Below are 56,872 nucleotides of genomic sequence, written 5' to 3' on the forward strand. Positions count from 1 at the left end.
GAGCCCCACACCACGCACACCAGCTTGTCCGTCTGTTCCGCCGCGTCCACCAGGTCCTGCGCGAGCTTGTCGCTCATGGGGGGAAAGGGGCCGGTGATGGGGCAGATGAGCACCCCCACCTCAGGGTCGTCCAGGATCGCGTCGATGATCTTCCGGCCGCGCCAGTCGCCGACCGGATGCCCGCCGTTGTCGACGGGATTGGCGACGTTCAGATAGTCCGGTATCCACTGGTGCAGCTCCGTCTGCTTGGCGCCGGAGAGGGTGGGAAGCCGCAGCCCCGCCTCGGTCGCCAGGTCCGAGAAGTGCGCGCCCGTGCCGCCCGAGATCGAATAGACGACGACGCCGTCGGCCTGCGGTGCCCGCGCGCGGGCCAACAGGGCGGAGGTGTCCTGGAGTTCGTCGAGTCCGTCCACGCGGATCACGCCGTACTGCCGCATCGCCGCGTCGACGACCGCGTCGGCGCCGGTGAGCTTGCCGGTGTGTGAGGCGGCCATCTTGGCGCCGGTCTCGGTGCGGCCGACCTTGACGGCGACGACGGGCACGCCGTGCCGGGCCGCCCGGTCGGCGGCGAGCAGGAAGGAGCGGCCGTCCTTGAGGCCCTCGACGTAACAGGCGATGGCCCCGACCTCGGGCTGCTCGGCGAAGTAGGAGATGAAGTCGGCGGTCTCCAGGTCGGCTTCGTTGCCGGTGGGTGCCCAGTGGGAGAGGCGTATGCCGATCTCCTGCAGCGTGAAGACGGGCCGGCCCTGGTGGCCGGACTGGGTGATCAGGGCGATCGCGGGGCCGTCCAGATCGTCGCGGAACCGCTCGAAGGCGTTGAGGTTGGTGTTCGGCCCGAGCAGCCGAAGGCCCGAGCGTTCGACGGCGGCGGCGAGGCGGGCCTGGGCGGCCGCGCCCTCCTCGCCGGTCTCGGCGAACCCGGAGGCGAAAGCGACGGCGAACTTGACCTTGGACTCGGCGAGTTCCTCGATCACGGGCAGCGGATCGCTGACGAGGAGTACGGCCAGATCGACCTGTTCCGGCAGGTCCGCGACGGAGGGGAAGCAGCGTATGCCGAAGACGGACTGACGGGTGGGGTGCACCGGATGCAGCCGGGCGCCGCCGCGCTCGGCCCAGGCGATGAGCTGGCGCGTGATGCCGGTGTTCGGCCGGCCCTCGGCGTCCGATGCCCCGATGACGGCGACGGACTCGGGGCGGAAGAACCGGTCGAGATCCGGTACGTCGGCGTGCAGCGGACGGCCGCTGACGTCCAGGTCGTCCGCCGTGGCGGCCCGGCCGTGGACGCTGGGTGCCGGGGCTTCGCCGCAGGCCACAACACGCGCGCGGCGGGGGTCGGTGGTGAAGGTGCCGTAAGTCGATCCAAGCATCGGTCCGCCCGCTCCTGTGTGACAGCAACTCAACTGACGCATAGTCAGATTACTGAACTGACGCTGCGTCAGGAAGGAGTTGGGGCGTCCCTTTAGCAGTACCCGTTGCTCGGGGGCTGCTACCCCCTGCCGGGGGCTGGGCGTCGGGAGGGGGGGTTGTATCGGCCACCGGGGGTGCCATCCTCCGGTGGCCGGGGGGCGTTGGCCCACTGCGGGGGCCGTTGAGGGTGGGTGTGCGTCGACTGTGCGCCGTCGTGGGCGGGGTGTGTGTCGACCCCTGCGCCGTCGTGGCTGGTCGCGCAGTTCCCCGCGCCCCTTCGGGGCGCTCTCGCCTCGCCCGCTTACCGTGCGGTGCCGTGCGTCCTCGCCACCGCCTTCGCGATCTTTTCGGCGTCCAGGGCCAGTTCGCGCAGCATTCCGCTGATCGGGTTCGTGAAGCCGGTGAAGTAGAGGCCCGGTGCCGTCCGTGGTGTCCGCGACCCCTGGACGACCGGTGCGCCCCGCTCGTCGAGCACGCCGAGGTCGCCGACGAGCGGCTCGAGGCCGCGCCGGTAGCCCGTCGCCGCGATGACGACCTCGGGGCCGATGCGGGTGCCGTCCGCGAGGACGATCTTGCCGTCCTCGAAGGACTCGACGGCCGCGACCGGTTCGACCCGCCCCTTGCGCACGGCGTCGATCAGACCCACGTCCTGCACGGGGATCGCCCCCTCGGCGACCCGCGAGTACAGGCCCGTGTCCGGGCGCGGCAGCCCCTGCTCGGCCAGGTCGGGCACGCTCACCTTGGCGAGCGGGCGCGCGATGCGGTCCACCAGGGACACCGGGAGCCTGCGGCACAGGATCCCGGAGAGCTGCGCGGGCCAGCCGGCCGTGGAGCGGCGCACGATGTGCGGCGCGGTGCGCACCGCGAGCCGTACGCGGGAAGCGCCGCCGTCGGCGAGGTCGACGGCGATCTCGGCGCCGGTGTTGCCGACGCCGACGACCAGGACGTCCTTGTCTTCGTAAGGGCTCGCGTTGCGGTAGGCGCTCGCGTGCAGGAGTTCGCCCGCGTACGCGTCACGGCCGGGCCAGTCGGGCAGGTGGGGCGTGTGGTTGTAGCCGGTGGCGATCACCACGGCGCTGCCGGTCAACCGGCGGCCGCCGGTGGCGTGCAGCAGCCAGCCGTTGCCGTCGGGGGACGGTTCGAGGCGGGAGACCTCGACGCCGGTGACGGTCTCCAGCTGGTGGAACTCGGCGTACTTCTCCAGGTAGCGGAGCACGTTGTCACGTGACACCCAGCGTCCGAAGGCGCGCGGTATCGGGAGCCCCGGCAGTGCGGAGAGGCGTCGTGTCGTGTGCAGACGGAGGCGGTCGTAGTGCCCGCGCCAGGAGGCGCCGACGCGGTCGGACCGCTCGAGCACGACCGCGCGTACGCCACGTGCGCGCAGGGCGGCAGCCGCCGAGAGCCCGCCGGGTCCGCCGCCGATGACGTACACGGGACGGTCTTGCTGTGGCGCTTGTGGGGGAGTGGTGTCGGCCATGCACCTGAGCGTAATCACGTGGTCACTTGATGGGGGACGGTCAAGCCCCAAACCGGTTGCGAATTGATCACACACGTGTACGTGGTGTGCCCGATGCCCCGGGTGGACGCTGCCCCGCGTACGCCCCTTGCGCGCTCGCCGCCCATGCGCTGAACTGACGTACCGTCAGAAACGCGTACCCGAAAGCCGAGTAAGCGGGAGAGGCCACGGCATGGACACGATCTGGCTCACCGGCGCCGAATGGCTCGCCGTGCTCCGTATAGGCCTCGGCCTGTGGTGGCTTGAGAGCTGGCGGCACAAGGACAAGAAGGGGTGGTTCGAGCGCGGCACGGGCATCGCCTGGGCGTCCGACGTGGCCGCCAAGCACAAGTGGAACGCGGTCCGCAGCGGCTTCGACACGGTGGTCGCGCCGCGCCCCAAGACCATGGCGTACGTCGTCGTCTACGCCGAACTCGCCCTGGGTCTCGGCCTGATCGTCGGCTTCCTGACCCCCATCGCCCTGATCGGCGGCCTGCTGCTCAACCTCCTCTACCTCGTCCTCATGATCCACGACTGGGCCGAGCAGGGGCAGAACGCGATGATGGCGCTGATCTCGCTCGTCGCCCTCTTCGCCATGTCCTGGCAGTCGTGGTCGCTCGACAACGCGATGGGACTGTTCCTGTGAGCACCGCTCCCGCGGGCGGCACGGCCCTGCGCTTCGACCTCCCCGAGCCCGACGCCTTCACCCGCCCCTACTGGGACGCGGCCGCCGATGGCCAGCTCCTGATCCGCCGCTGCGGCGGGTGCGGCACGGCGCACCACTATCCGCGCGAGTTCTGCCCCCGCTGCTGGAGCGAGGACGTCACCTGGGAGCGGGCGAGCGGCCGCGCGACGCTCTACACGTGGTCGGTCGTCCACCGGAACGACCTGCCGCCCTTCGGCGGCCGTGTCCCGTACATCGCCGCCGTCGTCGACCTCGCCGAGGGCCCGCGCATGATGACGGAGATCGTCGACTGCGGGGAGGACGAGCTGCGCATCGGGATGGGGCTTGAGGTGGCCTTCCGGGAGGCAGGGGGGTTTGCGGTGGCGGTGTTCAGGGCCGAAGGGGCTGAGGGAGCCGAGAGAGTCGAGGGGGTCGAGGGGGTCGAGGGGGTCGGCGTGGAGCTTCGGTCGTAGGGCGGGGCGCTTCGGCCGTAGGAATTCGGTTTCGTACGCCACCCGGTGCGATGGATGATCGTCCATGGCCTCGTCTACCGAACCCCGCTGGCAGTTGACCTCCGACCTCGATGAATTCCGTACCCGTGTACGGGACTTCCTTTACTCGGCTCCCGCCCTGCACACCGCGCTGCTCAGCGTCACCGAGACGCTGCGTGCGCGGGGCCTTCATGCGTACGGGGACGGGGCGCCCCTCTTCGGAGTCCGCGCCGGTGGTGAGGGTGCCGACGGTGGCGGCACCGTGACCGGTGCCTTCGTGTGGACGCCGCCGCATGTTCTCGCCCTGGGTCCGCTCGCCGAAGCCTCCGCGGCCGACGAGCTCGCCGCGGTGCTCGCCGGCGCGGGGCGGCAACTGCCCGGCGTCGGCGGCGAGGAGACCACCGCGGCCGCGTTCGCCGACGCCTGGCAGCGGCGCACCGGGGCCGTCGCCACCGTCGCCTACCGGCAGCGGCTGTACCGCCTGGGCACGCTCACCCCGCCGGAGCCGTCACCGCAGGGCGTCGCGCGCGTCGCCACCGCCGCGGACCGGGAGCTCCTGGCGCGCTGGCACACGGAGTTCGAGGAGTCCGTCGGCGGGCACGCGGGGATGGAGGCGGGCGCGTGGGCCGACACCCGCATCGCCTACGGAGGCGCCACCCTGTGGGAAACCCCCGACGGCACGCCCGTCGCCATGGCGGGCAACACCCGCCAGATCGCCGGCCAAGTCCGGGTCGCGCCCGTCTACACCCCCGCCGACCTGCGCGGCCGCGGCTACGCGGGAGCCGCCACCGTCGCGGTGAGCCGGGCCGCGCTGGAGGCAGGGGCGGACGAGGTGCTGCTCTTCACGGACCTCGAAAACCCCACGAGCAACGGGCTGTACCAGCGGATCGGCTATCGGCCGGTGCGGGATTTCACGTTGTACGACTTCACGGCGTAGGTGGGCCGGGGGCCGCTCCGACTTCACGGCGTGGGTGGGCCGGGGGCGGGTCCGGCCGCGTGGCGTGGGCGGGGAGTTGCTCCGGCCGCATGGCGTGGGCCGGGGAGTTGGTCCTCTGGCCTCACGGTGTACGTGCCTGGCGCTGAGGTCTCTTGGCGTTGGCGCCTGGCGTTCCGGCCACATGGCGTAGGCGGGGAGCTGCCCCAGCCGCACGGCGTGGGCTGGGGAGCTGGTCCTCCGGCCCCACGGGTGTACGCGCCTGGCGCTGAGGTCTCGCGGCGTAGGCGTCTGGCGGTGCGGCCTCACGGCCACAGCAGCTCCCGGGTCCAACTCCCGTTCGCCGCACGCCGGTAGCGCAGTCGCACATGCCGGCGTCGCGCGTCGCCCTGGAAGAACTCGACCTCCTCCGGGGCGAGCACGTACAGCGTCCAGCTCGGTGCCGGTGCGTCCGGTTCCGCCTGTGCCCGTTGCCAGGCGGCCTCGCTCGCGGCGACCAGATCTTCGTACGACGGCAGTACTTCGCTCTGCCTGCCGACCAGCGCCGACGCCAGCGCCCCCGGCGAGCGCCGAGCGAGGTCGGCACGGCTCTCGGCGGGGTTCGCGGCCGTGACCCTGCCGCGCACCCGGACCTGGCGGCCCTGCGCGGGCCAGTAGAAGCCGAGCGCCGCCTCGGGGCGCGCCGCGAGCTGGCGGCCCTTGGCGCTGCCCGCGTGCGAGCCGAAGTGCCAGCCGGCCGCGTCCGCGTCGTGCAGCATGATCGTCCGTACGTCGGGACGCCCCGTCTCGTCCGCCGTGGCGAGGCTCATCGTGTGCGGCTCCACCTGCCCCGCCTGCGCGACCTCCACGAACCACTGCCAGAAGAGGGGGAGCGGTTCGGCGGGGGCCGCGGCCGGGTCGAGGGCGGGCAGCTCGGTGTCCCACACCTTCAGCGTGCGGAGCAGGGCGCGGCCCTGTGACTCGGGGTCGGCGGCGGATGTCGGGGCAGCGGTCGTCGCCTCAGGGATCTCGGTCATGCCGTGAATCTAGTCAACCCGTGACCTAGGTGAGGGCGGTGGTCGTACCGAGGCCCTTCCACCTGCCCGCACCCTCGTACCGCTCGATCCAGATCGGCCCTCGTGCGTCGCCGGGCCTGCCGAGCAGGTCGAAGGGCCCGTCGAGACCCTCGACCCGGACCTCCCGCAGGGCTTCCCACAGTTGCTCGCGGGGTTCCGCCATCGGCTCGTCGTAGGAGGACGCCGATGGAGTCGCCCCCTTCGACGTCACCGACTCCAGCGCCTCGGCGACCGCTTTGGCTGCCTGATACCTCTCCAGGGCGCCCGGCAGGTGGGAGAGGCTCAGGTCCATGATCCGGTCGCACCAGGCGGCGCGGGGATCGGCGCAGTCGGGGCGTCGTACTTCCTCGGACACATAGCGGTAGCGGAGCGTTCCGGACGGTGGATCCGGCGAGCTCCCCATGCCGGGCGGCCGGGTGCAGGTTCCCCATGCCGTGTCGGGGCGGGTGACGACCGTGCCCTTGAATCCCATGTCCGCAAGCTCCCGGGCGTAGTCGGCGGAGCCGCTCGGCGGAACGTTCAAGAAGACGGAATCGGGCCGGTGCTTCTTGAGGAGGCCCGGCACCTTCGGACGTTCGTACGTGGAGATGAGATCCGCGGGCAGGTCCTTGCCCGAGCCGTTCACCGCCTCGGACATCGCGCGTGCGGTGTCGCGGAGGTCCCGGTTCTCCCCGACGTCCGGCGGTCGGCTGAGTTCAGGGTCCTGCAGTACCAGCAGCTTCCGCTTCTTCAAGGCGTCGTGCAGATGGCGGCCCACCTCCTTGCCCCGCTGCTCAGGGCTGGGGGCGAGGCCGAACTGACGGTAGCGGAGCGACACGTCCTCCTCCGAGGACCACTCGCAGGCGCTGATCGCCGGGAGCGAGGGATGCCTGCCGAGGGGCAGTTCATCGGTCTCCCCGATGACCGCGATGAGGCCCGGGTACTTGTCGGTCAGTGCGCCCAACGCGTCGTGGCTGCTGTTGGGGTCGAGTTCGACTCCGACGACCTTCACCGGCAGCGGATAGCGCCCACCGCTCCGTATGACGCGGTCCGCCGTGACGACGGCCGCGTCGTTGGATGCCGCGCCGCCGTCGTCGGTGGCGGCCACCGCCACGACGAACTCGTCCGGCCGGGCGCCGGACGTGCCAGACGAGCCGGACGTGCCGGACGGCTTCCGCTCGCCGTCCGCGAAGTTCGAGGAGAGCCCCAGCGCCCCGATGATCACCATGACCCCGACACCCGCAAGCCCGGCGAGGGCACGTGGCGAACTGACCGGTCGCCGCTTCCGGTCCGGGGATACGAGGGAGGGCCGGATGGTCTTGCCGGTGGGTGTGGGTGTGGGTGCCGGGGCGGGCGTGGGGCGGGGCTGTGGGGGCCGGGCGGCAGGCGGATCGGGCTTTGGCTTCGGCTGGGGCTTGGGCAATGGCTTGGGCGCCGGCGGGGAGGCGGGCTGCCCGGGGTCCGGCGCAGGGGATCCGCGTTCAGCGGGAGCCGCAGGGGCTGCCGGAGCCTCAGGGTCCGCGGCCACTTCAGCCTGAAGCCTCGCGATCCGCCCGCCCACCTCACCCGCGTCCCGCGGCCGGTCCACCGGATCCTTGGCCATGAGGTCGAGTACGAGCCGCTCCACGCCGGCCGGCACGTCGGCCCGTGCCCGCGAGGGCCGCAGCGGCGCGTCGTGCAGGTGGTTGTACATCACACCGGCCGCCGGACCGGTGAACGGCGGGCGCCCGACGAGGAGTTCGTAGAGCACGCACCCCAGCGCGTACAGATCGATCCGCCCGTCGCCCCGCTCCTGCCGGAACTGCTCGGGCGCCATGTACAGCACGCTGCCGATCGGCATCCGCCCCGTGCCGGTCAGGCGTGATGCCGCCTCCGCGCCCGCGAGGAAGGTGGCGATGCCGAAGTCCAGGATCTGTACGTCGCCGTCGTCACGGAGCATGAGGTTCGCGGGCTTGATGTCCCGGTGGATCACCCCGGCGCCGTGCGCGGCGGCGAGGCCCTCGCATATTTGCGCCGCCCAGTCGAGCGCCTTGGCCAGGGGGATCCGGCCCGCGTCCCGAAGGGCCCTCTCCAGGGTCTGCCCGGTGACCAACTCCATGACGAGGTACGGGATGTCACCCACGGATCCATGATCGAAGACCGTCACGATGTGCCGGCTGCTCAGCCGTGCCGCGGCGCGGGCCTCCCGTTGGAAGCGGGCGAGCAGTTCCGCGCGGTCGGCCGCGTCGATGTCGTCCGGCGGTGCGAAGACCTTGACGGCGACTTCTCGCCCGAGGCTTTCGTCGAGGGCGCGCCAGACCTGGCCCATGCCGCCGGAGCCGATGGGTTGGCGTAGCCGATACCGCCCGTCAAGCAGCGTCCCCCGCATCCCACCGAGCGTAGGCCCGGAGCGCTGCCCTCAGTAGCCCGCTGTTGCCCCGCGGCGCCGCCTCACCGAACAAGCCTTTCCCGCCCACCCGCCCGATTGCCCCGCAGCCGCCGCAGGGGTGGGTGGGGGAGGTGGCGGAACCACACCGCTCACCCGCAGTGCGCGACGTACGCAAGGGACCGGACATCGGCCCCCACGCACCGCCAGCGCGCAACGAGACGCGAGGGGACGTGTCGGTATGTCCGCACGGAGCACGGTAAGCAGCACTCCCCAGCCGAAGCAGCAGAACGCTCGGACCGAGATGGCGAGTACGGACATACCGGCGCGGCCCCGCCCCAAAGACGAACAGCCCCGCAGACGGTGCCCAAACCACAGGCCCGCCCCCAAGACACACCGCACCCCCGGCCGGCAGGAGGCCCCCTCACCCCCGCCCCAGCACCACCGTCCCCGAAGAGCAGAACCACCCCCCGGTCCCCGAAGCCACCGCCACCTCCGGTAGGCGGCCCCCCGCCCTCCGCACCTGGCGTCCCTCGCCCGCCTCGCCCCGCAGCTGCCGCACCGCCTCCACCAGCAGGAACAGCCCCCGCATTCCCGGGTGTTGGGCGGAGAGGCCGCCGCCGTCCGTGTTCGTCGGCAGCTCCCCGTCCCGGAGCAGGCGGCCCTTCTCCACGAACGCCCCGCCCTCCCCCTTCCCGCAGAAGCCCAAGTCCTCCAGCGTCACCAGCGTCATATACGTAAAGGCGTCGTAGATCTGAGCCACGTCCACGTCCTCCGGCCGCACCCCCGCCCGCTCGAACGCGAGCCGCCCGCTCACCGCCGCCGGGGAGACGGTGAAGTCGTCCCACTCCGACATCGTCGTGTGCGAGACGTGCTCGCCCGCGCCGAGCACCCACACCGGCGCAGAGGCGCAGTCGGCCACGTACTCCTCGGCGGCCAGCAGCACCGCGCAGCCGCCGTCGGAACGAATGCAGCAGTGCAGCTTGGTGAACGGGTCCGCGATCATCGGGCCGCTCAGCACCTCGTCCACCGTGATCGGCTCGCGGAACATCGCGTCCGGGTTGGTCGCCGCGTTCGCCCGCGCCTGCACGGCCACCGACGCGAGCTGCTCCAGCGTCGTGCCGTACTCGTGCATATGGCGGCGCGCGGCCATCGCGTACTTGGCGATCAGTGAGTGTCCGTACGGGACTTCGAACTGCAGCGGCCCCCGCGCGCCGAACGACAGGTTCGACGTACGCCGTTTCGCCTTGATGTCCGCGCGCGCCGTCGATCCGTAGACCAGCAGGACGGCGTTCGCCCGTCCCGCCGCTATCGCCTCCGCCGCGTGCGCGGCCATCACCTCCCAGGTGGCGCCGCCGACCGAAGTCGAGTCCACCCAGCGGGGTTTGAGGCCCAGGTACTCGGCGACCTCGACCGGCGCCAGTGTGCCGAGGCCGGCCGAGGCGATGCCGTCGATGACGTCGCGGCCGAGCCCGGAGTCGGCGAGCGCGCGGCGGGCGGCCTGGGCGTGCAGCGCGTAGGGCGTGGCCTCGTCGACCCGGCCGCAGTCCGAGAGGGCGACACCTACGACGGCGACCTTGCGGGCGGGGGAACGGGGAGCAGTAGCAGTACCAGTGGTAGCAGCAGCCATGAATCTGACGGTACATCAGATTCAAGGCCCTGGCCGAGAGTCGGGATCGCATCGCGTCACGTCAGCGCTCTGTGCATATCGCCGCCGCCGTCCTAGCATGACGGCCCGTCAGATCTGGGTACCGGGCCGCCGGGCCCTGGGGAGGAGCCTGCCGATGGACGCCGCCTTCAGTGCGGAGCAGGACGAGATCCGCCGCACCCTTCGCGAAGTGATCACCAAACGCTGCGGCCCCGACGAGGTCAAGGCCGCGGTGCGCACCCCGGCAGGACACGACGCCACCCTCTGGGCGGCCCTCGCCGAACAGCTCGGTCTTCCCGGCCTCGCCCTCCCGGAGACGTACGGAGGAGTCGGCTGCACCGCAGCCGAACTAGCCCTCGGCTGCGAGGAGTTGGGGCGGGCCCTCGCCCCCACCCCGCTCTTCGCCACCGCGGTCCTCGCCGCCCCGCTGATCCTCTCCCTCGGCACCGAGGAGGAGCGCGCCGGGCTGCTGCCCCGCATCGCCGCGGGCGAGCTGACCGCCGCGCTCGCCGTCCCCGGCACCGGACTCGCCACGGCACTCGGTCTCGTCGGCGACAACTCCGGCGACTGGTCGGGCGGCGGCCGCGCGGGCGGCGTACAGGCGCGGCTCTCCGACGGGGTGTGGCGGCTGTACGGGCAGGCCGAGCAGGTGCTCGACGGGCACAGCGCGGGCCTCCTCGTCGTGGCCGCGCACGCGGGAGGCTTCGCACGCTCCCGTACCCTCCTCTTCCTCGTACGCGACGGGGCGCCCGGCATGGTGCGCACCCGCCAGACGGCGCTCGACGAGACCCGCACCCAGGCCCGCCTCGAACTGCGCGACGTGGAAGCGGAGTTGCTGGGCACGGACGAGTCGGATGTGCCGGGCGCGCTCGCCGCGGTCGGTGACGTCGCCGCCACGGTCGTCGCCGCGGAGGCCGTCGGCGCCGCGGACCGGGTGATGGAGCGGACCGTCGAATACGTGAAGCAGCGCGAGCAGTTCGGCCGCCCGATCGGTTCCTTCCAGGCGGTCAAGCACCGCCTGGCCGATGTGTATGTGCAGGTCCAGGCCGCGCGCTCGGCCGCCTACTACGCGGCGTGGGCCGCCGGTGCCGAGGCCGCCGGGTTCGGCGGACAGGGCGCCGAACGGGCCGGCGGGCTCGCGCTCGCCCAGGGCCTCGACGCGCTGCGGACCGCCGCGTCCGAAGCCGTACAGCTGCACGGCGGCATCGGCTTCACCTGGGAGCACGAGGCGCATCTGTACTTCAAGCGGGCGTCGAGCGACGAGCTGCTCTTCGGTCCGGTGCACCGGCTGCGGGCGCGGGCGGCGGAACGGGCGGGTCTTTTCGAGGGCGGACCGGCCGCCGCCGCTCTGGAAGAGGCCGTCTGATGCCGCCGGGTCTGCGCCTGATCCAGAAGGTGTCGTCGACGCGCACCTTCGCCAGGATCGCCCCGCACTTCATCCCGGCGATGGACCGCACGGTGCACCGCCTCACCCGCGGCAAGGTCCTGCTCAGCGCGAGGATGCTGCCCGGCGTCATCCTGACGGTGCGCGGCGCGAAGAGCGGACTGCCGAGGCGTACGCCGCTTGCGTGCATGCCGGAGAAGGACACGGGGGGTTGGGTGCTGATCGGGTCCAACTTCGGGCGTCCCGGCCACCCGGCGTGGACGGCCAATCTCCTTGCCAACCCGGACGCGGACGTCAGCTGGCAGGGCGAGGACATCCCGGTGCGGGCACGGCTGTTGGGCGGTGAGGAGCGGGACGCCGCCTGGGAGGCGGTACTTGTCTTCTGGCCGCCGTATGCCACGTATCAATCCCGAGTGGAGCGGGAGATACGACTGTTCCGCCTGGAGAGGCGGAGCTGAGCGTCCCGGGTCATCCGTTTGCTGCGGGTCGTGTGTGGCTGGTCGCGCCCCGCGGCGGAGCCGCAAATCTATACAGCCCCGCGCCCCTTACGGGGCGGGGTGTCGCAGCGGCGGATCACCTCGGTGATCCGCCGCTGCGAATGACAGGACTTGGGAAGTCGGCCCTCTCGGGGGCTACTTCGTCGGCTTCTTGCCTGTCACTCCCAAGTGCACCAACAACGCCAGATTCGGCTTCAGTTCAGCCTGCTTGACGCCCCACGTCTGGAACCCCCGCTGGTGCGAGGCGACCGCGGCGAGCATCGCCACCAGGGAGCCGGCCATGGCCGCCGGGCTGACGTCCTTGTCGACCTTGCCCTTGGCCTGGAGTTCCTTGACCGTGTCCGTAAGGGAGTTGTTGACGGAGTTGAGGATCTTCATGCGGATCTTGTAGAAGCGCTTGTCGCCCTCGGCGGCGCCCAGATCGACGACCCGGAGGATCGCGTCGTTCTTGCGCCAGAAGTCGAGGAAGCCGTCGACAAGCTCCTGAGCGGTCTGCCACCCCGCCTTGCCGACCCAGGACCGCCCGTCGAGCAGCTGGGTCAACTCGGCGCCCTCGGCGGCCATTTGCTCGGCAATCTCCAGGACGGCGCCCTCGACGTCCGGGAAGTACTGGTAGAAGGTCGCTGGTGAAGTCCCCGCCTTCCGGGCGACGTCGATGACTTTGACGTCCCGGTAGGGCGAGGAGCTGAGCATCTCGCTGAGGCAGTCGAGCAGCTTCTGACGCGTCGCCTGACCGCGCCGACCGGCCACGCGGCCGTCGACGGTACGTACCTGTCCTGTCATGCCGTCAGCTTACCGAGGGGTGATCGGAGCGCGATTCGGCCGAGTGCAAATGGGGTTGGGGGCGCTATTCGTCTCGGTATTCGCCCGATCCACCCGCGCGGGCGGATACGGGTCGCGGCGGTGGATTCCGGCCGCCCGTAAAATAGGGCAGACGTTCGAATCGAGCGCCTCTGGCGTTTCTTCTCCCCCTTGCGTCCCTTCTTGCGTCTCCTTTGTCCCGAGACACCCCGATCCCGCCCCCGGTTCGCAACCGTCGCCCCGTACAGGAAGAATCAGGGTGCGTGCCGCCGTAGCGGCTCGGTGGTGAGACGCTGCACGGGGCCGCTCGATACGGTGCCCGCGTACGGGGAGGTGGCAGGGCAAGTGGTGGATCAGCTGACGCAGCACGATCCGAGGCGGATCGGCCCGTTCGAGGTGCTCGGCCGGCTCGGAGCCGGTGGCATGGGCCTTGTCTACCTCGCGCGCTCCGCGTCAGGTCGGCGGGTGGCGATCAAGACGGTGCGGACCGAGCTCGCCGAGGACCAGCTGTTCCGGGTCCGCTTCACGCGCGAGGTCGAGGCCGCACGGGCCGTGTCCGGCTTCTATACGGCCGCCGTCGTGGACGCCGACCCGCGCGCCGCGGTGCCGTGGCTCGCCACCGCGTACGTTCCCGCGCCCTCTCTCGAAGAAATAGTGAATGAGCACGGGCCGCTGCCCACCCAGGCCGTGCGCTGGCTCGCGGCGGGCGTCGCCGAGGCCCTGGAGTCCATCCACGGCGCGGGCCTGGTCCACCGCGACCTCAAGCCGTCGAACGTACTCGTCGTCGAGGACGGACCCCGCGTCATCGACTTCGGCATCGCGTCCGGCGTCTCCAACACCCGGCTGACCATGACGAACGTCGCGGTGGGCACCCCCGCGTACATGTCTCCCGAGCAGGCGAAGGACTCGCGCAGCGTCACCGGCGCGAGCGATGTCTTCTCGCTCGGCTCGATGCTCGTCTTCGCCGCGACCGGCCACGCGCCCTTCCATGGCGCGAACCCCGTCGAGACCGTCTTCATGCTGCTCCGGGAAGGCCCTGACCTGGAGGGACTCCCGGACGAGCTGCGTCCGCTCATCGAGACGTGCATGCAGATGGAGGCGGCCCTCCGGCCGAGCCCCGCCGACCTCCAGGCCCAGCTCGCGCCGCACCTCTTCGCCTCCGAGAGCGAGGACGGCGACAGCGGTACGGCCTCCGCGTGGCTGCCGGAGCGGGCCGTCGCCCTCATCGAGGCCCGCAGGGGCGGCCGCCCGCCCGCACGGGTCGCCGCTTCCTCCTCGGGCAGGAGCGGCGGCCGGGGCGCGGCCCCCGCCTCCTCCGCCGCCGCGCCGCAGCCCGCGCAGGCGCCGCCCGCCCCGCCGTCCCAGCCGCCGCAGCTCGGTGGCGTGCCGGACGCGGGTCCTGTGCGCCTTGCCGGGGCGAAGGTGCCGATCGGTCCTGGCCCCCGGGTGGCCGACGCCCGCGCCGCAGCCGTGGCCGCACCGCCCGCCGAGGCCGGCCTCGCCGCGTCCTGGTCGCGCTCCAAGGCCGCGGCGAACGGCGCCGACCCCGTGGTGCCCGCGCCCACCGCGGCGCCGGACGCGGGGGCTGCCTGGCGGCCGTGGCGTTTCCGTATGTCCAATGACGTATGGGGCACGCCCGCCGTCGCGGGGAACCTGGTCTACGTCACCTCCTTCGAGGTGCACGCCCTGGACGTGAGCACGGGCCGCCGCAGCTTCAAGACGCGGGACGTCGCCTGGTCCATGGCGGTCGCCGACGGACGTATCCACGCATCGGACGGCCCCACGCTGTACGCGCTCGACGGCGCCGACGGCTCGGACCTGTGGCGGCTGCCCACCGACGCCTGGGTGTACTCCCTGCACGCCGACCGGGGCACGGTCGTCACCGGCACGCGCGGCGGCGGCGTACAGGCCTGGGAGGCGGCGAACGGCGAGAAGCTCTGGGAGATCACCGGAGCCCAGACCGACTTCGAGACCCCCGAAGCGGGCCCCGTCATCCACGACGGCACGGTCTACGTCTGGCAGAACGCACGCCTGCGCGCCCTGGAGGCACGCACCGGCGAGGAGCGCTGGTCGTACCCCATCGGCGACGCGGCCTCCTGTGGGGGCGTACCGGTCCGCCTGACGCAGGCGGAGGACGGCTACGTATACGTGTCCGCCGGCACCCGCGTCCTCGCGATCGACGTCGCGGGCGGCCACGTCCGCTGGCACTTCGAGGCGCCCGCCGTCTTCCTGTGCCCGCCGGCGTTCGCGCCGGGGCCCGCGGTGACGGGTGGTGGCGTGTATCTCGCCGACTACCTGGGCACTGTGTACGCCCTCGACGCCACCGACGGCCGTGATCGCTGGCGCATCGCCACGGAGTCCCGGGCGTCGATCGAGCCGGTGCTCGTCGCCGACGGCCATGTCCACGTGGGCAGCGGCAAGGGCCTCTACACGCTGGACGCCGTGACGGGCACGCCGAAGTGGCGCTTCCAGGCGGGCGGCGAGGTCGTCGGCACGCCGGTGGTCGCCGACCGGCGCATCCACTTCGGCTCGACCGATCACCTGCTGTACACGCTGAAGGCCGACGACGGCCGCCTGCGCTGGAAGCTGGCCACCGGGGGAGAGATCACCGGTGCGCCCGTGGTGCGGGACGGCGTCGTGTACGCGTGCAGCAAGGACCGGTGCGTCTACGCGCTGGACGCGGAGCGGGGGACCGGGACGGCCCGGTCCTAGAGGTCTTCCCAGAGGTCTTCCCAGGGGCTCTGACGCCTGCCTGGGACGGCCGTCGCACCAGGCTTGGAAGGGGCTAGACGGCGGCCGCCACTGCTGACGCTACGCCGTCTGTGTGACCCACGCCACCGTCCCCTTCCGTGCGCCGGTCATCTCGTCCGGTGGCCGGATCCGCGGCCCGTGAACAGTTCCGCCTGCCGTTCCGGCGGCAGATTGCCGAGCGTGATCAGATGCGGCGCCTGCGCCAGGGCGTGCGCGCGGGCCGCCTCCCTGGACGACCAGAGCGCGCGCACCGTGCCCTGGACCGCCTCGGTGGGGTGAGACGCGATGACCTCGGCGGCCTTCGTGGCGGTGGGGAGGAGTTCCTCGGGCGCGGTGAGCTCGGAGACCAGGCCCGTCTCGTACGCGCGGCGGGCCGAGACCCGTTCCGCCGAGCCCATCAGCGACATCCGCGCGATCTCCCCGTACGGCATCCGCTGCGCCATGTGGATCGACTCATACGCGCTGACCATGCCGTACGTCGTGTGCGGGTCGAAGAAGGTGGCGTGCTCGGCGGCGATCACGAACTCCGCCTCGCCGATGAGATAGAAGGCACCGCCGCATGCCATTCCGTTGACGGCGGCGATGACCGGCTTCCAGAGGTCGTTGGCCTTGGGGCCGATGTTCAGGAGCGGATCGTCCATGGAGTAGGGGGAGTTGGGCTGCGGGACGTCCGTGTCGCGGTCGATGCCGGTGCAGAACGCCTTTTCGCCGGCGCCGGTGAGGACGATGGCCCGTACGGTGTCGTCGAAGCGGAACTCCTGCCAGGTGGCGGTGAGTTCGGCGGCTGTTTCCTGGTCGATGGCGTTGTGGCGGGCGGGGCGGTCGAGGGTGACCGTCGCGACGCCCGTCTCCTTGTCGGTCCTCAGGCTCAGGCTCATGGCCGCTCCAGGAGCCAGCGGGGCATCGCCATGCCGTCGATCTCGGTGAAGGCGATCTGGACCTTCGCGCCGATGCGGAGGCGTTCGGGGTCGACGGAGTTCAGCGGTGCGTCGGGGGTGGCCACGAGGTTGCCGACCAGGCGGATGCGGGGGGCGTCGGCCAGTTCGACGATGATCGCGTTGTACGGGGCGTGTTCCGCGTAGGCGGGGAGCAGGGGTGGGTGGGGGCGTACGTAGGACCAGATGCGGGCCTTGCCGCTCATGCGGCGCCACTCGTTTTCGAAGGACTGGCAGTGGGGGCAGCAGGGGCGGGGAGGGAAGCGGAGCTCGCCGCAGGCGGGGTTGGCGCAGGCCTGTATGCGGAGTTCGCCCTGGGCGGCGTACTCCCAGAAGGGGGCGCCGTCTGTGTCGATCGTGGGGGTCAGTAGGGGCTCGGTCTGTTGCGTCGCGTCTGCCATGTGGGTGTCCTTTTGCGGCTGCGGGTTGGTTGTGGTTGCTCGCGCAGTTCCCCGCGCCCCTAAAGGGGCGCGGCCCCTTACGGGGCCCGCAGTAGCACCGCTGACGTCGGGACTCCCTCTCCTGCCGTCACCAGGCACGTGGCCGCATCCGGGACCTGCGCCGTGCTCGTGCCCCGCAGCTGCTTCACGCCCTCGTTGATCAGGTTGAAGCCGTGGACGTACGCCTCGCTCAGGCCGCCGCCGCCGGTGTTGATCGGGAGGCGGCCGCCGCTCTCCAGTGCGCCGCCCTCCGTGAACGCGCCGCCCTCGCCTCGACCGCAGAAGCCGTACCCTTCGAGCGACAGCGGGATCAGCGGTGTGAAGGCGTCGTAGATCTGCGCCACGTCCACATCCTCCGGCCCGAAGTCCGCCTGCTTCCACAGGTGCCGGGCCGCCGTCCAGGCGGGGCCCGTCAGCGGGTCGTCGTTCCAGTAGTTGACCATCCCGTGGTGCTGCGCGGGCAGCCCCTGGGCGACGGAGTGGACGTACACGGGCTTCTGGCGGCAGTCGCGGGCCCGCTCGGCCGAGACGATGACGCACGCCAACGCACCGTCTGTCTCAAGGCAGTTGTCGAAGAGACAGAGCGGCTCGCTGATCCAGCGTGACGTCATATACATGTCGCGGGTCAGCGGGCGTTCGTACATCATCGCGGCCGGGTTCTGGTTGGCGCGGTTGCGGCAGGCGAGGGCGACGTTGAAGAGGTGGTCGCGGGTCGCGCCGTACTCGTGCATATAGCGGCGGGCGAGCATCCCGATCTCGTCGGCCGGGCGGAGAAGTCCGAAGGGGCGGGTCCACTGGGCTGGGGTGGGGAGTTGTACCGCCGTGTTCTTCCAGGGGCGCGGGCCGCTGCCCCGCTTCCGGGAGCGCCATGCGACGCCGACGCTCGCCTGTCCGGTGGCGACGGCGGCCGCGAGGTGCGCGATGGTGGCGCAGGAACCGCCGCCGCCGTAGCCGACCTTGCTGAAGTGGGTGACGTCTCCGGCGCCGATCGCCTTGGCGATCTCGACCTCGTCCGTCTCCTCCATCGTGTACGAGGCGAACGCGTCGACCTCGGACGGTGCGATGCCCGCGTCGTCGAGCGCGGCGACGATGGCGCGGCACGCCAACGTCTTCTCGTCCTCGGGCAGTTGTTTCGCGAACGCGGTCTGTCCGATCCCGACTATCGCTGTAGCGTCTTTGAGTGAAGCCATGGGCAACGGCACCTCCCCGGGCGGCCAGCCCCTCAGGGCTTCGCCATACGTCCCGACTGCTGACAGCGCGTCAGGCTACAGCTAATCTGACGGATAGTCAGCTACTGCGTTCGGAGGGGCTTTCTATGCGCGGCGACCTGGAGTGGGGCAGCATCCCGGGACTTGTCCGGGCGGCCGCCGAGCGGTACGGGGAGCGGGAGGCGGTCGTCGAGGGCCGCACCCGTGTCTCGTACGAGGAGCTCGGCCGGCGCGTGGAGCGGGCGGCCGCCGCGTGCATGGCCAACGGCGTCAACTCCGGGGACCGGGTGGCCGTCTGGGCCCCCAACACTCTCGACTGGATCGTCTCCGCGCTCGGCGCCGTCTCGGCGGGCGCGGTCCTCGTCCCGCTGAACACCCGCTTCAAGGGCACGGAGGCCGCGTACGTCCTGGAACGCAGCCGGGCGAAACTGCTCTTCGTGACGGGCACCTTCCTCGGTACGTCGTACGTCGCATCGCTGCGACGCGCGACCGCCGAGGGAAGGGGAGACGGCCCGCTGCCGGGCCTGCCGCACCTGGAGCAGGTGGTCGTCCTGTCCGACGACGCCCCGGAGGACTTCCGCACCTGGAAGGACTTCGTCGCGAGCGGTGACGGGGTGCGCGCGCAGGACGTCCGGGCGCGCGCGGACGGCATCGACGGCGCCGCGCCCTCGGACATCATCTACACGTCGGGTACGACGGGCCGCCCCAAGGGAGCGGTCATCACCCACGCCCAGACCCTGCGCTGCTACGACGTCTGGAGCGAGCTCGCGGGCCTGCGCGAAGGCGACCGCTACCTGATCGTGAACCCCTTCTTCCACACCTTCGGCTACAAGGCGGGGATCATCGCCTGCCTGATGCGGGGCGCGACGATGATCCCGCAGCCGGTCTTCAACGTGGACACGGTCCTTGCGAACGTGGCGTCGGAGAGGATCTCCGTCCTTCCGGGCCCGCCGACCCTGCACCAATCCCTCCTCGACCACCCGTCCCGCGACCAGCACGACCTCTCCGCCCTGCGCCTGGTGGTGACGGGCGCGGCGGTGGTCCCCCTCCAACTGGTGGAACGCCTGCGCAGCGAGCTCCACATCGCCACCGTCCTGACGGCGTACGGCCTCTCGGAGGCGAGCGGCATCGTGACGATGTGCCGCCAGGGGGATGCCGCCCGGATCATCGCCGCCACCTCGGGCCGCGCCATCCCCGACACGGAGGTACGGGTGGTGTCCCCCGGCGGCGAGACGCTCTCGCCGGGCCATCCGGGCGAGATCCTCGTCCGCGGACACAACGTCATGCAGGGCTACTTCGAGGACCCGGCGGAGACGAAGAAGGCGCTCACACCGGACGGCTGGCTGCGCACGGGCGACGTGGGAGTCCTCGACGGGGCGGGCAACCTGCGCATCACCGACCGCATCAAGGACATGTTCATCGTCGGCGGTTTCAACGCCTACCCCGCCGAGATAGAGCAACTCATCGGCGTGCACCCGCAGGTGGCGGACGTGGCGGTGATCGGCGTCCCGGATCCGCGCCTGGGGGAGGTGGGCAAGGCGTATGTGGTGCGCCGCCCGGGCGCGGTCCTCACCTCCGACGACCTGATCGCCTGGTCGCGCCGCGAGATGGCCAACTACAAGGTGCCGAGGCAGATCGAGTTCGTGACGGAGCTGCCGAGGAACGCGAGCGGTAAGGTCCTGAAACAGGAACTGCGGTGCAGGCGGGGCTAGTTCGCGGCCTGACGCTCACCGGCACTGCGCTCGACGCAGAACTCATTCCCCTCGAGGTCGAGGAGGGTGACCCAGCCCCGCCCGTCGGGCTTCCGGTGATCCTCGAAGACCTTCGCTCCGAGTGCGAGCAGCCGCTCGACCTCTTCGTCGCGGGTCCGGTCCTGCGGCTGCAGGTCGACGTGGACGCGGTTCTTTACGGTCTTGCCGTCGGGCACGGTGACGAAGAGAAGGGTCATCCCCTCGGCCTCGACGAGCGCTTCCGGGTCTCCGGGGAAGTCGTCGTCGGCGAGTTTCCCACCGAGCACTTCGGCCCAGAAGGTGCCCTGGCGGTAGGCGTCGGAACAGTCGAATGTGAGGTGGCGCACCAAAGAACTCATGGCGGGACTATCGGGGAGCGGCGGACCGGCTGTCCAACGAGTTTCGGGTGAGCGTTCGGGATCGTTTGCCGCCCTGGCAAAGTTCCTGGCGGGCGGCCGGCCCCGGAGCCCAGGATCGTGGTGTACGTACGTAACGCCTGATCCGGGAGGAAACATGCCGAGCCCGACGCACGGCCCGCAGCACCGACTCGTGGACGTCCCCGGTGGCGGCCGGATCCACCTGGTGGAGCAGGGCGAGGGCCCCTTGGTCCTGCTCGTCCACGGCTTCCCCGAGTCCTGGTACTCGTGGCGTCATCAGCTTCCGGTTCTGGCGGAGGCGGGCTTCCGGGCGGTCGCCGTCGACGTACGCGGATACGGGCGCTCGTCGAAGCCGGAGGGGGTGGCGGCGTACCGGATGCTGGCGCATGTGGCCGACAACGTGGGGGTGGTCCGCGGGCTGGGTGAGGAGCGCGCGACGGTCATCGGGCACGACTGGGGCTCGGCCATCGCGGCCAATTCCGCGCTGCTCAGGCCGGACGTCTTCACGGCGGTGGCCCTGCTGAGCGTCCCCTACGCGCCGCGGAACGGCTTCCGGCCGACGGACGCGTTCGCCCGGATCGGGGGCGAGGAGGAGTTCTACGTCTCGTACTTCCAGGAGCCGGGAAGGGCGGAGGCGGAGATCGAGCCGGATGTGCGGGGCTGGCTGGCGGGCTTCTACGCGGGGCTCTCGGCGGACACGATGCGGCGGCCATCCGCTGCGGGCGGCAGCCTCCACTTCATCGCGCCGGGCGGCAGGATGTCGGACCGTTTCGAGGCTGGAGGGGTGCTGCCCTCCTGGCTGACGCAGGCCGAACTCGATGTCTACGCAGCCGAGTTCGAGCGCACGGGCCTGACCGGAGCGCTCAACCGCTACCGCAACGTCGACCGCGACTGGGAGGACCTGGCGGCCTGGGACTCGGCCCCGATCCGCCAGCCCTCCCTCTTCATCGGCGGCGAGCTCGACGCCTCGACGACATGGCTGTCCGACGCGATCAAGGCGTACCCCGAGACGCTCCCCGGCTTGGTGTCCTCGCACATCCTGGAGGGGTGCGGGCACTGGGTGCAGCAGGAGCGGGCGGACGAGGTGAGCGGGTTGTTGCTGGAGTGGCTGAGGGGGCTCCGCTGAGTCAGTGCCCGACGGGCGGTTCCATGCAACCGGTCTCCGGGAAGGGCCCGTTGGTCTTCAGGCCGTAGTTGGTCGGCTGCACGAAGGCGGTGACGCAGGCGTGCCGGCCTACGTAGAGCCCGATCGAAGCCCCCTCGGGCGTGACGTACTCGTCGGTCTCGCTCTCGTAGCGCGCCCGCATCTTCTGCACGTCGAGCTCGCCGCCGAGCAGCTTGCCCCGGCTGGTGACCTTCCGGACCTCGTACCCGAGTTTGCCGGTGAGCGCGGCCTTCACGCTCTCCGGGTCCCACTTCTTTGTTCTGTGGAGCTGCTTGAGCACGGGCTCCATGCGGGCGGCCTCGGCCTGGGCGGCTTCCTCGTCGGCCGGTGTCATGTCGCCGGGGCGCCGGTAGGCGTTGTTCTCCCCGTTGTGGGGCGCGCCGTCGACGACGCCGGGTTCCACGTAAGGGGAGGCGCCGGGGCTGGGGGAGCTGCTGGGGCCGGCGCTCGGTTGGCTGGGCGGCGGGGCGCCGGCGGCGCTGCCGTGCGGCTTCTCGCCGCAGCCGGCGGTGAGTGCTGCGAGGGCGGTGCCTATGAGGAGAGCGGACACCGCGCCGGGGCGCGGCCGCTGCGGTGACGTGACCATGCGGACCATGCCGGTGACTCTGCCACGTTCCCGTAAGGGAGCTGCCCCTTTCAGACGGCTCCCTGCCCCCGAACCATCTCCACCACCGAGGCCGGTGCCTTCTGCGGGGACCCGGCGTCGTACGGCGGCTGAGGGTCGTACTCGATCAGCAACTGCCGGGCCTGAGCACACTCGTCGCCCGCGATCTTCCCGAGGAGGGTGAGCCCCATGTCGATCCCGGCGGAGACTCCCGCGGCGGTGACGTACTTGCCGTCGAAGACGACGCGCTGCCCGGTCGCCTCGACCCCGAACTGCTTGATCTGCTCAAGAGCAAGCCAATGGGAGGTGGCGCGCCGCCCGTTGAGCAAGCCGGCGGCCGCAAGGATCAGGGAGCCGGTGCACACGGAGGTGGTCCAGGTGGTGCCGGAGTCCACGCTCCGAAGCCACCCGAGTATGGCTTCGTTGTCGAGGGCGGGGGCGGGACTGCCGGGTACGACGACGATGTCGGGCCGAGTGACGTCGCGAAGCTCCTTGGTGGCGACGAAGGAGAGGGCCCGGGTGTCATCGAGGACGGGCCCGGCCTCCTCGGCGACGAAGACGACTTCGGAGTCGGGCAGCGCGGAGAGGGTCTGGAAGGGGCCGATGGCGTCCAGGGCGGTGAAGTTGTCGTAGAGCAGGATCGCGATCTGCACGGGGCTGCCTTTCGGGTGGGCGGGGTCCGTTGCCGGTCGGGCGTGCCACCGATTCTTCAGCCGACTCCTGGGCGTCTGCAATGACGAGTACCCCACCTTTCCTGCCAAGGGCAGGTCAGACCATGGCGGTTGGAGATCCGTTGGCCGCGGGACCTAGCGTCGTGGGTGCCGGTTCTCCCGCGCTGAACTCAGGAGGAAACACAGTGAACTTGATGCACCGAGGCCGAGGCCGAGCGACGGCTCAACTGGCGGCGGCGGCTCTGCTCGCGGGTGGCTCCCTCACCATCGGAGCGGGCGAGGCAGCTGCCGGCGCGGAGGCGGCCCGGCCCAACTTCACCTTCGAGAAGACGGCCGTTTCGTCCAACGGAAGCTTCAACGTCGCCGTCTACACGAACCACAACTACTCCGGAAAGGCGGAGTGGAACGCGGACCCGGTGAGCGGAGCGCCTGGGGACGCGCTGCGGGCGTACGACCACATGGCGGACGGCTGGAGCGTGGAGGCGATGCTCTCGTACGGCAGCCGCACTGCCTCGACCAGGGGGCACTCGGCCCCGTACTGGTCGGGCTGGAAGACGGGCAACATCGCCGAGGGCAAGACGGTCAAGGTACGGATCTGCATGGTCAAGGGCCAGTACTCGGACTGCTCGCTCTTCTACTCGGGCAAGGCGTAGCCGCGACGAGAGCGGGAGCTTTGCTGGGCCTGCGGTTGATTGGTGCCGGGGCCGCCCGGTTGTCCTGAGGTTGGCGGTTCCGGGCCGGGTGTAAAGGGCGCTCCGCTTCGCTACGCGTCGGCTGCGCCGATTGCGCTTCGCTTCACCCTTGACACCCACCCCTCCACCGCACGGAGGAGATGACCGGGCGGCCCTGGAAGCGGGGCTCTCGGGGACTGCCGGTCGGGTCATCGGGCTTGCCTGCCGGGTGCGGACTTGTTCGTAGCAGCGCGGCCCGCTGAAGGGGTGGGAGGGGTGCGAGGCCGGTCCAGGGATGGGTGGCCGGTTTCGTCAAGCGTCTGCCGACCGGATCTTCCGGCCCCGGCCGGGAGAGAGAGGGGTATGGGCAACCTACTTCGGCAAAGTTGCGTTTCGTAGGGTCGCGCGCCCCCCTTGTGTCAGAACACTACTTTTCCAAAGTAGGTCCCCCACCCCCTCCCAGCCTGTGATGCGTGACGGTCACCCCGGAAGATCCGGTCGCCAGACGCTTGACGAGACCGGCACCGCTCCCCGGACCGGCCGCGCACCCCTCCAGCCTCACGGCACGCTGCGACGAACTAGTCCGCACCCGGCGCTCAAGCCGGATGACCCATCCCCGCAGTCCCGAGAGCCCCCTTTCGTGGCCGCCCGGTCATCTCGCTTCTCGCGGTGGAGGGTTGGGTGTCAAGGGTGGAGCGAAGCGCAATCGGCGCAGCCGACGCGACGAAGGAGCGCCCTTTACACCCGGCCCGGAACCGCCAACCTCAGGACAACCGGGCGGCCCCGGCGCCAACTCGACGCCGGGACAGCAAAGCACCCCGCTACCCCAACAGGCGTTCAGCGCTTGAGCATGAAGGTGAAGTCGCCGGAGAGCTTGCCGCTCAGGCGGGCTGCCGAAACGAGCTTCCCCTCCTTCATCAGTCGCTCGACCTCGGACCGCGAAAGACCGCAACCGTCAGCGATCAGTCGCATCGGCCGGACAGGGATCCGGGCCGCGAAGCGGACCGAGACGTCGATCACCTCGCGGTCCAGGTGATCCGTTCCGCCGGTGTCTAGGCGCCAGGCGTTGTCCCAGTCGAGGGAGATGCGGTTGCGGCGCCGTATGGCCGGGTCTTGGAGCAGTTCAGCTGCCAGGCCGGGGTCGTTGTCGTGCATCCGGTCCAGCAACTCAGGTTGCACGGAGCGCACATGCATCCGCTCCAGGACAGTGAGCTTGGCGGTTTCCCCGCAAGCGCTGCAGAGCACGAGGAGCCAGGCGTCGAGGAGCTTGTGGTTTGCGTTGACGCGAAATTTGCCGTTTGGCCTGAAGCGCTCGGACGCGCATGCGTGACAACGGCGGAGAACGGTAGGCAGGCAGGTGGGCATGACCACCCAGCTATTGAGCACAGAAGTACACCGGTTTCAGTGAGAAGTCCGCAGCAAAAAGCAGCGCGGCGCATAAGCGCGACGCGCGACAGATCAGCACTCGGGAGGTCTCACGCGGTGTACAACGGAACGCCCTTGCCTAGACGACGTGGTTCGGCAGCACGGTAGTGGCACGCAGCGGCGCCGTTCCACTGGTTTTTCCGGCTCTTCGGGGTCTCGCAGCGCCTTGAATCTGCGCCGGACATGCGTCGGCCGCGGTGGCTCCCCCTCCGCGCCACCGCGGCCGATCGATCCCCCGTCAGGATGTGAGACTTGGGTTAGTCCTTCGGCGGGGCGGGCGTGTGGCCCTCGCCCTGCGTGGTCACGGTGCCGTCCTTCGGCGGGGCGGGCGTGTGGCCCTCGCCCTGCGTGGTCACGGTGCCGTCCTTCGGCGGGGCAGGCGTGTGGCCCTCGCCCATGGTGGTTACGTCGCTCTTCTTGGCGGTCTCGCTCATGGCAACTCCTATGGAATTGACGGGCTCTTGATATCGGATACGCCCGTTCGGCAACTCCCCCGAGGGCCGCCGAACGGGCGTTTTGGGCCGCTCACTCTATCTGCAGGGCCCGTGCGACCCGTCTGCCCCCCGACGCGACGGATCGACCCCATGAGAGTGGCAGCCACTCATAAACGTTCGATGAACGCCGCTGCGGGCCTGGTCAGGCGGCGGCGGCAGGCTTGAGGAGATTGCGGACCTGAGCCGCTTCGGGCGCGCCCGCCTCCTCGTGGATCGACAGAGCTTCACGCCAGCAGGCCCGTGCGCGGTCGAGTTGTCCCAGGCCGACGAGAGACTCACCAAGCAGGGTCAGCACGTTGGCTCGCATCCACTCGCCACCAACACATCCGATGGCGAGGGCCTGTTCGGCGTGCTGGGCCGCCTGCCCGGCGTGGCGGTCCGCCAAGTACACCTGAGCGACGCGGTAGTGCGTCGTTCCCTCCCACAGGCGCTGGCGGTTTTCGGCGAAGATGCGAAGGGCGTCGTTCAGCTGCTCAAGCGCTTCCGAACGGCGATCCGCGTCACTCAGGGCAAGTCCGAGAGCGTACTTCGCGTTGGCCAGGCGGTACGTGACGCCGAGGTCGCTGTATATGGCGATCCCCTGCTGAGCGAGATCAATCGACTTGGTGGTGCGCCCCATCGCGAGGAGGGCCCGGGACAGATTGCACAGGGCGCTTGCCTCGCTGTGACGGTTGCCGTCGGCGCGGAATACGTCGATTGCCTGGCGCAGGTGCGTCTCGCTCACTGCCGGCTGGTTGATGCAGTTGTTGACGATCCCCTGTTCGTTAAGAGCGTTCCCGGTGGTCCACGGGTCTCCGGAGGTCGAGGCGAGCGCGGTGGCGTGCTCCAGCTCAACGGTGGCGTCGTCAAAGCGACCAACTTTGTTGAGCACTTGGGCAAGCGTCACGCGTGCTCGCCCTTCGGCAAGCGCGTCGCCTGCCGTGGCGGCGGCCTCGCACGCGGCGCGTGTCGCCATCTCGTACCGGTGCGAGATCGCTCCTGACTCCGCCAGGTCCTTCGCCGCGAGCAGTAGGTCCACGGCCCGTCGCAGGCTGCTCTTGCCGAGCGAATGCTGGACACACGCCAGGATGCAAGAGGCCTCCGCGTGCAGCCAGTCAAAGGCCTTGGTGCCGTCGGTGAAGTCCAGGCTGCCCCGGCCGGTCACTTCCAAATGGTCCGCAGTCCGGTCCCCCGGCCGCTCTATCGCATAGACCCGAGCCGCCGAAGCCAAGTAGTAGTCCAACAACCGCGACATGGCCGCATCCCGCTCGCTCGGCGGCTGCTCGTCCCGCTCCGCGCACGCACGCGCGTAGAGGCGGACCAGGTCGTGGTACCGGTACCGGCCCGGAGCCGCCGACTCGACCAAGGACGTGTCGACCAGGGACTCCAGCAGGTCCTCCGTCTCCTCCATCGGCAGGTCGAGTACCGCAGCAGCCGCCGCCAGCGAGAGGTCAGGGCCGTCCGCCAGGCCCAGCAGGCGGAATGCCCGTGCCTGCGCCGGCTCCAGTTGGCCGTAGCCCAGTTCGAACGTTGCCTTCACCGCCAGGTCGCCCGCCTGGAGTTCGTCCAGTCTGCGGCGCTCGTCCGCCAGCTTGGCGGCGAGCGTCGAGACCGTCCAGGTGCGGCGGGCTGCCAGGCGTGAAGCGGCGATGCGGATCGCCAGCGGCAGGAAGCCGCACGCCGCCACCACGTCCAGCGCGGCCTTTCGCTCCGACTGGACGCGTTCCTCGCCGACTATCCGGGTGAAGAGCAGCAGCGCTTCCTCCGGCGACATCACGTCCAGGTCCACCAGGTGCGCGCCCGCCAGGTCCACCATCCGGATACGGCTCGTCACCAGCGCCGCGCAGCCCTCCATGCCCGGAAGCAGCGGTCTCACCTGGGCCGCGTCCCGCGCGTTGTCCAGGACCACCAGGACCCGGCGGCCGTCCAGGACCGAGCGGTACAGCGCCGAACGTTCCTCCAAGGAGTCCGGAATCGCCGAATCCGAAGTGCCCAGGGCCCGTAGAAAAGCCCCCAGCACCGTCTCCGGCTCCGCCGCCCGAGCGCCCGCCCCCTGTAGGTCCACGTACAGCTGGCCGTCCGGGAAGTGCGTGCGCGTCACGTGGGCGACATGGACCGCCAAGGTCGTCTTGCCCACGCCCCCGATTCCCGCCAGCGCCGAGACCGCCATCACCCGGCCCTCCGCCGAGGAGAGGATCTCGCTCAGTTCGGAGACGAAAGATGCCCTACCCGTGAAGTCCGGGACCGTCGCCGGGAGCTGGGCCGGGCGTACCACCGCCGCCGCCGGCTCCGGGGCCGCCGCCGACGGTTCCGCAAGGGCCGGGTCCGCCTGCAGGATGCGTTGCTGCAGCTCCTTCAGGCCCGGGCGCGGGTCCACGCCCAGTTCGTCCGCCAGCAGGCGGCGCGTGTCCGCGTACACCGCAAGCGCCTCCGCCTGGCGCCCGCTGCGGTACAGCGCCAGCATCAGCAGCTCGCGCAGCCGCTCCCGCAGGGGATGCGCCGCCGTCAGCGCCGTCAGTTCCGAGACCGACTCCGCGTGGCAGCCGACCTCCAGGTCCATGTCCAGGCGCGACTCCAACAACTGAAGCCGCCACTCCTCCAAGCGGGCCCTCTGCGTCTCCGCGTACGGGCCCGGCACGTTCGCCAGAGGTTCGCCGTCCCACAGGCTCAGCGCCTTGTTGACCAGCGTCCGCGCCTGGCACAGGTCGGCCACGCCGCGTGCCTTCTCGGCCTCCGCCCACAGGTCCTCGGCGAGGGTGAGGTCGAGCGCGCCGTCGGCCACCACCACCGCGTAGCCGCCCGACTCGCTGACCAGGACGCCCGGCGGCAGCACCTTGCGCAGGCGCGATGCGTACGTGCGGACCGCCGCGAGGGCCTGGGACGGGGGCTCGTCGCCCCACAGGGCGTCGATCAGCTCCGATGCCGTGGCCGTGCGGCCGTCGCGCATGAGGAGGGCCGCGAGCAGGGCGCGCTGTTGCGGCGAGCCCATGGAGAGCTGCTCGGTGCCGAGCCACGCGCGTACAGGCCCGAGCACGCTGAACTGCGACGTCTGTTCGACCTCGGGGGTGCTCCCCGGGGCCGGACGCCGCTGCTCCGGTACTCGCGGTACACCGTCCATCGCTCCCCCTGCTGCCCTGCCGTGACCGGCCGTCGCCGTGCCTGGTCGTGCCTGGTTGTGCGTCGCGGGGCTGCCCTACCCGCGATTGCCGTTCGCCTATCCGTTCATGGTTCTTGCTCCCCGCCAGTTTGCCTTGTTCGCGGCGGATGCGTCAGCTCCGCGAGACGGCTCTCACAGGGTCCACGCACGAGCGGCCGAGCATTCATCGGCGTACAGAGAGCCGCAAGGGAGCAGCAAGGGAGCAGCAAGAGAGCCGCAAGAGAGTCCGCAAGAGAGCCTGCAAGAGAGCTGACGGGTCGTCAGATCGGCGCTACCGTGGTCGACATGGACACCACTGAGACCCTTCCGACGTTCCCGAGGATCATCTCGGTGGACGACCACACCGTTGAGCCCGCCCATGTCTGGCGGGACCGTCTCCCGGCGAAGTACCAGGACAGCGGGCCGCGCATCGTCCGTGCACCCCTGAAGGAAATGACCTTTATGGGCGGGAAGTTCGCCCCGGTGATGGGGGCGAAAGGGGATGACGGGCCCATTGGCGACTGGTGGGTCTATGAAGATCTGCATCGGCCGCTCACTCGGCTCGACACCGCCGTCGGGTACGACCGTGACGAGATCAAGCTCGAGGTGATTACGTACGAGCAGATGCGGCCGGGGTCGTTCAGCGTCCCGGACCGCCTCGCCGACATGGACGTCAATCACGTCCAGTCCGCCCTCTGTTTCCCCACGTTTCCCCGTTTCTGCGGGCAGACCTTCACCGAGGCCAAGGACCGCGAGCTCGGGCTGCTCGGCGTGCGCGCGTACAACGACTGGATGGTGGAGGAGTGGTGCGGTCCGGAAGCGCGCGGCCGGCTCATTCCACTCACCCTCATACCGCTCTGGGACGCCGAGCTCGCCGCCGCCGAGGTGCGCAGGAATGCGGCGCGCGGCGTGCGTGCGGTCGCGTTCTCCGAGATACCGCCCCATCTGGGCCTTCCCTCCATCCACACCGACGAGTGGGACCCCTTCCTGCGGGCCTGCGACGAGACCGGCACCGTCGTCGCCATGCACATCGGGTCGAGCAGCAAGATGCCGAGTACGTCGGCGGACGCACCGCCGGCCGTGGGGTCGACCATCACCTTCGCCAACTGCTGTTTCTCGATGGTGGACTGGCTGATGAGCGGGAAGTTCGAGCGGTTTCCCAATCTCAAGATCATGTATGCGGAGGGGCAGATCGGGTGGATTCCGTACATCCTTGAGCGTGCGGATGTGGTGTGGGAAGAGAATCGCGGGTGGGGCGGGGTCGCCGACAAGGTGCACCGGCCGCCGTCCGAGCTGTTCACGGAGCATGTGTACGGCTGCTTCTTCGATGACGCCTTCGGGCTGAAGAACCTCGACGCCATCGGGGTCGGGAATGTCCTGTACGAGACCGACTATCCGCACTCCGACTCGACCTGGCCCAAGTCCCGGGAAGTGGGGGAGTCGCAGATGGGGCACCTCGCGCCGGACGTCGTCGACCGGATCGTGCGGGGCAACGCCATCGAGCTGCTCGGGCTCACGAGTGATGGGTTGTGGGCCGCAGGCGAGGCGTGATTCGTGGGGGAGGGTCCGGCGTTCCGTGGGGGGCGGCCGGGCCCTTCTTCTTGCGCCACCCCTTGCCTGACGGTCCGTCAGCTACGACGATGTGTGCGTGTCGTCGGATATGACGGATCGTCAGGTCTAGATGGGTGGGTGGGCTTCTCATGGCGCAGGGCTTTCCGCAAGGGCGACTCGTGTACGGGATGCAGCTCCCGATCCAGTCGCAGAGCGCTATGTACGCGGAGGCGTGGGAGGCGGACGCCACCACCGAGGATCTCGCCGAGATCGCCCGCGTCGCCGATCGCAGTGGCTTCGCATATATAGCCAGTTGCGATCACGTGGCCATTCCGCGGCGGCTCGCTGAGGCCATGAGCACCATCTGGTACGACCCCGTGGCCACGCTCTCCTTCCTCGCCGGGATCACCGAGAACGTACGGCTGATGAGTCACGTCGCCGTCGTGGGCCTGAGGCATCCCCTCATCAGTGCCAAGCAGTACGCCACCCTCGACCGGCTCAGCGGCGGGCGGCTCGTCCTGGGGGTGGGGGCCGGGCACGTACAGGAGGAGTTCGATGCGGTCGGGGCCGACTTCGAGCGGCGCGGGCCCGTTCTCGACGAGACCATCGATGCCTTGAAGGCCGCCCTCGGCGCGGACGAGTATCCCGAACACCACGGTGAGTACTACGACTTCGAGGGGTTCGGGCAGCAACCGCGGCCCGTGCAGCCGCGCGTGCCGGTCTGGGTCGGCGGCTCGTCGCCCGCCGCCGTGCGCAGGGCCGCAGTGCGGGGCGACGGGTGGCTGCCGCAGGGGGATCCGCGCGACAAGCTGCCCGCGCAGATCGCCCGGCTCAGGCGGCTGCGGGAGGAGGCGGGGGTGCGGGAGCCGATCACGGTCGGGGCCATCGCCGAGCCGCTGTACGTGGGGGAGCCGGCCTGGTCCGTGGGGCGGCGCACGATCAGCGGGAAGCCGGACGCCATCGCGGAGTCGCTGCGTGCGTACGGGGTGATGGGCGTGCAGCAGATACAGGTGCGGTTCCGCTCGCGCAGCCGCAGTGAACTCACCGATCAGATGGCGGCGTTCGCCGCCGAAGTCGCTCCGCACCTCAACTGAGAGCTCACTCAAGGAGACTGGCATGGGCAAGCTGGACGGGCGCGTCGTCATCGTCACCGGCGCGGCACGCGGACAGGGCGAGCAGGAGGCCCGGCTCTTCGCCGCCGAGGGGGCGAAAGTCGTCATCGGGGACGTGCTCGACGACCAAGGGGAGGCGCTCGCCAAGGAGTTGGGCGAGGAGTCGGCCCGGTACGTGCATCTCGACGTCAGTCAGGAGGCCGACTGGCAGTCCGCCGTGGGCGCCGCCAAGGAAGCGTTCGGGAAGATCGACGGGCTGGTCAACAACGCCGGGATCCTGCGCTTCAACGAGCTGGTCAGCACGCCGCTGGAGGAATTCCAGCAGGTGATCCAGGTCAATCAGGTGGGCTGTTTCCTGGGCATCCGCACCGTTGCCCCCGAGATCGGGGCGGCCGGCGGCGGCACCATCGTGAACACCGCCTCGTACACGGCGATGACCGGCATGGCCTATGTCGGCGCGTACGCCGCGACCAAGCACGCCATCCTCGGGCTCACCCGCGTCGCGGCGATGGAGCTCGCGGGGCAGGGCATCCGCGTCAACGCCGTCTGCCCGGGGGCCGTCGACACCCCGATGACCAATCCGGCGCAGCTCGACCCCACCGCCGATCCGACCGAGGCGCGGGAGGCCGTCGCCGAGCTCTACAAGAAGCTCGTGCCGCTCGGGCGGATCGGGAAGCCCGAGGAGGTGGCCGCGCTCGCGCTCTTCCTCACCGGCGGGGACTCGGCGTACATCACCGGGCAGCCGTTCGTCATCGACGGCGGATGGCTGGCGGGGGTCAGCATTGTCTGACGATGCGTCAGTGCGGGGCGGTCGCGGGTATTGACGGTCCGTGCGACCGGTGGAACAGTCGACCCATCAAGATCTGACGGTGCGTCAGAAACTCCGTCGGAAACTCACGAGGATGGTGAACCTCCTTGGAATTCGGTCTCTTTGTACAGGGATACGTGCCCGCCAAGCGGGCCAAGGTCGACCCCGAAGCCGAGCACAAGGCGCTCATCGAGGAGACCGAGTACGTCATCCAGGCGGACAAGTCCGGGTTCAAGTACGCCTGGGCGTCCGAGCACCACTTCCTGGAGGAGTACTCACACCTCTCCGCCAACGACGTCTTCCTCGGCTATCTCGCCCACGCGACCGACCGCATCCATTTGGGCTCCGGCATCTTCAACCCGCTGGCCCCGGTGAACCACCCGGTCAAGGTCGCCGAGAAGGTCGCCATGCTCGACCATCTCTCCGAAGGGCGCTTCGAGTTCGGGTCGGGGCGCGGCGCCGGGTCGCACGAGATATTGGGCTTCATGCCGGGGATCACCGACATGAACCACACCAAGGAACTCTGGGAAGAGACCATCGCGGAGTTCCCCAAGATGTGGCTCCAGGACGAGTACGTCGGCTTCCAGGGCAAGCACTGGTCCCTGCCGCCGAGGAAGGTGCTTCCCAAGCCTTACGGGAAGTCCCACCCTGCCATGTGGTACGCCGCCGGGTCCCCCCCTTCGTATGCGATGGCAGGAGAGAAAGGGCTCGGGGTACTTGGCTTCAGCGTGCAGAAGGTCTCCGACATGGAGTGGGTCCTCGAGTCGTACAAGACGGCCGTGAAGGACGCCGAGCCGGTCGGGGCCTTCGTCAACGACAACGTCATGGTGACGTCGACCGCGATCTGTGCGGAGACGCACAAGAAGGCCGTCGAGATCGCGGTGAGCGGGGGTCTCAACTACCTGCAGTCGCTGCTCTTCCGGTACCACGACACCTTCCCGCGGCCCGAGGGCATCCCTCAGTGGCCCGAGCTGCTTCCCGAGTACAGCGAGGAGATCATCGAGCTGCTCATCGCCGAGGAGCTGATGATCTGCGGCGACCCGGACGAGGTGCTCACGCAGTGCAAGCGGTGGGAGCAGGCGGGGGCCGATCAGCTGTCGTTCGGGCTGCCCATCGGGATCTCGCCGGAGGACACGAAGAACACGATCAAGCTGATCGGTGAGCATGTGATCCCGAAGATCGATACGGATCCTGTGCACCGGACTGCGCGTATGCGGGGTGCCTCCGGCGGTTGAGCCGCCCCCTTCTGCTGCCCCGGCTTCCCCTCCCGGACGGAGGCCGGGGCTCCCCCCTTCGCCCTTCGGGCGTGTCCTCAAGCGCCGGACGGGCTTGATCTCTCCCACCCACCCACCCGATTACCCCGAAGGGGGACTTGCACCGTCATGCTTGATCACCTCATCAAGGGCGCCACCGTCGTCGACGGGACCGGAGCCCCCGCGCGCGTCGCCGACGTAGGCATCCGGGGCGGGCGCATAGCCGTCATCGCCGAACCAGGCACCGTCACCGAGTCGGCCACGACCAGCGAAGACGCCCGAGGGCGCGTCCTCGCGCCCGGGTTCGTCGATCCGCATACGCACTACGACGCCCAGCTGTTCTGGGATCCGTACGCCACGCCCTCCCTCAACCACGGGGTCACCACCGTCGCCGGCGGCAACTGCGGCTTCACGCTTGCCCCGTTGAACCCGGCACGCCCCGAAGACGCCGACTACACACGGCGGATGATGTCCAAGGTCGAGGGCATGTCGCTCGTCGCACTCGAAGAGGGCGCGCCCTGGTCGTGGAGCTCGTTCGGGGAGTATCTCGACGCCTTGGAGGGGCGCGTCGCCGTCAACGCGGGCTTCATGGTGGGGCATTGCGCACTGCGCCGGTACGTCATGGGCGCGGACGCGGTCGGCGGCCAACCGACCCCCGCACAGCTGGAGGAGATGCTGAGCCTCTTCCACGACGCCATGGACGCCGGCGCCTGGGGGCTCTCCACCACCCAGTCCTCCACCCACTCGGACGGCGACGGGCAGCCGGTGGCATCCCGGCACGCGAAGCCCGATGAGCTGCTCGCGCTCAGCCGGGCCGTCGCCGAGCACGAGGGAACGCAGCTCGAAGCCATCGTCGCGGGGTGTCTGGACCAGTTCAGCGACGACGAGATCGACCTCTTCGTCGACATGAGCGCGGCCGCCGGGCGGCCGCTCAACTGGAACGTCCTCACCATCGACTCCGCCGTGCCCGAGCGCGTGCCGCGCCAGCTGATCCCCAGCGAGCGCGCCCGCAAGGCGGGCGGCCGCATCGTCGCCCTCACCATGCCGATCCTCACCCCCATGAACATGTCGCTCGGCACCTTCTGCGCCCTGAATCTGATCCCCGGATGGGGAGACGTCCTCGGCCTGCCCGTTCCCGAGCGCATCGCCAAGCTGCGCGACCCGGACGTCAGGGCCGGGATGCTGCGGCGCGCCGACAGCAAGGAAGCGGGGGTCTTCCGGCGGCTCGCGCACTTCGACCGGTACGTCATCGGAGACACGTACTCGAAGGAGAACGAAGGGCTGACGGGGCGCGTCGTCCGCGACATCGCCGCCGAGCGCGGCCAGGAGCCCTTCGAGTGCCTCGTCGAGATCTGCGCCAACGACGATCTGCGTACGGTCCTGTGGCCCATGCCCTCCGACAACGACCCCGAATCGTGGGCCCTGCGCCAGGAGGCCTGGCAGCACGAGGACGTCATGCTGGGCGGCTCCGACGCGGGCGCGCACCTGGACCGGATGTGCGGCGCCCCGTACACGACGCGGTTCATCGGGGACTGTCTGCGGGGGCGGAAATTGGTCGGCCTCGAAGAAGCGGTGAAGATGCTCACCGACGATCCCGCCCAGCTCTTCGGGCTGCGGGACCGCGGGCGCATCCAGGAGGGCTTCCACGCCGACCTCGTCCTCTTCGACCCCGAGCGCATCGACGCGGGCAAGGCGACCCTGGTGCACGACCTGCCGGGGGACAGCCCGCGCCTCGACTCGAAGGCGATCGGCATCAACGCGGTGTGGGTCAACGGAGTCGAGACCATCCGTGAGGACCAGGTGACGGGCGCGACCCCCGGCACGGTGCTCCGCTCGGGCCGGGACACCAGGACGGTGAGCACCAAGTGACGGACTCCGAACTCCCCGGCGAGCAGCGGCTGTTCATCGGCGGCGAGTGGACCGAGCCCGACGGCGGCCACTACGAGGTGATCAACCCGGCGACCGAGGGCGTCGTCGGGCTCGCCCCCGAAGCGAGCCGCGCGCAGGTGCACCAGGCGGCGACCGCCGCCCGGGAGGCCTTCGCCACCTGGTCGCGCACGACACCCGAGGAGCGGGCCGCGGTCCTCGACCGGGCCGCCGCGATCATGCAGCGCGATTTCGCGTCGTACGCCGAACTCGCCCAGGCCGAGAGCGGCGCGACGACCGGGACGGCGCGCGGGATGCAGGTCGCGGTGTCGGTGGCGCGCTTCAAGCGGTACGCGAAGGGGGCCATGGAGCCGGTCGAGACGGCTCTGCCTCCGCAGATCAGTGAAGCCGGGCCGATGGGCAGGGCGGGCGTCCTCGGGGCGCTCGCCGTGCGCCAGCCGGTGGGCGTCGTCACCTGCATCACCTCGTACAACAACCCCTGGGCCAATCCCGCGGGCAAGGTCGCGCCCGCCCTGGCCATGGGCAACACGGTCGTGGTGAAGCCCGCGCCGCAGGACCCGCTGTCGGTGTACCGGATGGCGGCCGCGCTGGAGGAGGCGGGGGCGCCGGCGGGCGTGGTGAACGTCGTGTCGGGCGCGCGCCCGGAGGTCGGGGAGGCGGCCGTCGACTCCGGGGACGTCGACATGGTCAGCTTCACCGGCTCGACGTCGGTCGGGCAGCGCATCGCCGAGGTGTGCGGCCGCGACATGAAGCGGCAGCTGATGGAGCTGGGCGGCAAGGGCGCGGCGCTCGTCTTCGACGACGCGGACCTGGACGCTGCGGTGGCGGGGACAGGGACGACGTTCGCCTTCTACAGCGGACAGATCTGCACGGCCCCGACGCGAGTGATCGCGCATCGGGCGATCTACGACGACCTCATCGAGAAGCTGAAGACCTACATCGGCTACATGAAGGTCGGCGATCCGCGGGACAAGGGCACGGTCGTCGGCCCGGTGATCTCGTCCGCACACCGGGACCGCATCGAGTCGTACGTGGAGCTTGGCCGCAAGGAGGGAGCGCGGGTGGTGGCGGGCGGCGAGCGCCCGGCGTTCGACCGCGGCTTCTACGTCGCCCCGACGCTGCTCGCGGACTGCACGAACGACATGCGGGTGGTGCGGGAGGAGATCTTCGGCCCGGTGGTCGTGGTGGTCCCCTTCGAGGACGAGGAAGAAGGCATCGCCCTCGCCAACGACAGCGACTACGGCCTCATCGACTACGTCTGGTCGGCGGACGTGGCCCGCGCCTTCCGGGTGGCACGGCGGCTGCGGGCGGGCGGGGTCGGCGTGAACACCATCGGGCGGAACATGGAGGCGCCGTTCGGGGGGTTCAAGAAGAGCGGGGTGGGCCGGGACGTGGGGTCGTACGCGCTGCACGCGTACAGCGAGCTGCAGTCGATCGTCTGGCCGGGGTGAGCGAATAAATCGGAGCCAATGGAGCAAAACGGGCGACAGTGTCTCGTGAAAAGTCCCTTATGTGAAGTGTGAGATGACGCTCGGGAAAAATTTGAAACGGGTTAAACCGGACAGTGCTGCGGTTCCCGCATATCGGACGGCCCGAGATTTGCCTGGCAATGGCCGACCGATTCGGTTGAGGGGTCAATCAATCGATGGCGCCTGACCCATTTCATCCATCGATTGGAAGCCGAAAGATCCGGATCTCATCCCTCCGGATGTGGAAACCGCAGGACTTAACGTCCTGTTCATGAGCCAGTTGGACGTACGGCCCCAGGCCGGAGACACGGTAAGCGGCGCCCCCGACGGGGGCGTACGCGCCAAAGGCCTCGGCGGGAACTCCGTGGGCCTCATGGGCAGCGCCGTCATCGGCATCTCGACCGTCGCCCCCGTCTACTGCCTGACCTCGACCCTCGGCTCCACAGCCGGCGAGGTCGGTCTGGCCATGCCCGCGGTCTTCCTCGCGGGCTTCCTGCCGATGCTCCTGGTGGCCTTCGCCTACCGCGAGCTCAACAAGGCCATGCCCGACTGCGGCACATCCTTCACCTGGACCGTCAAGGCCTTCGGCCCGCGGATCGGCTGGATGTGCGGCTGGGGCCTGGTCATCGCGACGATCATCGTCCTCTCCAACCTGGCAGGCGTCGCGACCTCGTACTTCTGGCTCCTGGCAGGCGAAATAACGAGCAACGACTCGGTGGCCGCCCTGGACGACAACAAGGCCGTCCACATCGCCACGTGCCTCGCCCTGATCGCGGCGGCCACGGCCATCAGCTATCGGGGGATGACGGCTACGAAGGGGGTGCAGTACCTCCTGGTCGGGCTGCAGCTCGTGGTCCTCGCCCTGTTCGTCGTCATGGCCCTGGGCAAGGCCCGCAGCGGTGACCTCGCCGGATCGATGGACTTCTCCTGGTCCTGGCTGAACCCGTTCTCCGTCCAGTCCTTCGGCGCCTTCACGGCCGGACTCTCCCTTTCGATCTTCATGTTCTGGGGATGGGACGCATGTCTGACCGCCAATGAGGAGACCACCGGCAGCGAGAAGACCCCCGGCCGCGCGGCGCTCATCTCGATGGTCGTCCTGATCGGCTCCTATCTCGCCACCGGCATCGCCGCCCAGATGGCCGTCGGCTCCGGCGACAAGGGTCTCGGCCTCGCCAACCCGGACACCTCCGACAACGTCTTCGCCGCGCTCGCAGGACCCATCATGGGCAGCGGCCTCGGCATCCTGCTCTTCATCGCCGTCCTCGCCTCGGCCGCCGCGAGCCTCCAGACGACCTTCATCCCGGTGGCCCGCACGGTCCTCGCCATGTCGGCGTACGAGGCCCTGCCCGCGTCCTACTCGCGCGTGCACCCCCGTTTCAAGACCCCGGGCCGCGCGACGGTCGTCGCGGGTGTCGCCACGGGCGTCTTCTACACGGTCATGACCCTGGTCTCCGAGCACGTCCTGGTCGACACGATCTACGCCCTCGGCCTCATGATCTGCTTCTACTACGCGCTGACGGCCTTCGCCTGCGCCTGGTACTTCCGGCGCACGCTCTTCGCTTCCGCCCGCGACTTCGCCTTCAAGGGCTTCTTCCCGGTCTTCGGCGGCATCCTGCTGACCGCCGTCTTCCTCAAGACGCTGGTGGACATGTGGAACCCGGAGTACGGCAGCGGCTCCTCGGTCTTCGGTGTCGGCTCGGTCTTCGTGATCGGCGTGGGCCTGCTGCTCCTCGGCGTGGTGATCATGCTGGTGATGGGCCGCAAGAGCCCGGCGTTCTTCCGGGGCGAAGTGCTGAAGCGCGACACCCCTGCACTGGTCGTCGCGGACTGACCCTCCAGTTCGCGCTGGAGGGTCTGCGCGCCGTGCTTGTCGTCTAGTCGCGGCCCAGGAAGATCGGGTTCGTGAACGCCGCAAGCGGGCCCGGCAGGCCCGTCACCACCGGTGCGTGGCGGACCTCCGCGCGGACGTACGCCGCGTACGAGGCCGTCGTCTGCCACTGGGCCGTGCCTGTTCCCGATTCGGGGAGGGCCGGGGATGTGAACAGGACGCCCTGGTCCGTCACGAAGCGGATCGTGCAGCCGGGGGTGCCTGTCACGTCGACGCGGACCGTCACTGGTGCGTCATGGTCCACGGGGAGGCGTTCGCCGATGCCTGCCTGTTTGCCCTTGCCGCCTGTCGCCGTGAACTTCAGGGAGACCTTTTTGGACTCGGCCACGTAGCTGTGGCCCGCGCGGATGCCGGCCTGGATGGCCTCGCGGGTCAGGTCGTCGGCGAGGACGACCGTCTGCGGGGAGCCGACGGGGTCGGGGTCGCGGTGGGCGTCGCTGTTGCCCATGGCGGGGATCCACGGCTTGCGGGCGCGGACCGAGGCGACGAGGGTGCTGTCCCAGTCGGCCAGCGAGACCTCGTCGTCCGGGGTGTACGCGCCGTTCCACACCTCCACCGCGTCCGCCTCGCCGAAGCCGAACTTCCAGTTGCAGCCGATGCAGGTGGCGTGCGGGTGGGCGGGGACGACGAGGCCGCCCGCGTCGCGGATCTCGCGGGCGTACCTGCCGAAGCGGTTGTCGCGGGCGCGGTAGCGCCAGTCGATGAAGGTGCCGGGGTCCGTGCCGAGGGCGACCAGGTGGCCGTTGCGGGTCGTCACCTCCTCGCCCAGCATGATGAGTAGGTCGTCGCCCGCCTGGTCGGCCCAATGGGCGTGTGCCGAGTGCGTGTTGTGCTCGGAGGTGTTGATGAAGTCGAGGCCCGCCGCGCGGGCGAGTGCCGCGATCTCGGCCGGGGTGCGCCTGCCGTCGGAGTACCAGGAGTGGAGATGGCAGTCGCCGCGGTACCAGGCGCGGCCCCGGCCCTTCGCGCGCTCGGGTGGGTAGACGGGCTTCGGCGTCTTGCCGGGCTCCCCGTGCTTGAGGGTGATCGTCACCTCGTAGGGCAGGCCTTGCGGGGCGACGGTGTAGGGGCCGAGCGCGATGTTCCAGGTGCCGGCCTTGACCGGTCCCGGGATGTAGCCGGGGGTCGCGTCGTCGGCGCGGATGAAGAACTCGGTGCGTGCGCCGCCCGACCAGCCGCGGAAGCCCTTGCCGCCGAGCGCGGTGCCGCGCTGGTCGAAGACGCCGATGTCGAGTGCGTTGTTCTGGGTGCCTGCCGGGACCGTCGCCTTCTCGTACTTGTACGCGACGTGGATCTCCCGTACGCCGTCCGGGACTTCGACCGGCAGATACACGAAGTCGGGCGACCCGGTGGGCAGCGTGCCGCGCACCACCTTGGTCTCGTCGTCACTTCCGGGTGCACGCCCTGCGGCGCTCGCGAAGCTCACGCTGTTCAACGTAAGCGCGGCGGCGGCTCCCGTCACGAGGAGTCCGCGCCGGTTCAGGGGTGTGTCGGCGGCTCTGCTGCGGTGGTGTAGCTCGTCCTCGCACATGTGGCGGCTCCCCAGGGTGTCGTGTGGGACTGCAGGGCAACCCTGGTATTCAGCCGTGAACTTCCCGGCAAGGGAAGGCAATTGACAGACTTACGGGTGGTGTCGGGCGTGCGTGCGGCAGTGCCTAGGCTTTCGCGCCCGCCTTCCGCAGCACCGTGGCCGTCTCCTCGTGCGGGCCCTGCAGCGCCCAGTACAGCGGGGTGTTCCCCTTGCCCCGGTCCTCGCGGAGGTTGGGGTCCGCGCCGTGCGCGAGGAGTTCGTGGACTGCTTCGGTGTAGCCCCAGCACGCCGCCCCGCACAGCGGCGTGCCCTGGTCGCCGTGGCCGCTCTCCGCGTCGGGGTCGGCGCCTGCCGCGAGGAGCGCGCGGACGATGGGGGCGTTGCCCTGGACGGAGGCGATGTAGAGGGGGGTCGTGCCGTCGGGGTCGGGGGTGCGCGGGTCGGCGCCCGCGCGCAGCAGCGATTCCACCTCGGTGGGGAGGCCGAGCAGCGCGGCCAGGACCAGTCGTTTCGTCAGCTTCTTGCGGCGCCTTCTGTTCATGGGGGTCAGGTTAGGTCGGCGGGTTGCGTGCGGGCGTCTGATTTTCGGCTCCCCCGTGCGGCGGAGGCGCGGGGCGCGGAGTCCGCTCGTACGCCGATGTGGGTGGCGTGCCTGCCTCGGCAGCATGGGCCGCATGATGAAGCTGAGCGCACTGCCGGACGTCCCCCGCTGGGCCGTGATCGCCGCCCACGCCGTCCCTCTGGCCACCCTGCCCTCCGGGCTGTGGCGGGTCGCCCTGGCCGCGGGGCTCCCCGTGGCCAAGGACCCGTTCCCGGGCGGGTGGGAGACGGTGTACGTGCTGGGGCTCAGCGTCGTCGCGGAGTGTCTGGCCCTGCTGACCCTCGGCCTGGTGCGGGGGTGGGGCGAGGTCGTACCGGCGTGGGTGCCGCTGCTCGGCGGGCGCCGGGTGCCGACGATGGCGGCGGTGGTTCCGGCGTCGCTGGGGGCGGCGGGGCTGCTGGGCCTTGTGGCCTGGTCGTTCTACGCCCACATGGCGGGCCTGGGCTCGGGGGCCACCGACACCCCGGTCCAGGAGGTGATCCTCGTCGCCTGCTATCTGCCGCTCCTCGCGTGGGCGCCGCTGCTGATCGCGGTGACGGTGGCGTACTACCGGCGGCGGAAGGGACACACGGGCGCGGCATGGACTCCTGCGCCGCTGACGGCTAGGAAGTGAGCCCCGCCCCCCCCGCCGACCGGAGGCCGACCCATGCGAGTTGCCGCCACGATCTATCTCACCGACGAGACCATCACCCCGATCCGCCTGGCCCAGGAGCTGGAGCAGCGGGGCTTCGCGGGGCTCTACCTCCCCGAGCACTCCCACATCCCCGTGGCCCGCGAAACCCCCTACCCCGGTGGTGAACTCCCGCCCGAGTGCGCCCGGATGCTCAACCCCTTCGTCGCCCTCGCGCAGGCCGCCGCCGTCACCCGGACCCTCTGCCTCGGCACGAACATCACGCTCGTCGGGCAGCACGACCCCATCGACCTCGCCAAGCAGATCGCCACCCTCGACCATCTCTCCGGCGGCCGCTTCACCCTCGGCATCGGCTACGGCTGGAACCGTGAGGAGGCCGCCGACCACGGAGTCCACTGGCCCACCCGGCGCGCCCTCGTGCGGGACCGGATGGCGGTCATGCGGGCCCTCTGGGACGCCCAACCCACCGCCTACGAGGGTGAGTTCGCGAGCGTAAGGGCCAGTGACGTACACCCGAAGCCGCGGCTGGCCCCCCGGGAGCGCAAGCAACACGGGCCACCCCTGCACGGCCCCCGCACCCTCATCGGCGGCGCCGCAGGCCCCAAGCTCTTCGCGCACATCGCGGAGTACGCCGACGGCTGGCTGCCCATCGGCGGCGGTGGCCTGCGCGAGTCCCTTCCGACGCTCAGGGAGGCATGGGCGGACGCGGGCCGCCCGCCCGGTGACCTGTACGTCGCCCTCTCGGCGGTCGAGCCGACCCCCGGCAAGCTCGCCCACTACGCCGACCTCGGCATCGACGAAGTCATCGTGCAGCTGCCCGCCCGCGAGGAGGCCGGCGTACTGGAGGCGCTCGACGGATTCCAGCGATACGTGCACCTCACAACGGCCGCCGGAAACCAGCACTGACCTGTAGCTGTTTCTGTCGGCGCCCGCTCGTATGCTCGGAGCCATGACCAACAGCGCGCCGCAGGACCCAGCACCGCAGGAGCCGGCCCGACCCACCGCCAACGCCATGCGCCGCGCCCTCAAGCGCGCCAGGGACGGCGTCGCGCTCGACACCGCCGAGGCCGCCGTGCTGCTCCAGGCGCGCGGTGACGACCTCAAGGATCTCGCCGCGTCCGCCGCGCGGGTGCGTGACGCGGGGCTCGCGGCGGCGGGGCGGCCCGGCGTCATCACGTACTCGAAGAGCGTCTTCATCCCGCTGACCCGTCTGTGCCGGGACAAATGCCACTACTGCACGTTCGCGACCGTCCCCGGCAAGCTGCGGCGCGCGGGGCACGGGATGTTCATGTCTCCGGACGAAGTCCTGGACATCGCGCGGCGCGGGGCCGAACTGGGCTGCAAGGAGGCCCTGATCACCCTCGGCGACAAGCCCGAGGACCGCTGGCCCGAAGCGAAGGAGTGGCTGGAGGCGGAGGGGTACGACGACACGATCGCGTACGTGCGTGCCATCTCGATCCGCATCCTGGAGGAGACGGGTCTGCTGCCGCACCTCAACCCCGGCGTCATGACCTGGACGGACTTCCAGCGGCTCAAGCCGGTCGCGCCGTCGATGGGCATGATGCTGGAGACCACCGCCGAGCGGCTGTGGAGCGAGCCGGGCATGCCGCACTACGGCTCGCCCGACAAGGAACCGGCCGTCCGGCTGCGGGTGTTGGAGGATGCGGGCCGGTCGTCCGTGCCCTTCACCAGCGGGCTGCTCATCGGGATCGGGGAGACGTACGAGGAGCGCGCGGATTCGCTGTTCGCGCTGCGGCGCGTGTCGCGCTCGTACCACGGCATCCAGGAACTGATCATCCAGAACTTCCGCGCCAAGCCGGACACGGCGATGCGCGGCATGCCGGACGCCGAGATGGACGACCTGGTCGCGACGGTCGCCGTGGCCCGGCACATCATGGGTCCGGCCGGCTGTATCCAGGCCCCGCCGAATCTGGTCGACGGGGAGTACGGGCGCCTGATCGGCGCCGGCATCGACGACTGGGGCGGCGTCTCTCCGGTCACGATCGACCACGTGAACCCCGAGAAGCCCTGGCCGCAGCTCGACGAGCTCGCCGAGCAGTCGGCGGCGGCGGGCTTCCGCCTGGAGGAACGGCTGTGTGTCTACCCGGAGTTCGTGGGGCGGGGTGAGCCATGGCTCGACCCGCGGCTCCTTCCGCACGTGCGGGCACTCGCCGACCCGGAGACGGGGCTGGCGCGTCCGGACGCGGTCGTGGAGGGCCACCCCTGGCAGGAGCCCGACGAGGGATACGTCGCCTCATCCGGCCGCACCGACCTGCACCGCACCATCGACACGACGGGGCGCACCTCCGACCGGCGCGACGACTTCGACGAGGTGTACGGCGACTGGGACGCGCTGCGCGAGCAGGCCGCGCCCGGCATGGTCCCGTCCCGCATCGACGGCGACGTGCGGGCTGCTTTGAAGACGGCCGCCGACGACCCGACGCGCCTGACGGACGCGCAGGCGCTGACGCTGCTGCACGCGGACGGGCCCGCGCTCGACGCGCTGTGCGGCATCGCGGACGACGTACGCAAGTCGGTGGTCGGCGACGACGTGACGTACATCGTCACGCGGAACATCAACTTCACGAACGTCTGCTACACGGGCTGCCGTTTCTGCGCCTTCGCCCAGCGCAGGACCGACGCGGACGCGTACACGCTCTCCCTGGACCAGGTCGCCGACCGCGCCCAGCAGGCCTGGGAGGTCGGCGCCACCGAGGTGTGCATGCAAGGCGGCATCCACCCGGACCTGCCCGGCACGGCGTACTTCGACATCGCGCGGGCCGTGAAGGAGCGCGTGCCGGGCATGCATGTGCACGCCTTCTCGCCGATGGAGGTCGTCAACGGCGCGACACGCACGGGCCTTTCGATACGTGACTGGCTCAGCGCCGCCAAGGAGGCGGGCCTTGACTCGATCCCCGGCACGGCCGCCGAGATCCTCGACGACGAGGTGCGCTGGGTCCTGACGAAGGGCAAGCTGCCGACGGCGACGTGGATCGAGGTGGTCAAGACGGCCCATGAGCTGGGCATCCGCTCCTCGTCCACGATGATGTACGGGCATGTGGACCAGCCGAGGCACTGGCTCGGCCACTTCCGCACGCTGGCTGCCATCCAGCAAGAGACCGGTGGCTTCACGGAGTTCGTGACGCTCCCCTTCATCCACACGAACGCACCCGTGTATCTGGCGGGCATCGCACGGCCGGGACCGACCACCCGCGACAACCGCGCGGTGGTGGCGATGGCGAGGCTCCTGCTCCACCCGTACATCCCGAACATCCAGACCAGCTGGGTGAAGCTGGGCACGGAGGGCGCGGCGGAGATGCTGCGCTCGGGCGCGAACGACCTGGGCGGCACGCTGATGGAGGAGACCATCTCCCGGATGGCGGGCTCCAGTTACGGCTCGTACCGCTCGGTCAAGGATCTCGTGGCGATCGCGGATGAGGCGGGGCGCCCGGCCAAGCCGCGGACGACGCTGTACGGAGAGGTGCCGCGGGAGCGGCAGGAGGCGGCCGCCGCGTCGGACGGCCACCTCCCGGAGCTGCTTCCCGTGCTGGACTGAACTACCGGGGCGACTACTGGGCGAGCTGTCCGCCGAACTGGGCGCCGTCCTGCGCGGTGCCCAGCGAGGACGGGCTGAACGACGTGATGTTGGTCGTCGTCAGACCGTTCTGGGAGCCGCGCAGGAGCCAGGCCGCGCCCGAGTCCTTGACCGTGCCGTCCTCCGTGGGCGCGCCCACGGTCAGGTCGGCACGGTTGTTGTTGTTCACGTCCGCGAGCAGGACGGCGCTGCCGAAGGCGTCGCCGCCCTCCGAGACGCCGGGGACGCCCGCGGTGGTCTGGTTGAAGGCCTGGGCGCCGGTGCCGGTCAGGCCGGCCGAGCCACCCTTGAGGAGGACGATGGCGCCCGTGTCGCCGGCGGAGTCGATGTCCTCGCCGGGCACGCCGACGGCGATGTCCGGGTAGCCGTCGCCGGTGACGTCACCGGCGGAGAGGGAGTAGCCGAACTGGTCGCCCATGTCGCCGAGGTCCCAGTCGCCCTGCTCGCCGACGCCGGGGACGCCCGCGGTGTCCTGGGTGATCTTCTTGGTGCGGTCGGAGAGACCGGACGCGGCGCCGTAGATGACGCGGACCGCGCCCGCGTCGTACTCCTGCATCTCGGAGACGTGGTCCACCTCGCGGGCCACCAGGTCGCCGTACCCGTCCTTGTCCACGTCGGCGATGACGCCGTCGACGGTGAACTGGCCGGTGGGAGTGGTGGCGCCGGTGAAGCCGTCCTTGCCGCCCTTCCACAGCTTCGAGGTGTGCTGCATCTCCTCGAAGGAGTGGCTGGTGACGAGGTCGTCCGCGCCGTCGCCCGTCATGTCGCCGACGATGATGTCGGCCGGGCCGTCGTACTCGCCGATCTCCAGGATCTTGCTGGACGCGGGCTTCCCGTCGCGGGTGAACGGGCCGAAGCGGGTCTCCAGGCCGGCGCGGGTGTTGGCGACGAGGTCGGCCTTGCCGTCGCCGTTGAAGTCGCCGGCCTTCAGGTCGAACGCGGACTCGCCGGGGAACTGCGAGATCCCGGTGAGGCCGAACTCGGAACCCCAGAGCACTACGTCGTAGGGCTCGTCGTTCACGACGAGGTCGGTGTATCCGTCTCCGTCGAGGTCACGTGCGGTGGTGCGCAGGCCGAAGCCCGCCCCCTGCTCGGGGGTGCCCGGCATACCGGGGGTGGCGCGGCTGATCTGCTTGGCGTTCGCGGTGTCGGCACCGGCCGCCGAGCCGTACACGATCGATATGTAGCCGGCGCCGGTCTTGCCGTCGACGGTGCCGCGGCCCGCGGAGACGGCGAGGTCGGCGTACCCGTCCTTGTTGAAGTCGGTCACCGGAATGCGGTGCGGTACGGGGGCCGCCGCCGCGGAACCGGTCGTCGCCACGACGGCGAGCGGCGTCGCGATGGCGGCTGCCGCCGCGGCGGCGATGAGGGAACGGCGCACTGGTCCTCCTGAGGGGAAACTGCTGTGACGTAAGGGAGACCAGCGCCCTGGCGGGATGGTTGTACATCGCAGGTTCACCTTTACGGCGCCGGATGTTGGTGACCGTGCGGGGGCGGCGGTTTCTGCCCGCGTGCGAACGGGCGGTGGAAGACTGTGCGCAGGGCAGTCGGCGGCAGGCGTGCGCGGGGACTTTCGGGGGAGGTGCGGCCCATGGCGTCCGGGGGTGCGGAGCGTCGGCCGTCCATGCAGGAGCTGATACGCCGGCGCAGGCGGGCCGGATTCGTCGGCCGCCGGGATGAACTCGCCGCGTTCCGGGAGAACTTCGACCTGCCGGTGGACGACGAGCGGCACCGCTTCCTCTTCCATGTGCACGGCAACGCGGGCGTCGGAAAGACCTCTCTGGTACGGGAGTTGGAGCAGCTGGCCCGCGACCGCGGCGCGCTGACCGCGTACGTCGACGAGGCGGTCGGCAGCGTGCCGGAGGCGCTGTCCGCGATCAGCGCCCAATTCGCCCGCCAGGAACGGCGGTTCAAGGATCTCGACCGGCTGCTCGCCGCCCACCGCGACCGGCGGCAGGAGGCGGAGTCGGTGTCGGCGGCAGCGGCGGCCGCGCTCGAAGCCCAGCAGGCGGCAGGACCGGGATCCGATCCCGTGCTGAACGCGCAGCCGTCCCCGTCGCCCGCCAGCATGGCCGCCGCCCGCGCCAGCCTGGTCGGCCTGGGGCTCGTGCCGGGCGTCGGCGCCTTCGCCGGGGCGGTCGACCCCGCCCAACTCGCCCAGGGAGCCGACCGGTTGAGGGCGGGTCTGAGTGCGCGCTTCCGCAATCAGGAGGACGTCCAGCTGGTCCTCTCCCCGGAGCGGGTCCTCACGCCGGTCCTGATCACCGAACTGTCGGACGCCGCGGCCGCCGCACCCTGGATCGTGCTGTTCTTCGACACGTACGAGATCACGGCGCCGATCCTCGACGGCTGGCTGCACGAGGTGATGACGACCGAACGGCACGGCGCGCTGCCCGCCAACGTGGTCGTCGTGACGGCGGGCCAGCGGCCCTTCGACACCACGCGCTGGGGCGGCTACGCGGACTTCATGGCGGATGTGCCGCTCGGCCCGTTCACCGAGCTGGAATCGCGCGGGCTGCTCGCCGGCAAGGGGGTGGCCGCGGAGCCGGTGGTCGAAGAGGTGCTGCGGCTCACCGGCGGTCTTCCCGTCCTGGTCTCGATGCTCGCCGAGGGGCGCCCGGTCGACCTCGACGACGTGAGCGACCCGAGCGCGACGGCCGTCGAGCGGTTCCTGAAGTGGGAGGCGGACCCCGTCCGCAGGGCGGCGGCGCTGGCCTGCGCGCTGCCGAGGCGCCTGGACGGCGATGTGTTCCGGGCGGCCGTGGACTGCGCGGAGGACGAGGCGCCGGGGCTCTTCGGGTGGCTGCGCGCCCTGCCCTTCGTGAGCGACCGCGGCGACCGCGTGCAGTACCACGCGGTGGTGCGCGCGCCGATGCTGCGGCTGCAGCGCAACCGCTCGCCACGGGGGTGGACGCGGCAGCAGCAGCGGCTCGCGGAGCTGTTCGGCGGCTGGCGGGCCGAGGCCGAACAGGGCGCCACCGAGGACGACTTGTGGTCCGACGACGCATGGTGGGAGCTGCGCATCTCCCAGGCGTACCACCAGCTGTGCGCCGACCCGCGCGGCGCGCTGCCGCACGCCTTGCGGGGCGCCGTCGACGCCTGCGACAAGGGCGAGGTCATGGCAAGGCGCTGGGCGCAGCTGCTCACCGAGGCCGGGGACGACGCCGAGGCGGAGGGCGTGGGCCAGTGGGGCCGCGACCTCCTTGCCGAGCTCGCCGAAGGATCACCGGTCGACGCGCTGGGGCTGCTGCTCGACCGGGCCGGGCTCGACACCGAGGGGCAGGCCCTCGCCCGTACGCTGCGCGGCCGTGAGCTGCGCGAGAGCGGTGAGTACGACCGGGCGCTCGTCGAGTACGACCGGGCCGTCGAACTCGACCCGGCGCAGGAGCGCGCGTACTTCGGCCGGGGGTTCACGCACAAGCTGCGCGAGGAGTACGCGGAGGCGCTCGCCGACCTGGACCGCGCCTACGAACTGGACCCCGACGCCGACCGGGTGCTCGCGCTGCGGGGCGAGACCCACCGTCTTCTCGGGGACTTCGACGCGGCGATCAGGGATCTGGACGGGGCGATCGAACGCGACCCGACGGACCCGATGCCCTGGGCGGACCGGGGCGTCGCCCGCCATGCGCTCGGCCGGAACGAAGAGGCGCTCGCGGACCTCGACCGGGCCGTCGAGCTGGATGCGGAGTACGCGTGGGCGCTGGCGCAGCGGTCATCGGTCCGCAGCGACCGGGGGGAGCACGAGCAGGCCGTCGCGGATCTCGACCGTGCCCTGGAACTGGCTCCCGAGTGGGCCTGGATCGTACGGATGCGCGGCCACGCCCTGCGGGCCGCGGGCCGGTGGCAGGAGGCACTCGACCAGTACGACAAGGCGATCGAACTGGTCCCCGACGATGCCACCGCCCATGCGGGCCGGGGCGTCGCCCTCTCCATCCTGGACCAGGACGACGAGGCGCTCACGGAACTGGACCGGGCCATCGAGCTCGCCCCGGACTATGTGTGGGCGCTCGCCCACCGCAGCAGACAGCTCTGCTACCGCGATGAATACGAGCGGGCCCTCGCCGACGCCGACCGGGCCGTGACCCTGCTGCCCGGCGACGCCTGGTGCCTCTACTGCCGCGCGGACGCGCTGCACGGCCTCGGCCGGATCGAGGAGGCGGCCGCCGACCTCGACAAGGCGGTAGAGGCGGACCCCGACTACGGCAACGCGCGCTGCAAGCGCGGAGCCGTCCGGCACGTACAGGGCCGCTACACCGAGGCGCTCGAGGACCTGGACCGCGCCCTGGAGCTGGAACCCGACGCGGGCTGGTATCTGATGCGGCACGCGATCACCTGCACGGCCACCGGACGGATCGAGCGCGCCCTGGCCGACATGGCGCGCTACAACGAAGTCAGCACCGCCTCGTCCTGGGGACACGAGAACGCCGCACGCATCCACCTGTGGTGCGGCCGCCCGCGCGAGGCGCTCGCTGAGATCTCCGCGGCCGTGGCGGCCGGCTCGGACGAGACCGACCTGCTCGAGGAGCTCTCCGCGGTCCACCGCAGGACCGGCCGCTGGTCGCTCGCCCGCGAGGCCGCCCGCCGGATGCCCGACGAAGTGGACCGCCTCGGTTTCCTGGCCCTCGCGGAGAGCGGCGAGCGGGGCGCGGCGGCCGCGGCCCCGCTCTGGCGGGAGCTGTTCGCCTGCCTGCCCCGCTCGGCCGACGGGGAACCGGACGCCGCATCCGCGGCCATGATCGCCGCGGCCCAGGACGACTGGCCCGCCCTGGACAACCGCCTCACCGCCTTCGTCACGTCCGACCAGGAGTGGGACGACTTGGCGGAGCTCGCCGAGCTCATGACGGAACTCCTCCACGCGCCGGGGGCCGACAGGGGGCGGCTCGGGCCGCGCATCGCGAGGGTGGCCGCGGCCCGGGACGCCGTCCGCGCGCGGTACGCGGAGACGACCGGCGAGCCGGATCCGGCCATTCCCGCTCCGTGACGGAGTTGCGGCCATTCCCGGCCCGTGTCGAAAAGGCCTGGTGAATATGAAAAGGCCTGGTGAACGCCGGTCAAAAGTGATCTCAGGGGCGACTCTTCAGAAATCGCATCGACCCTGAATCGACCGTTCCTGGTCGATTACAGTGCTGCGCAGAAGTGCACGGGGGAGCGACAGGGAGAGCAGGGGAGGAGGTGCCGTGAGCACCGCAGCAGCCACCGGAGTCTGGGGCCGTGCCGAGCAGCAGGACTTTCGCAGCCGGGTGCGCGGCACGCTGCTCGGAGCCGCCCTCGGTGACGCGCTCGGCGCGCCCGTCGACGAGCTGAGCCTCGACGGGATACGCGAGGCCCACGGTGCGGAAGGGCTGACCGAACCCGCCCCCGCGCACGGCCGGCGCGGCGCGGTCACCGCCGCCACCCAGCTCACCCTCTTCACCGTCGACGGACTCATACGCGCCCAGGTGCGGCGCGACACCGGGGCCTGGCATCCGCCGACCGATCTGCACCGCGCCTACCGGCGGTGGGCCGCCACCCAGAGCGACTGGGGGCCCGACGAGCGGCGCAAGGAGGACGGCTGGCTCGCGCGCGAGGAGTGGCTCTACTCGCGGCGGTCGCCCGCCAGGGCCTGCCTGGTCGGTCTCGGGGACGAGACCATGGGCACGCTCGAACTGCCCAAGAACCCCGAAGAGCGGGGCGCGGAGGCCGTCACCCGGTCCGCTCCCTTCGGGCTGCTGGTGGGGTGGGAGCCGCAGCTGGTCCTGCAGCTCGCCGTGGAGTGCGCCGTGCAGACCCACGGGCACCCCGGCGCCTATCTCGCCGCCGGTGCGCACACCGTGCTCGTGCACGGGCTCGCCCGGGGGGAGTCACTCGACGGTGCCATCCAGCGGGCGCTAGCCCTGCTCGCCGCAAGGCCGGGGCACCAGCCCGTCACCGATGCGCTGAAGCATGCGCTGGGTGCCGTACGGCAGGGAATGCCCTCTCCCTCCCGGGTGGAGGAGCTGCTGGGGGACGGCTCCGCGGAAGGTGTGCTCGGAGCCGCCGTGTACTGCGCCCTGGTCGGCGAGGACATCCGGCACGGGCTGCGGCTCGCCGTGAACCACGGCGGTGCGTCGGCTGCCGCCGGGTCCTTGTGCGGCGCCCTGCTCGGCGCCCTGCACGGGGAGACCGCGCTGCCTCCCGGCTGGCTCAGCGAGCTCGAGGGACGCCCGACGATTCTTGAACTGGCGGACGATTTCGCCATGGAGATGACACAGGGCCCGGCCTTGCACGGGCCGGCGGTTTCTTCACCGGGGTGGCTTGCGCGGTATCCGCGGTAGGCACCGGCTGAAACATCTCAGCCGGTGCCGGGGAAATCTCCAGCCCGTCCGGCGTTTGAGGACGAACTCGGCGGAGCCGGTGATTTACGGTGCGGGACGCTGCGGGGTACCCACCACGTCGTCCCCTGCTTCCGCCGGCGCAGGAACAACCGCTGAACCGGCGGAGCCGTCTGTGTTGACCTTCTCGATGATCGCATCCCGCTCCGGGGTGTCCTCCGGCTTCACATAGCCGATCAGGATGTAGAGGAAGAGCGATACCGCCAGCGGGATCGAAACCTGGTACTCCAGCGGCACTCCGCCCTCGACGCTCCAGTTGATGGGGTAGTTGACCAGCCAGAAGGCAAGCAGGCCAAGCGCCCAGCTGGTGAGCGCGGCCGTCGGGCCAGACCTCCGGAACGGCCGCAGCAGACCCAGCATCATCGGGATCGCGATGGGACCCATCAGGCCGGCCACCCACTTGATGACGACCGTGATGATGTCCTTGAACGTGGGCGAGTTGACCTGCGTGGCCACCGCCATGGACAGGCCCAGGAAGATCACCGTCGTCAGGCGGGCGGCGATCAGGCCCGAGCGCTCGTTCCACTGCCTGGCCTTCTTGGACAGGACCGGCGCCACGTCCCGCGTGAAGACCGCGGCGATCGCGTTCGCGTCGGAGGAGCACATGGCCATCGTGTGGGAGAAGAAGCCGACGATGACGAGGCCCAACAGGCCGTGCGGAAGGAGCTGTTCGGTCATCAGGCCGTACGCGTCCGAGCCGTCCGGGTTCTTCGCGTCGACCAGCAGGGGCGACATCCACATGGGGAAGAACAGGACCACCGGCCACACCAGCCACAGCGCCGCCGACAGGCGGGCCGAGCGCGCGGCCTCCTTCGGACCCGAGGTCGCCATGTAGCGCTGCGCCTGGTTCAGCATGCCGCCGTTGTACTCGAAGAGCTTGATGAACAGGAAGGCGAGAAGGAAGACCGTTCCGTACGGGCCGACCAGCGGCTTTCCGTGGCCCGCGAGTTCCGGCTCGTCCCAGACGCCGAAGAAGCCGCCGTGGTCGCCCAGTTCGAGGACAACGGCCACGAACATCGCGATGCCCGCGAAGAGTTGGATGATGAACTGTCCCAACTCCGTGAGGGCGTCCGCCCACAGGCCGCCGATCGTGCAGTAGACGGCGGTGATCGCACCGGTGATCAGGATGCCCTGGTTGAGCGAGACGCCGGTGAAGACGGAGAGCAGCGTCGCGATCGCGGCCCACTTCGCGCCCACGTCCACGATCTTGAGGAGCATGCCGGACCAGGCGAGCGCCTGCTGGGTGGGGAGGTTGTAGCGGTTCTTCAGGTATTCGAGCGGCGATGCCACGTGCAGCCGTGAGCGCAGCCGGTTGATGCGCGGCGCGAAGAGCCTGGCGCCGATCGCGATGCCGAGCGCGATCGGGAAGGACCAGGTGACGAAGGACGTCACGCCGTAGGTGTACGCGATGCCCGCGTACCCGGTGAACATCACCGCGCTGTAGCCGGACATGTGGTGCGAGATGCCCGAGAGCCACCAGGGCATCTTGCCGCCCGCGGTGAAGAAGTCACTGACGTTGTCCACCCGCTTGTGGGACCAGACGCCGATCGCGACCATCACGCCGAAGTAGCCGATGAGCACGGCCCAGTCGAGACTGTTCATGTGCGCCCTCCAGGGGTCCGCCTTGTGAACTGCGCAGAAATGCCGTGCACTTCGCCAGTTTCGTGACATACGGACATGGGCGGCCTTGAAGTGCCCGCTCATCGTGGGTTCGGCCGTGGGGCGCGGACAACCGTCCGTGAGGTCAAGAGCGAGTAAAATCGTTCTGTTTGCTGACCTGTGTTCACATCCTTGACTATCACGACGGGGTACGAAAAGGCCGTACGGGAAGCAAGTCCCGTACGGCCGTGAAGAGTTCGCCGGGCGGCGGCTACCGCATCAGCTCCCCCGCGTTCACCAGCAGCGACTGCCCCGTGATGGCCCGCGCCCTGTCCGACGCCAGGAACACCGCCGCGTCCGCCACGTCCCCGTCCGTGGCAAGGTCGGGCAGCGCCATCCGCGCCGCGAGCCGGTCCCGCACCTCCTCCTCCGGCACGCCCTCGGTGTGCGCGGTGAACTGGACGTACGCCTCGACCGGCGGGCCCCACATCCAGCCGGGGAGAACGGTGTTGACCCGTACGCGCTGCGGGCCGACCTCGTGCGCCAGCGAGTACATCGCCGACGTCAGCGCCCCCTTCGATGCCGCGTACGCCGCCTGGCGGACCTGTGAGGGTGCGGCGACGGCCGACTGCGTACCGATGAAGACGACGGAGCCGCCCCGCTCCTTGAGTGCGGGCAGGCAGGCACGGGTCATCCGCAGGGTGCCGAGGAGATTGACGTCGATCACCTGCTGCCAGGTCGCGAAGTCCGCGTCCGCGACGCCCCCGAAGTAGCTGTCCCAGGCGGCCACATGGACCACCGCGTCGATCCCGCCGAAGCGTTCGCGGGCGAGCCGCGCCAGGGCCTCGCACTGGCCCTCGTCGGTGATGTCGGTCGCGCGGTATGCGGTGTGCGCTCCCTCGGGGTCGATCTCCGCGGCCGACTTGGCGAGGTTCGCCTCGGTGCGCGCCCCGAGGACGGCACGGCCGCCGTCGCGCACCACGGCGGCCGCCACCTGATGACCGAGCCCGGCGCCGACTCCCGAGACGACGACGGTCTTTCCTTCGAGGAGCGACGACGGCATGGGCGCCTCCCGGCTATGGCAGTTTTGCTGACGGGGCGTCAGAGTATGGGCGTCCACCGGAGGAAGGAAGAGGAAGGCAGGGGAGAGGCATGGGGGAAGACACACGTATTGACACCCGCATTGACACGCGCAGCGACACGTACGCCGAACTGGCCGCCGTCGGGCCGTACGGCGTGCACCCGGGGCACGCCCTGATCACCATGGTCGAGCCGCATCCGGGCCATGAGTACGCGTACAACCGCTGGTACGAGGACGACCACTACTACGCCGGCGCGATGGCGATGCCCTGGATGTACGCCGGACGCCGCTGGGTCGCGCCGCGCGAGCTGCAACTCCTGCGCCACCCGGAGAAGTCGGCGGTGGCCCAGCCGGTGACGGCGGGCTGCTATCTCTCCACGTACTGGGTCACCGAAGGGCGCTACGACGACCACATGAAGTGGACCGTCGGCATCAACAAGCGGCTCAACCGGGACGCCCGGGTCTATCAGGACCGTACGCACGTCTTCACCGCCTTCCAGGACCACGAGGCGACGGTCTACCGGGACGGCGCGGCCGGGCCGCGCGACTTCCACGCGCTCGACCATCCCTACCAAGGCCTGGTGCTCGAGGTCATCGACGCCGAATCGGGGGAGCAGCGGGCCCAGTTGCTGGAGTGGCTGCGGGCCAAGCGGTTGCCGCGCGCTCTCGCCGGGTCTCCTGCCGCGATGGTGACGATCTTCCGGCCGACTCCGCTGCCGGGGGACCGGATGACGTACGTGAAGCAGGTCGAGGGCGTCGACACGCGCCTTACGCTGCTCTGGTTCCTACAGGTCGATCCGCGGGAGTGCTGGCAGGAGCACTTCGCGGGGCGCGTGGACGCGGTGGCGGAATCGGGCCTCGGGCGGGTGGAACTCGTGGCGCCGTTCATTCCCACGGTGCCGGGCACGGACACGTATGTGGATCAGTTGCGGTAGCTGGTAGCTGGTAGCCGGTTTCCGGTTTCCGGAAATAAGCCGAGCCCCCTCGGCCGGGACGGCGGGCCAGTCGAGAGGGCTCAATCGGTGGTGCATATGAGGTTGTTGATCTCGGGGTGGCGCGTATTAGCCGAGAGGCGACGTCTCTCGGCTCACCTCGGAGACGAATGCGCTCCACGATTCGGCGGGGAAGGCGAGGACGGGGCCCTCGGTGACCTTCGAATCCCGGACCGAAATCGCCGTCGAAAGAGGCGACTTGACCTCGACACATGCGCCGTTTCCCGTGGAGTACGAGGACTTGACCCACGTATTCGTAGCGCCTTGGTGAATTGCCATGGTTACTCCGGTTTGCCCAGTTGTTGAGTTGCGGTCACCGCTGTGAGCGGTTGCGCCAGCAGTTGTTGCTTGTTGGCGTGAATGACGCTACTCGCCAACATCGGTGCGTGAAGGGATCGTTCACTCAACCGGATGGCATATTCCAGTGGGGTCTTCCGCCCCGATGTGGGAAAGGTGTACCGTGCGGCGCCTTCCCCGCGAGACCCCTCGGCTGATCGCTCAGCGCGCATACTCTTTTGCGATGTCCGCGATGAGTTGGCGTGAATGATCCACATTCAGGGCCTGTGCCCGCAGATGCTCGTACATGACGCTGTACTGCTGGACGTCGTTGGCCTTCTCCAGATAGAGATCGCTCGTGACGCCTTCGATGTAGACGACGCTGGAATCCGCCGCGTCCGGGAACTCGAGAATCGCGTACTGCCCATTGAGGCCGGGATGCGCACCCATGTCGAAGGGGATCACCTGGACGGTCACGTGCGGCAGTTGTGACTGCTCCACGAGATGCTCCAGCTGGTCGCGCATCAGATGCTTGGAGCCGACGACGCGGCGCAGCGCCGACTCGTCGAGGACGGTCCACAGGCGCAAAGGATTCTCCGGCGCGGAGATGCGCTCCTGGCGGCGGACGCGGACCTGCACACGTTTCTCGATGTCCGTCGGCGTGGTCTCCGGCAGCGCGCCGGTGATCAGCGCCTCGGCGTACGCGCGGGTCTGCAGCAGCCCGGGGACGACCTGCGGATCGTAGACGCGCAGGGACGCGGCATCGGTCTCGAGCCCGATGTAGACGCTGTACGGGATGTCGCCGAAGGAGTGCCACCAGCCCTGCTGGCGGGAGTCCTTGGCCATTTGCATGAGCGAGTCGACGATGCGGTGGTCCTCGACCTCGTACACACCGCACAGATCGCGTACGTCGCGCTGACTGATGGAGCGGCGGCCGTTCTCGAGGCGGCTGATCTTCGACTGCGAGACCAGCAGGCGCTCGGCGACCTCCTCTGCCGTCATGCCCTTGAGCTCGCGGAGCCGGCGAAGCTCCTGGCCCAACCGGCGTCGCCGGACGGTGGGATTGACATTGGACGCCACGGACGTGCACCTCCGACTACAACATGCCTCTACTTTGCGTGTCTGCTGTTCAGCAGAGTGCCACCATCGCGCCGCGCACCGCTGGGAAACGGCCGATGTGCGGACGGGGGTGAGCGCTGGTGTGAGGACTGATGTGAGGGGTGCGGTCCGCCTGCTCGGCGCCTGGTGTGCTGCTTGGTGTTCCTCGTGCTGATGTGCGGCCGCGCGGGGCGGTGGAACCGGTGTCGTCGTCCGGACGGTCCGGTTCCGGTGCCCCGCGCGGCCCAGCGGCTCCCGAACCGGGTCTGGGGGACTGCGGTGCGGCGTGGCTGTGGCGGTGCTGGGTCGTACTCGATGCTGAGCGGTTCTGCTGGGTCGTTACTGCTGGACTGCTGGACTGCTGCGTGCTCGTGGACTGCTGGTTGCTCGGCCGGGATCGCGCCCGGCCGGGCTCAGTGGGCCACGGCGCGTGCCATGGATCCGCGGCGTGGCTGCATCGGGACCACGCCTGGTTCCGGAGCGGTCCTGGCCGGCTGCCGGCCACCGCCCTGCCCGCCCGGTCCCGCTGGGGCCGGGCTGCGGCGCGGCTGAGCGGCCACGCCGTTCTGGACGTCCATCACGGCGTGCGCCACGAGGCCGCCCATGGGGTCGTGCCTGATCAGATCCCGGAGCCTGGAGCGCGATGAACGCCCCTCGTTCCCGGGATACAGATGCTTGCCGAGTCCGACCGCATGGGCCAGCGCGGCGAGCGCCGCGGTCCGCGGGTCCGGCGGTACGCCGGTGCGGATCGCGCTGTCCAGCCGGGCCCTGATGTCCCGGCTGATGGCCGTGTCCGTCGCTTGGTAGCGAGTCGTCGGCAGTACTCCGCACATCTGGCCCGATA

Annotated in this window: 45 protein-coding genes (1 of these 45 only partly in view); 22 read left to right on the forward strand and 23 right to left on the reverse strand. The window is 70.4% G+C overall.

What is annotated here, in order from left to right; all coding sequences use genetic code 11:
- Window positions 1–1,367, reverse strand: the 5' portion of a protein-coding gene (locus AB0G47_RS38270; RefSeq protein ID WP_360779888.1) for an acetate--CoA ligase family protein. 859 nt of this gene lie to the left of the window's left edge; the window shows 1,367 of its 2,226 coding nt (coding positions 1–1,367); its start codon is at window positions 1,365–1,367; its stop codon lies off the left edge, out of view.
- Between the two features lie 341 nt (window positions 1,368–1,708).
- Window positions 1,709–2,884 (reverse strand): NAD(P)/FAD-dependent oxidoreductase, encoded by a 1,176-nt coding sequence (locus AB0G47_RS38275; RefSeq protein ID WP_360779891.1) that lies wholly within the window; start codon window positions 2,882–2,884, stop codon window positions 1,709–1,711.
- Window positions 2,885–3,095: 211 nt separating this feature from the next.
- Here AB0G47_RS38275 and AB0G47_RS38280 point away from each other — a divergent pair, with 211 nt between their 5' ends.
- The 3 genes from AB0G47_RS38280 to AB0G47_RS38290 all read left to right on the forward strand — a co-directional run bounded on the left by AB0G47_RS38280 (window position 3,096) and on the right by AB0G47_RS38290 (window position 4,994).
- A complete protein-coding gene (locus tag AB0G47_RS38280) occupies window positions 3,096–3,548 on the forward strand; it encodes a DoxX family membrane protein (protein ID WP_135333628.1) in 453 nt (150 codons plus the stop codon).
- Window positions 3,545–4,039 (forward strand): Zn-ribbon domain-containing OB-fold protein, encoded by a 495-nt coding sequence (locus AB0G47_RS38285; RefSeq protein ID WP_360779894.1) that lies wholly within the window; start codon window positions 3,545–3,547, stop codon window positions 4,037–4,039. Before AB0G47_RS38280 ends, AB0G47_RS38285 begins: the two co-directional genes overlap by 4 nt.
- A 64-nt stretch (window positions 4,040–4,103) precedes the next feature.
- Entirely contained in the window at window positions 4,104–4,994 is an 891-nt protein-coding gene (locus AB0G47_RS38290) for a GNAT family N-acetyltransferase (protein ID WP_360779897.1), read from the forward strand.
- Window positions 4,995–5,296: 302 nt separating this feature from the next.
- Here the strand turns inward: AB0G47_RS38290 and AB0G47_RS38295 are convergent, their stop codons facing one another.
- The 3 genes from AB0G47_RS38295 to AB0G47_RS38305 form a co-directional block, all read right to left on the reverse strand.
- Window positions 5,297–6,007: a pyridoxal 5'-phosphate synthase gene (locus tag AB0G47_RS38295; protein ID WP_360779900.1), complete on the reverse strand. Its 711-nt coding sequence runs from the start codon at window positions 6,005–6,007 to the stop codon at window positions 5,297–5,299.
- Between the two features lie 25 nt (window positions 6,008–6,032).
- Window positions 6,033–8,393, reverse strand: a complete 2,361-nt coding sequence (locus AB0G47_RS38300; RefSeq protein WP_360779902.1) for a serine/threonine-protein kinase — start codon at window positions 8,391–8,393, stop codon at window positions 6,033–6,035.
- A gap of 421 nt (window positions 8,394–8,814) precedes the next feature.
- The gene (locus AB0G47_RS38305) at window positions 8,815–10,020 is read right to left on the reverse strand and encodes an acetyl-CoA acetyltransferase (RefSeq protein ID WP_360779905.1); all 1,206 of its coding nucleotides are present in this window, start codon (window positions 10,018–10,020) and stop codon (window positions 8,815–8,817) included.
- Window positions 10,021–10,174: 154 nt separating this feature from the next.
- Here AB0G47_RS38305 and AB0G47_RS38310 point away from each other — a divergent pair, with 154 nt between their 5' ends.
- Window positions 10,175–11,404 carry an acyl-CoA dehydrogenase family protein gene (locus AB0G47_RS38310; RefSeq protein WP_360779908.1) on the forward strand — a complete coding sequence of 410 codons (1,230 nt, stop codon included), beginning with the start codon at window positions 10,175–10,177 and terminating at the stop codon, window positions 11,402–11,404.
- Entirely contained in the window at window positions 11,404–11,880 is a 477-nt protein-coding gene (locus AB0G47_RS38315; protein WP_360779911.1) for a nitroreductase family deazaflavin-dependent oxidoreductase, read from the forward strand. Before AB0G47_RS38310 ends, AB0G47_RS38315 begins: the two co-directional genes overlap by 1 nt.
- 174 nt (window positions 11,881–12,054) lie before the next feature.
- On the opposite strand, the gene AB0G47_RS38320 is transcribed toward AB0G47_RS38315, so the two are convergent.
- Window positions 12,055–12,702, reverse strand: a complete 648-nt coding sequence (locus AB0G47_RS38320; RefSeq protein ID WP_135335578.1) for a TetR family transcriptional regulator — start codon at window positions 12,700–12,702, stop codon at window positions 12,055–12,057.
- Window positions 12,703–13,065: 363 nt separating this feature from the next.
- Between AB0G47_RS38320 and AB0G47_RS38325 the strand changes: the two genes are divergently transcribed.
- The gene (locus AB0G47_RS38325) at window positions 13,066–15,432 is read left to right on the forward strand and encodes a serine/threonine-protein kinase (protein WP_360779914.1); all 2,367 of its coding nucleotides are present in this window, start codon (window positions 13,066–13,068) and stop codon (window positions 15,430–15,432) included.
- Window positions 15,433–15,578: 146 nt separating this feature from the next.
- On the opposite strand, the gene AB0G47_RS38330 is transcribed toward AB0G47_RS38325, so the two are convergent.
- The 3 genes from AB0G47_RS38330 to AB0G47_RS38340 form a co-directional block, all read right to left on the reverse strand.
- Window positions 15,579–16,349, reverse strand: coding sequence for an enoyl-CoA hydratase/isomerase family protein (locus tag AB0G47_RS38330; protein WP_360779917.1), 771 nt, complete (start codon window positions 16,347–16,349; stop codon window positions 15,579–15,581).
- Window positions 16,346–16,807: an OB-fold domain-containing protein gene (locus AB0G47_RS38335; RefSeq protein WP_360779920.1), complete on the reverse strand. Its 462-nt coding sequence runs from the start codon at window positions 16,805–16,807 to the stop codon at window positions 16,346–16,348. The genes AB0G47_RS38330 and AB0G47_RS38335 overlap by 4 nt, the downstream gene beginning before the upstream one ends.
- A 77-nt stretch (window positions 16,808–16,884) precedes the next feature.
- The gene (locus AB0G47_RS38340) at window positions 16,885–18,036 is read right to left on the reverse strand and encodes a lipid-transfer protein (protein WP_360779923.1); all 1,152 of its coding nucleotides are present in this window, start codon (window positions 18,034–18,036) and stop codon (window positions 16,885–16,887) included.
- A gap of 125 nt (window positions 18,037–18,161) precedes the next feature.
- Here AB0G47_RS38340 and AB0G47_RS38345 point away from each other — a divergent pair, with 125 nt between their 5' ends.
- Window positions 18,162–19,766: a FadD3 family acyl-CoA ligase gene (locus AB0G47_RS38345; protein ID WP_360779926.1), complete on the forward strand. Its 1,605-nt coding sequence runs from the start codon at window positions 18,162–18,164 to the stop codon at window positions 19,764–19,766.
- On the opposite strand, the gene AB0G47_RS38350 is transcribed toward AB0G47_RS38345, so the two are convergent.
- The gene (locus tag AB0G47_RS38350; RefSeq protein WP_360779929.1) at window positions 19,763–20,143 is read right to left on the reverse strand and encodes a VOC family protein; all 381 of its coding nucleotides are present in this window, start codon (window positions 20,141–20,143) and stop codon (window positions 19,763–19,765) included. The genes AB0G47_RS38345 and AB0G47_RS38350 overlap by 4 nt on opposite strands.
- Window positions 20,144–20,297: 154 nt before the next feature.
- On the opposite strand from AB0G47_RS38350, the gene AB0G47_RS38355 reads away from it, so the two are divergent.
- Window positions 20,298–21,287, forward strand: coding sequence for an alpha/beta hydrolase (locus AB0G47_RS38355; protein WP_360779930.1), 990 nt, complete (start codon window positions 20,298–20,300; stop codon window positions 21,285–21,287).
- A gap of 1 nt (window position 21,288) precedes the next feature.
- On the opposite strand, the gene AB0G47_RS38360 is transcribed toward AB0G47_RS38355, so the two are convergent.
- Together AB0G47_RS38360 and AB0G47_RS38365 are read right to left on the reverse strand one after the other, a co-directional pair.
- Window positions 21,289–21,921, reverse strand: a complete 633-nt coding sequence (locus tag AB0G47_RS38360; protein WP_360779933.1) for a hypothetical protein — start codon at window positions 21,919–21,921, stop codon at window positions 21,289–21,291.
- Between the two features lie 41 nt (window positions 21,922–21,962).
- Window positions 21,963–22,583: a DJ-1/PfpI family protein gene (locus tag AB0G47_RS38365; RefSeq protein ID WP_360779936.1), complete on the reverse strand. Its 621-nt coding sequence runs from the start codon at window positions 22,581–22,583 to the stop codon at window positions 21,963–21,965.
- Between the two features lie 212 nt (window positions 22,584–22,795).
- Here AB0G47_RS38365 and AB0G47_RS38370 point away from each other — a divergent pair, with 212 nt between their 5' ends.
- Window positions 22,796–23,254, forward strand: coding sequence for a hypothetical protein (locus tag AB0G47_RS38370; RefSeq protein WP_360779939.1), 459 nt, complete (start codon window positions 22,796–22,798; stop codon window positions 23,252–23,254).
- 855 nt (window positions 23,255–24,109) lie between these two features.
- Here the strand turns inward: AB0G47_RS38370 and AB0G47_RS38375 are convergent.
- The 3 genes from AB0G47_RS38375 to AB0G47_RS38385 all read right to left on the reverse strand — a co-directional run bounded on the left by AB0G47_RS38375 (window position 24,110) and on the right by AB0G47_RS38385 (window position 28,288).
- Window positions 24,110–24,658, reverse strand: a complete 549-nt coding sequence (locus AB0G47_RS38375) for a DUF1062 domain-containing protein (protein ID WP_360779941.1) — start codon at window positions 24,656–24,658, stop codon at window positions 24,110–24,112.
- Window positions 24,659–24,954: 296 nt separating this feature from the next.
- Window positions 24,955–25,131, reverse strand: coding sequence for a sigma-like protein (locus AB0G47_RS38380; protein ID WP_266865449.1), 177 nt, complete (start codon window positions 25,129–25,131; stop codon window positions 24,955–24,957).
- Between the two features lie 202 nt (window positions 25,132–25,333).
- Window positions 25,334–28,288, reverse strand: a complete 2,955-nt coding sequence (locus AB0G47_RS38385) for a BTAD domain-containing putative transcriptional regulator (RefSeq protein ID WP_360779944.1) — start codon at window positions 28,286–28,288, stop codon at window positions 25,334–25,336.
- Window positions 28,289–28,612: 324 nt separating this feature from the next.
- Here AB0G47_RS38385 and AB0G47_RS38390 point away from each other — a divergent pair, with 324 nt between their 5' ends.
- From AB0G47_RS38390 to AB0G47_RS38420, 7 genes are all read left to right on the forward strand, one after another.
- A complete protein-coding gene (locus AB0G47_RS38390; protein WP_360779947.1) occupies window positions 28,613–29,857 on the forward strand; it encodes an amidohydrolase family protein in 1,245 nt (414 codons plus the stop codon).
- A 149-nt stretch (window positions 29,858–30,006) separates the two neighbouring features.
- On the forward strand, window positions 30,007–30,951 hold the full coding sequence (locus tag AB0G47_RS38395) for an LLM class F420-dependent oxidoreductase (protein WP_360779949.1): 945 nt from the start codon (window positions 30,007–30,009) through the stop codon (window positions 30,949–30,951).
- Between the two features lie 22 nt (window positions 30,952–30,973).
- Window positions 30,974–31,759 carry a glucose 1-dehydrogenase gene (locus AB0G47_RS38400; protein WP_360779952.1) on the forward strand — a complete coding sequence of 262 codons (786 nt, stop codon included), beginning with the start codon at window positions 30,974–30,976 and terminating at the stop codon, window positions 31,757–31,759.
- Between the two features lie 125 nt (window positions 31,760–31,884).
- Window positions 31,885–33,012 (forward strand): LLM class flavin-dependent oxidoreductase, encoded by a 1,128-nt coding sequence (locus tag AB0G47_RS38405; RefSeq protein WP_360779955.1) that lies wholly within the window; start codon window positions 31,885–31,887, stop codon window positions 33,010–33,012.
- A 147-nt stretch (window positions 33,013–33,159) separates the two neighbouring features.
- Window positions 33,160–34,899, forward strand: a complete 1,740-nt coding sequence (locus tag AB0G47_RS38410; RefSeq protein WP_360779958.1) for a D-aminoacylase — start codon at window positions 33,160–33,162, stop codon at window positions 34,897–34,899.
- Window positions 34,896–36,368: an aldehyde dehydrogenase family protein gene (locus AB0G47_RS38415; RefSeq protein ID WP_360779960.1), complete on the forward strand. Its 1,473-nt coding sequence runs from the start codon at window positions 34,896–34,898 to the stop codon at window positions 36,366–36,368. The genes AB0G47_RS38410 and AB0G47_RS38415 overlap by 4 nt, the downstream gene beginning before the upstream one ends.
- 289 nt (window positions 36,369–36,657) lie before the next feature.
- A complete protein-coding gene (locus AB0G47_RS38420) occupies window positions 36,658–38,217 on the forward strand; it encodes an APC family permease (protein ID WP_360779962.1) in 1,560 nt (519 codons plus the stop codon).
- A 43-nt stretch (window positions 38,218–38,260) separates the two neighbouring features.
- Here AB0G47_RS38420 and AB0G47_RS38425 read toward each other — a convergent pair whose 3' ends face one another.
- Window positions 38,261–39,805, reverse strand: coding sequence for a CehA/McbA family metallohydrolase (locus AB0G47_RS38425; RefSeq protein WP_360779964.1), 1,545 nt, complete (start codon window positions 39,803–39,805; stop codon window positions 38,261–38,263).
- A gap of 124 nt (window positions 39,806–39,929) precedes the next feature.
- Window positions 39,930–40,346, reverse strand: a complete 417-nt coding sequence (locus AB0G47_RS38430; RefSeq protein ID WP_360779967.1) for an ankyrin repeat domain-containing protein — start codon at window positions 40,344–40,346, stop codon at window positions 39,930–39,932.
- Window positions 40,347–40,479: 133 nt separating this feature from the next.
- Between AB0G47_RS38430 and AB0G47_RS38435 the strand changes: the two genes are divergently transcribed.
- Genes AB0G47_RS38435 through AB0G47_RS38445 form a run of 3 tightly spaced genes read left to right on the forward strand, consistent with a single transcriptional unit; the run spans window position 40,480 to window position 44,593 of the window.
- Window positions 40,480–41,019, forward strand: coding sequence for a hypothetical protein (locus tag AB0G47_RS38435; protein ID WP_360779970.1), 540 nt, complete (start codon window positions 40,480–40,482; stop codon window positions 41,017–41,019).
- A 33-nt stretch (window positions 41,020–41,052) separates the two neighbouring features.
- Window positions 41,053–41,943, forward strand: coding sequence for an LLM class F420-dependent oxidoreductase (locus tag AB0G47_RS38440; RefSeq protein WP_360779973.1), 891 nt, complete (start codon window positions 41,053–41,055; stop codon window positions 41,941–41,943).
- Window positions 41,944–41,986: 43 nt separating this feature from the next.
- Entirely contained in the window at window positions 41,987–44,593 is a 2,607-nt protein-coding gene (locus AB0G47_RS38445) for a bifunctional FO biosynthesis protein CofGH (protein WP_360779976.1), read from the forward strand.
- 13 nt (window positions 44,594–44,606) lie between these two features.
- Here the strand turns inward: AB0G47_RS38445 and AB0G47_RS38450 are convergent, their stop codons facing one another.
- Entirely contained in the window at window positions 44,607–46,013 is a 1,407-nt protein-coding gene (locus tag AB0G47_RS38450) for a VCBS repeat-containing protein (protein WP_360779979.1), read from the reverse strand.
- Between the two features lie 210 nt (window positions 46,014–46,223).
- Here AB0G47_RS38450 and AB0G47_RS38455 point away from each other — a divergent pair, with 210 nt between their 5' ends.
- Both AB0G47_RS38455 and AB0G47_RS38460 read left to right on the forward strand, forming a co-directional pair.
- A complete protein-coding gene (locus AB0G47_RS38455) occupies window positions 46,224–49,613 on the forward strand; it encodes a tetratricopeptide repeat protein (RefSeq protein ID WP_360779982.1) in 3,390 nt (1,129 codons plus the stop codon).
- A gap of 196 nt (window positions 49,614–49,809) precedes the next feature.
- Entirely contained in the window at window positions 49,810–50,925 is a 1,116-nt protein-coding gene (locus tag AB0G47_RS38460) for an ADP-ribosylglycohydrolase family protein (RefSeq protein WP_360779984.1), read from the forward strand.
- Window positions 50,926–51,009: 84 nt separating this feature from the next.
- On the opposite strand, the gene AB0G47_RS38465 is transcribed toward AB0G47_RS38460, so the two are convergent.
- Window positions 51,010–52,584 (reverse strand): sodium:solute symporter family protein, encoded by a 1,575-nt coding sequence (locus AB0G47_RS38465; RefSeq protein ID WP_360779987.1) that lies wholly within the window; start codon window positions 52,582–52,584, stop codon window positions 51,010–51,012.
- Window positions 52,585–52,852: 268 nt separating this feature from the next.
- A complete protein-coding gene (locus AB0G47_RS38470; protein WP_360779990.1) occupies window positions 52,853–53,644 on the reverse strand; it encodes an SDR family oxidoreductase in 792 nt (263 codons plus the stop codon).
- An 89-nt stretch (window positions 53,645–53,733) separates the two neighbouring features.
- Between AB0G47_RS38470 and AB0G47_RS38475 the strand changes: the two genes are divergently transcribed.
- Window positions 53,734–54,597 (forward strand): hypothetical protein, encoded by an 864-nt coding sequence (locus tag AB0G47_RS38475; RefSeq protein WP_360779993.1) that lies wholly within the window; start codon window positions 53,734–53,736, stop codon window positions 54,595–54,597.
- 126 nt (window positions 54,598–54,723) lie between these two features.
- Here the strand turns inward: AB0G47_RS38475 and AB0G47_RS38480 are convergent, their stop codons facing one another.
- From AB0G47_RS38480 to AB0G47_RS38490, 3 genes are all read right to left on the reverse strand, one after another.
- Window positions 54,724–54,933 (reverse strand): DUF397 domain-containing protein, encoded by a 210-nt coding sequence (locus tag AB0G47_RS38480; protein WP_360779995.1) that lies wholly within the window; start codon window positions 54,931–54,933, stop codon window positions 54,724–54,726.
- Between the two features lie 219 nt (window positions 54,934–55,152).
- Window positions 55,153–56,010 carry a helix-turn-helix transcriptional regulator gene (locus AB0G47_RS38485; RefSeq protein WP_266865492.1) on the reverse strand — a complete coding sequence of 286 codons (858 nt, stop codon included), beginning with the start codon at window positions 56,008–56,010 and terminating at the stop codon, window positions 55,153–55,155.
- A gap of 431 nt (window positions 56,011–56,441) precedes the next feature.
- Window positions 56,442–56,872 (reverse strand): GPP34 family phosphoprotein (locus AB0G47_RS38490; protein WP_360779998.1); only part of this gene is annotated, 431 nt, incomplete at its 5' end.

This window comes from Streptomyces sp. NPDC021622 (genome assembly GCF_040640795.1).
Classification (GTDB): domain Bacteria; phylum Actinomycetota; class Actinomycetes; order Streptomycetales; family Streptomycetaceae; genus Streptomyces.

Coding starts and splice junctions, on each gene's coding strand:
- AB0G47_RS38455 (WP_360779982.1), top strand. CDS start 46,224: ATGGCGTCCGGGGGTGCGGAGCGTCGGCCGTCCATGCAGGAGCTGATA.
- AB0G47_RS38345 (WP_360779926.1), top strand. CDS start 18,162: ATGCGCGGCGACCTGGAGTGGGGCAGCATCCCGGGACTTGTCCGGGCG.
- AB0G47_RS38370 (WP_360779939.1), top strand. CDS start 22,796: ATGCACCGAGGCCGAGGCCGAGCGACGGCTCAACTGGCGGCGGCGGCT.
- AB0G47_RS38340 (WP_360779923.1), bottom strand. CDS start 18,036: ATGGCTTCACTCAAAGACGCTACAGCGATAGTCGGGATCGGACAGACC.
- AB0G47_RS38360 (WP_360779933.1), bottom strand. CDS start 21,921: ATGGTCCGCATGGTCACGTCACCGCAGCGGCCGCGCCCCGGCGCGGTG.
- AB0G47_RS38440 (WP_360779973.1), top strand. CDS start 41,053: ATGCGAGTTGCCGCCACGATCTATCTCACCGACGAGACCATCACCCCG.
- AB0G47_RS38300 (WP_360779902.1), bottom strand. CDS start 8,393: ATGCGGGGGACGCTGCTTGACGGGCGGTATCGGCTACGCCAACCCATC.
- AB0G47_RS38465 (WP_360779987.1), bottom strand. CDS start 52,584: ATGAACAGTCTCGACTGGGCCGTGCTCATCGGCTACTTCGGCGTGATG.
- AB0G47_RS38290 (WP_360779897.1), top strand. CDS start 4,104: ATGGCCTCGTCTACCGAACCCCGCTGGCAGTTGACCTCCGACCTCGAT.
- AB0G47_RS38310 (WP_360779908.1), top strand. CDS start 10,175: ATGGACGCCGCCTTCAGTGCGGAGCAGGACGAGATCCGCCGCACCCTT.
- AB0G47_RS38275 (WP_360779891.1), bottom strand. CDS start 2,884: ATGGCCGACACCACTCCCCCACAAGCGCCACAGCAAGACCGTCCCGTG.
- AB0G47_RS38390 (WP_360779947.1), top strand. CDS start 28,613: ATGGACACCACTGAGACCCTTCCGACGTTCCCGAGGATCATCTCGGTG.
- AB0G47_RS38280 (WP_135333628.1), top strand. CDS start 3,096: ATGGACACGATCTGGCTCACCGGCGCCGAATGGCTCGCCGTGCTCCGT.
- AB0G47_RS38320 (WP_135335578.1), bottom strand. CDS start 12,702: ATGACAGGACAGGTACGTACCGTCGACGGCCGCGTGGCCGGTCGGCGC.
- AB0G47_RS38305 (WP_360779905.1), bottom strand. CDS start 10,020: ATGGCTGCTGCTACCACTGGTACTGCTACTGCTCCCCGTTCCCCCGCC.
- AB0G47_RS38430 (WP_360779967.1), bottom strand. CDS start 40,346: ATGAACAGAAGGCGCCGCAAGAAGCTGACGAAACGACTGGTCCTGGCC.
- AB0G47_RS38335 (WP_360779920.1), bottom strand. CDS start 16,807: ATGGCAGACGCGACGCAACAGACCGAGCCCCTACTGACCCCCACGATC.
- AB0G47_RS38315 (WP_360779911.1), top strand. CDS start 11,404: ATGCCGCCGGGTCTGCGCCTGATCCAGAAGGTGTCGTCGACGCGCACC.
- AB0G47_RS38400 (WP_360779952.1), top strand. CDS start 30,974: ATGGGCAAGCTGGACGGGCGCGTCGTCATCGTCACCGGCGCGGCACGC.
- AB0G47_RS38470 (WP_360779990.1), bottom strand. CDS start 53,644: ATGCCGTCGTCGCTCCTCGAAGGAAAGACCGTCGTCGTCTCGGGAGTC.
- AB0G47_RS38475 (WP_360779993.1), top strand. CDS start 53,734: ATGGGGGAAGACACACGTATTGACACCCGCATTGACACGCGCAGCGAC.
- AB0G47_RS38385 (WP_360779944.1), bottom strand. CDS start 28,288: ATGGACGGTGTACCGCGAGTACCGGAGCAGCGGCGTCCGGCCCCGGGG.
- AB0G47_RS38420 (WP_360779962.1), top strand. CDS start 36,658: ATGAGCCAGTTGGACGTACGGCCCCAGGCCGGAGACACGGTAAGCGGC.
- AB0G47_RS38395 (WP_360779949.1), top strand. CDS start 30,007: ATGGCGCAGGGCTTTCCGCAAGGGCGACTCGTGTACGGGATGCAGCTC.
- AB0G47_RS38480 (WP_360779995.1), bottom strand. CDS start 54,933: ATGGCAATTCACCAAGGCGCTACGAATACGTGGGTCAAGTCCTCGTAC.
- AB0G47_RS38410 (WP_360779958.1), top strand. CDS start 33,160: ATGCTTGATCACCTCATCAAGGGCGCCACCGTCGTCGACGGGACCGGA.
- AB0G47_RS38435 (WP_360779970.1), top strand. CDS start 40,480: ATGATGAAGCTGAGCGCACTGCCGGACGTCCCCCGCTGGGCCGTGATC.
- AB0G47_RS38330 (WP_360779917.1), bottom strand. CDS start 16,349: ATGAGCCTGAGCCTGAGGACCGACAAGGAGACGGGCGTCGCGACGGTC.
- AB0G47_RS38380 (WP_266865449.1), bottom strand. CDS start 25,131: ATGAGCGAGACCGCCAAGAAGAGCGACGTAACCACCATGGGCGAGGGC.
- AB0G47_RS38355 (WP_360779930.1), top strand. CDS start 20,298: ATGCCGAGCCCGACGCACGGCCCGCAGCACCGACTCGTGGACGTCCCC.
- AB0G47_RS38425 (WP_360779964.1), bottom strand. CDS start 39,805: ATGTGCGAGGACGAGCTACACCACCGCAGCAGAGCCGCCGACACACCC.
- AB0G47_RS38350 (WP_360779929.1), bottom strand. CDS start 20,143: ATGAGTTCTTTGGTGCGCCACCTCACATTCGACTGTTCCGACGCCTAC.
- AB0G47_RS38295 (WP_360779900.1), bottom strand. CDS start 6,007: ATGACCGAGATCCCTGAGGCGACGACCGCTGCCCCGACATCCGCCGCC.
- AB0G47_RS38445 (WP_360779976.1), top strand. CDS start 41,987: ATGACCAACAGCGCGCCGCAGGACCCAGCACCGCAGGAGCCGGCCCGA.